Raw genomic sequence first — 55,492 nt, 5'->3', positions numbered from 1 at the left:
TCGGGCACGAGCGCGTGGAACTCGCCGGTGCCGCAGCACGCGAAGACCGCCGCCGCGCCGGCCTCGACGCCACGCCGCACATGCTCCCGGTAGACGCCGGGATCGACGGTGCCGTCGGGGCCGTACGCGGTGACGGGGAAGAAGAGCGGCCCGCTGGGGATGCTCAGCCGAGCGGCAAGAGGGGCTGACGTCACGGACTCTCCCTAAAAGGTGCCCACTGAGTGCATGTTTCTGATCCATGTCCATATCTCTGAACTCGCCCACGCTAAGCCGCCACCTCGGGGCCGGTCAAGCACGCAAACCCGCAACACGGAGGCGGATTCCGCTCCTCCGCGCGACACTTGACGCGGCACGTCAGCACTCTTAGCGTGTCCATGGATATGAATGCCATACACGTATAAGTCTGATGGGTAGAACCCGCCGACCGCCCGACACCCGGCCCCAGCCCCAGCCCCAGCCCCAGCCCCAGCCCCAGCCCCAGCACACCGTCCCGCACGGAGGAGACCCCGCATGCCCGCTCCCCGCACCGTTCTGCTCACCGGCGCCGCCGGCGGACTCGGCACCCTGATGCGCGGGCTGCTGCCGGAGTACGGCTACGAACTGCGCCTGCTCGACATGCTCCCGGTCGAGGGCGAACCGGAGGCGATCACCGCGGACCTGGCCGACCGGGCGGCGCTGCGCGAGGCGGTGCGGGGCGTCGACGCGGTCATCCACCTCGCGGGCATCTCCCTGGAAGCCTCCTTCGACAAGATCCTCAAGGCGAACATCGAGGGGACCTACAACCTGTACGAGGCGGCGCGCGAAGAAGGCGTACGCCGTGTCGTCTTCGCCTCCTCCAACCACGCGGTGGGCTTCACCCCCCGCCCGCGGGGCGACGACCCCCTGATCCCGGTCGGCACCCCGCGCCGCCCCGACACCTTCTACGGGCTCTCCAAGTCGTTCGGCGAGGACCTGGCCCAGCTCTACTGGGACAAGCACGGCCTGGAGACCGTCTCGGTGCGCATCGGGTCCTGCTTCGCGGAGCCGTCCAGCGTGCGCATGCTCTCGGTGTGGATGAGCCCCGAGGACGGCGCCCGCCTCCTCCACGCGGCCCTGACCGCGAAGGACGTGGGACACACGGTCGTCTACGGCTCGTCCGCCAACACCCGCCTGTGGTGGGACCTTTCGACGGCGCGGGCCCTCGGCTACGAACCGCGCGACGACTCCGAGCCGTACGCCGAGAAGCTCATCGCCGAACAGGGGGAGCTCGACCCCGACAACCCGGACCACGCCCACCTGGGCGGACACTTCACGACACACCCGCCGATCTGGCCGTACTGACGCGGCCGGGACGGTGTACCCCGGGCGGACAGCGGAGCCGCCCGGCGCAGAGGCGGGCGGGCACCGAACGGGCCCGCCCGCTCCCGTGTTCGGGCACGGCCCCTGCCCGGTTCTCCTTCCTCACCCGCTCCGCCCCAGGTCCGCCGCGGGCGGCCACGGCGCCGAACGGGCACAGCCGGGCAGCATCGGGCCCGTAACAGGCCTGGTCAGTGGCAGACACCCGCTGTAGAACTTCCCTCAAGGGCCCACCGGGTCCGAACGGGCAGTGCGCGACGGAGCGCGAGGAAGCGAGTGACGGCGATGACGGCCATGACGGCGGAAGAACGGCAGCGCGAGATCGTCCGGGCTGCGCGCCGCACCGGCTCGGTCGACGTCACCGAACTCGCCGGCGAACTGGGCGTCGCCAAGGAGACCGTACGGCGGGATCTGCGCACCCTGGAGGACCACGGTCTGGTGCGGCGCACCCACGGTGGCGCCTACCCCGTGGAGAGCGCGGGTTTCGAGACGACGCTCGCCTTCCGTACGACGAGCCATGTGCCCGAGAAGCGCCGGATCGCCGCGGCGGCGGCCGAGTTGGCCCGGGACGCCGAGACCGTCTTCGTCGACGAGGGATTCACCCCGCAGCTCATCGCCGAAGCGCTGCCCAGGGACCGGCCGTTGACGGTCGTGACCGCCTCCCTCGCCACGGCCGGGGCGCTCGCCGAGGCCGACAACACGAGCGTCCTGCTGCTCGGCGGCCGGGTCCGCCCCGGCACACTCGCGACCGTCGACCACTGGACGACGAAGATGCTCGCCGGCTTCGTCATCGACCTGGCGTTCATCGGCGCCAACGGCATCTCCCGCGAACACGGCCTCACCACCCCCGACCCGGCGGTCAGCGAGGTCAAGGCACAGGCGATCAGGGCTTCCCGGCGCACGGTCTTCGCCGGTGTGCACACCAAGTTCGGCGCGGTCAGCTTCTGCCGGTTCGCCGGCATCGGCGCCCTGGAGACGATCGTCACGAGCACACTGCTCCCGGCCTCCGAGGCGCACCGCTACTCGCTGCTGGGCCCCCAGGTCATCCGCGTCTGACTCCCGGCCCAACTCCCCTCTCCACCCCGTGTGAACGCCCGACTCACCCCCTCCGGGGCACCCCCATGCCCCGCGCCTCCCCTTGTCCCCCATTCCTCCAGGAGTGATCCATGCGAACCCCGAGCCGACGGAGGCCGCGCGCACTGCTCGCCGCGGCCGCCGCAGGGACGCTGCTCACCCCGCTCCTCTCCGGCTGCTGGACCGGAGCGGGCGGGACGGGCTCCGGCGGGAACTCCATCAACGTCCTGATGGTCAACAACCCGCAGATGGTCGAGCTGCAGAAGCTCACCAGGGCCCACTTCACCCGAGAGACCGGCATCGAGGTGAACTTCACCGTCCTGCCGGAGAACGACGTCCGCGACAAGATCAGCCAGGACTTCGCCAACCAGGCGGGCCAGTACGACGTCGCCACGCTGTCCAACTACGAGATACCGATCTACGCCCGCAACGGCTGGCTGCACGAGATGGACTCGTACGTCCGCCACGACAGCGGGTACGACGAGCGGGACATCCTGAAGCCCATGCGGCAGTCGCTGACCGCCGCCGACGGAAAGCTGTACGGACAGCCGTTCTACGGCGAGTCGTCCTTCCTGATGTACCGCAAGGACGTGTTCGCCGCGAAGGGCCTGAAGATGCCCGCGCACCCCACCTGGCGGCAGGTCGCCGCCCTCGCGGCGAAGGCGGACGGCGCCGAGTCCGGCATGAAGGGCATCTGCCTGCGCGGCCTGCCCGGCTGGGGCGAGGTCATGGCCCCGCTCACCACCGTGGTGAACACCTTCGGCGGCACCTGGTTCGACAAGGACTGGAAAGCGCGCCTGGACTCCCCCGAGTTCGAGAAGGCCACCAGGTTCTACGTGAACCTCGTACGCGAGCACGGCGAGTCCGGCGCGGCCCAGTCCGGCTTCGCCGAGTGCCTCAACAACATGACCCAGGGCAAGACCGCCATGTGGTACGACGCCACCTCCGCCGCGGGCCTGCTGGAGGCCAAGGACTCCCCGGTCAAGGGCAAACTCGGCTACGTGCCCGCGCCGGTCGAGAAGACCGGGTCCTCCGGCTGGCTCTACACCTGGGCCTGGGGACTCCAGAAGGCCTCGCACAACCCGGACAAGGCCTGGAAGTTCATCTCGTGGGCCTCCGGCAAGGGATACGAGCAGTTGGTCGGGGACACCGCCGGCTGGTCGAACGTCCCCGCGGGCAAGCGCGCCTCGACGTACACGAACGCCGCCTACGTCAAAGAGGCCGCGGCCTTCCAGGACATGACCCGCGCGGCCATCGAGGGGGCCCGGCCACGCGACCCCGGCGTCCAGCCGCGCCCCGCGCCCGGCATCCAGTTCGTCGGCATCCCCGAGTTCACCGACCTCGGCACCAAGGTCTCGCAGGAGATCAGCGCGGCCATCGCCGGGCGCCAGTCCGTCGACTCGGCGCTGAGCAAGTCCCAGAAGCTCGCCGAGAAGACCTCCGAGGAGTACCAGGGCCGATGACCGCCACGACAACGGCCCGCGTGGCCGCTCCTCCCGTACGCACCCACGGACAACCGTCGGCCCGGCTGCGCGCCTGGGCCCGACGCGGACCGCTGCTCCCGGCCCTGATCTTCATGATCGCGGTGACCCAACTGCCCTTCGTGGCCACGCTGGTGATCTCGTTCTTCGACTGGAACGCCCTCTACCCGAAGGCCCGCCACTTCACCGGCTTCGGCAACTACACGGACGTGCTGACCGACGCCGGCCTGCGGCACTCCGTGGGGACGACGATCCTGCTGACCGTCACCGTCGTCCTGGTCAGCCTCGTCCTGGGTCTGCTCCTGGCCCTGCTCCTCGACCGCAGGTTCCGGGGGCGCGGCATCGTCCGCACCCTGCTGATCGCACCGTTCCTGGTGGTCCCGGTCGCCGCCGCCCTGCTGTGGAAACACGTGCTCTTCAACCCCGAATACGGTCTGCTGAACGGCCTGTTGCACTACGTCGGCGGCCCGCAGCCCGACTGGATCTCGAACACCCCGCTGCTCGCGGTCGAGGCGTCCCTGGTCTGGCAGTGGACACCGTTCATGATGCTGATCCTGCTCGCCGGCCTGCAGAGCCGCGACCACCAGCAGATCGAGGCGGCGCGCGTGGACGGCGCGAACGACTGGCAGGTCTTCCGCCACCTCACCCTCCCCCACCTGCGCCGCTATCTCGAACTGGGGGCCCTGCTGGGCTCGATCTACATCGTGCAGAACTTCGACGCGGTCTTCACGCTCACCTCCGGCGGCCTGGGCACCGCCAACCTGCCCTACACCGTGTACCAGAGCTTCTACCAGGCCCACGAGAACGGCCTCGCCTCCGCCGCGGGCGTCCTCGTGGTCATCGGCTCCATCGTCATCGCGACCTTCGCCCTGCGCGTGGTGTCGTCCCTGTTCCGCGAGGAGGGATCCCGCTGATGAGCGCCACCGCGACACACGTCCGCCCCCGCCGCGCCAGGGGAACCGGCCTCGGCCTGGCGGCCTGGGCACTCGGCATCGTGTTCTTCCTGCCGATCGCCTGGATGGCCCTGACGTCCTTCCACTCCGAACCGGACGCGGCGAAGAACCCGCCCGCCTTCGGCGCGGCCCTGACCCTCGACGGCTACCGGGAGTTCTTCGGCACCGGCGGCGGCGCGAGCCCCTGGCCCGCGCTGGTCAACTCCACCGTGGCGTCCGTGGCTTCCACCCTCCTCGTCCTGCTGCTGGCCCTCCCCGCCGCGTACGCCCTCTCGATCCGCCCGGTGAAGAAGTGGACGGACGTCCTGTTCTTCTTCCTGTCGACGAAGATGCTGCCGGTCGTGGCGGGCCTCCTCCCCATCTACCTCTTCGCCAAGAACACCGGCCTGCTCGACAACATCTGGCTGCTGGTCATCCTCTACACCTCCATGAACCTGCCGATCGCGGTGTGGATGATGCAGTCGTTCCTCGCCGAGGTGCCCGTCGCGGTGATCGAGGCCGCGCGGATCGACGGCGCCCGGCTGCCGACGGTCCTGGCCCGCGTCGTCGCCCCCATAGCCCTCCCCGGCATCGCGGCGACCGCCCTGATCTGCTTCATCTTCAGCTGGAACGAACTGCTCTTCGCCCGGGTGCTCACGGGTGTGGTCGCCGAGACCGCCCCCGTCTTCCTGACCGGATTCATCACCAGCCAGGGACTGTTCCTGGCGAAGGTGTGCGCCGCGTCGCTCGTCGTCTCCCTGCCGGTGCTCGCCGCGGGGTTCGCCGCCCAGGACAAGCTGGTCCAGGGCCTGTCGTTGGGAGCCGTGAAATGAAGGCCGCAGTCATCGAGTCCGTGGGCCGCGCCGTCGTCGCCGAGGTCCCCGACCCGACGCCGGGCCCCCGCGAGGTCGTCGTCGAGGTCGCCGCCTGTGGCCTGTGCGGCACCGATCTGCACATCCTCCAGGGCGAGTTCGCGCCGAAGCTGCCGATCGTGCCGGGCCACGAGTTCGCGGGCGAGGTGGTCGGCGTCGGCACCCGGGTCACGGAGCTCGCGGTCGGCGACCGGGTGGCCGTCGACCCGTCCCTGTACTGCCACGAGTGCCGCTACTGCCGTACGGGCCACAGCAACCTCTGCGAGCGGTGGGCCGCGATCGGCGTGACCACCGCGGGCGGCGCCGCCCAGTACGCGACCGCCCCCGTCGCCAACTGCGTGAAGCTCCCCGAGCACGTCGCCACCCAGGACGCGGCCCTGATCGAACCGCTCTCCTGCGCCGTCCGCGGCTACGACGTCCTGCGGTCCCGGCTCGGCGCGCACGTCCTGGTCTACGGCTCCGGAACGATGGGCCTGATGATGCTGGAGCTCGCCAAGCGCACCGGCGCGGCGAGCGTGGACGTCGTCGACGTGAACCCCGACCGGCTGGCCACCGCCCGGCTGCTCGGTGTCTCCGCGTCCGCGGCGAACGCCGACGAGCTGGACCGCCCCCAGGGCTGGGACGTGGTCGTCGACGCGACCGGAAACGCGGCGGCGATCCAGGACGGCCTGGACCGGGTGGCGAAGGCGGGCACCTTCCTCCAGTTCGGCGTGGCCGACTACGCGACCCGGGTCACCATCGACCCGTACCGCGTCTACAACCAGGAGATCACCATCACCGGCTCGATGGCCGTCCTCCACAGCTTCGAACGCGCCGCGGAACTCTTCGCCGCGGGCGTCCTCGACCCGTCGGTCTTCATCAGCGACCGCCTCCCCCTGACGAGCTATCCCGAGGCACTGGAACAGTTCGCGTCGGGCGTGGGACGCAAGATCGTCGTCGTGCCCGAGTAGTGCCCCGGAAAGGGGTGAAGCAGCGCCCTGGGACATCACGTGGCCGGAGCCCTCGGACAGTGGCTTCGTGAACCGGAGCACGCGAACCGAGGCACGAACCGTGGCCGGTGCCCGGGCCGGTCGCCGGCCCGGGCACCTGGTTCACGCCGCTACTCCATGGGCTGGAACATCCATGCCTGGCGTGCGTTGCCGACGTCGAGCGGCCGCAGGGCGAGCCGGGGCGGGAAGATCCGCAGCAGGCTGAGGTCCAGGGCCAGCTCCTGGCCGTCGACGGGGCCTCCGGGGACGACGATGTGGAAGATGCCCGGCTGCGCACTCTGGTAGAGCGCCCATTCGCGCGCTTCCGGGAACCCGGCGATCGGCTTGTTCACCTCCGGATCGGAGTCGAAGGACAGATACGTCCCGCTCCTGAGATTGCGCAGCGTGCAGTTGCCGTTGCCGAGATTGTCCAGCTGCCACTCCTGCTCGCCGGGATTGCCGGTGGGCGGCAGCAGCACAACAGCCGTCTTGGGCTCCGACGACCCTCGCTCCATGGTGAGCATCTGCTCGCCGGGACGGGTGATCACACAGGTTCCGTTCGGTACGGGGGGCAAGGCCGACTCCATTTCTGACGTGCGGCGCCCACGCGGACACCGCTGATCGTTCGGGCCGAGGCATCCCTTCCCCGCCGACATGCGACCAAGATCGACAAAGCCCTGCGTCACTCTTCAGGGGGACATTCAATTCATCCCGGTGTTCGATCGGCTCACCGAAAGAGTGATGCGGTACCGCGGGAGCGCCGTCTGTGACCGGGGGCTCCACCCAGACGTCCGAGGGCTTCCTTCACACACCCGCCAGGAGCGAATCCGAATGTCGGGGGCGAAGGAGGACATGGCCCCGCAACTCACCCCTTGGGTAAGGGAACGGTAAAGCGCCTCCGCTCGTTACCCCAGGCATGACAGCTATGACCCCCGGCTCGAACATCCCTCTCCCCGTCTCGCGCGTGACGGTGGACGTCACCGCCCCGGTGCGGCTCGACGTGTCGAGCCTGCTGCTCACCGCCGACGGCAAGGTGCGCTCCGACGAGGACTTCATCTTCTACAACCAGCCCACCGGCCCCGGCGTGACCTACCGCTCCGGCGGCGGCACGGCGCCGGACGCGATCACGGTCGACACCACCGCGGTCCCCCCGGGCATCGAGAAGATCGTCGTCACCGCGAGCCCGGACGCCACGGGCCAGTCCTTCCAGGGCATCGAGCCCACCGCGACGATCCGCAACGCGGACGACAACACGGTCCTGGCCACCTTCACCCCTCCCCAGCTGGGCACCGAGACGGCCCTCGTGATCGTCGAGGTCTACCTCCGCAACGGCGCCTGGAAGGCCCGCGCGGTCGGCCAGGGCTATGCGAACGGCCTGGCGGGCATCGCCACCGACTTCGGCGTGAGCGTGGAGGAACCCGCCCCGGCCGCACAGCCCGCCCCCGCGGCGCAGCCGCCGGCCCCGGCCGCGGACCCCCGCCTCGCCGCTCCCCGGCCCCCGGCCGCTCCCCCGGTCCCGCCCATGCCCCCCGCGCCTCCGGCCACCGGCAAGATCAACCTCGACAAGGGCCGGGTCAGCCTCCAGAAGAACCAGACGGTGTCCCTGGTCAAGGGCGGCGCCCCGCTCCTCTCCAAGGTCCAGATGGGCCTCGGCTGGGAACCCGCCTTCCGCGGCAAGGACATCGACCTGGACGCCTCGGTCATCGCGTACGGCCCGCAGCGCAACCACATCGACAGCTGCTACTTCGGCAAGCTCTCGATCGTGAACGGCGCGATCAAGCACTCCGGCGACAACCTCACGGGCGAGGGCGGCGGGGACGACGAGGTGATCACCGTCGACCTCGGCCGTCTCCCCCAGGAGGTCACCGGCCTGGTCTTCACGGTCAACTCCTTCTCCGGCCAGAAGTTCACCGAGGTGGCCAAGGCCTACTGCCGCCTCATCGACGCCGCCAGCGGCGAGGAGCTCGTCCGCTTCGACCTCACCAACGCCGAGGCCCAGACGGGCGTCATGATGGCCAAGCTGATCAAGCAGTTCTCCGGCGAGTGGGACATGACGGCCATGGGCAACTTCGTCAAGTCCCGCACGGTCCGCGGCATGGTGAAGCCGGCAGCAGAGTCCCTCTGACCCCCGGGCCACACCCCACCCGCAGCCGGGCCGGAGGCCACCCGAACCCGCGCCCCGGCCACGACGCACCCGCAGCCGGGAACGCACGGGAGGGGCCGTGCCGGTACATCGGATGCCCGTCGCTTACGCCCGGATCGAGCAGCGGCTCGCTCCGGACCGAGGTCTGATCCAACGGCGACGGGTGGATGTACCGGCACGGCCCCGACCCACCCACCGGAGCCGCACCGCACCGCACCCGGCAGACGCCAGCGCAGCGAACCGGCACGGCGGCCCCGCCCCCCACCACCAGACCCGCACCACACCCGCGAACGCCAGCGCAGCGAACCCGCACGACCCCGACCCACCCACCGGAGCCGCACCGCACCCGGCAGACGCCAGCGCAGCGAACCGGCACGGCCCCGATCCACCCCCCACCGGACCGCCCGCCCCCGGTGCCCCCCGGAGGGCTACGCCCGCAACCCCTCCGTCAACAACAAGAGATACCGACGGATGTACGCCCCGTCCCCGCTCCCGAGCTCCGACGCGGTGGCCACCCCGTGCGCCAGCCGCAGCACGTCGATCGGCTCCACATCGGTCCGCAGGGTCCCCTCGCGCTGAGCCGCCTCGACCAGCCGCGCCGCCGCCCCCTTCACAAAGGCCCCGCACCGGTCCAGCAGCTCGGAACTCCCGTCCGCGACGGCCGACCCGAGCAGCGCCTTCAGCCCACGCACCTGGATCATCCCGAGGCTCAGTTCGTTGAGCCATTCCACGAGCGCCTCACCCGGCGGCAGCTCCGCCGCGATCTCGTCCGCGCGCACGGCGATCGCCTCGATGGTGTCCACGTAGACCGCTTCGAGCAGCGCCTGCCGGGTGGGAAAGTGCCGGTACAGCGTCCCGGATCCCACGCCGGCCCGCTTGGCGATGTCGTCCAGAGACGCGCCTTCCCCGTGCTCGGCGAACGCGACCGCCGCCTCCGCGAGGAGCCGCTCATAGTTCCGCCGCGCATCCGCCCGCATCGGCTTCACCTGGGCCATTCAGATACTCCTTGCGAACCGGGGACCCTCTCCGTATCTTGGCGAGGGTTAAACGGAGACAGTCCCCGCTTATTTCGCGGGCAGTCCGTGCTGCCCACTCGCACCGTACCGGGGACGTCGGACCAGGAGAACTCCATGCCCACCGGCACCCCCGCCGCCGACAGCCCGTCAGCCGGCTTACGCCCGAGCCGGCTCAGTCCCGCGGACGAGACCGGCACCACCGCCCTTCTCGTCATCGTGACGGCCTATCTGATGGTCGGAATCGACTCCACCGTCGTCAACGTCGCCCTGCCGGACGTCCAGCGGGACCTCGGCTTCACCCCCACCGGCCTGTCCTGGGTCCTCAACACCTACACCCTCGCCTTCGGCGGCCTTCTCCTCCTCGGCGGCCGGATCGGCGACGTCGCGGGCCGCCGTCGCATCCTCACCGCCGGCGCCCTCCTCTTCGCCGCCGCCTCACTGCTCGGCGGCCTCGCGACCGAGAGCTCCTGGCTGCTCGCGGCCCGCGCGCTCCAGGGCGTGGGCGCCGCGCTCATCGCCCCCAGCACCCTCGCCCTCATCACGACCGGTTTCCCCGAGGGCCCCCGACGCCACCACGCCCTCGGCGTCTACTCCTCGATGGCCGGGATCGGCGCGTCGGTCGGCCTGGTCCTCGGCGGTGTGCTCACGTCGTGGGCGTCCTGGCGCTGGTCCCTGCTGATCAACGTACCGATCGGCATCGCGGTCGCCACCGCCCTGCCGCGCTTCGTCACCGAGACCCCGCGCCACGCGGGCCGCTTCGACGCGGCGGGGGCGCTCACCGGCACGGCGGGCACGGCCTCGCTGGTCTACGCGTTCATCCGGGTCTCGGAGCGGGGCTGGAGCGACACCCGGGCGATGCTGGGCTTCAGCACGGCGGCGGCCCTGCTCGTCGGCTTCCTCCTGGTGGAGAGGCGCGCGGAGCAGCCGATCATGCCGCTGCGTCTCTTCGCCGACCGCAACCGGGCGGGCGGTTACGCCGGTGTCCTGCTCCTGCCCGCCGGCATGTTCGGCGCGTTCTACTTCCTCACCCTGGTCAGCCAACAGGCCCTCGGATACAGCCCGTTGCGCACGGGGTTCGCCTTCCTGCCGATGACTCTGGTGATGTTCACGACCGTGCGTCTCGTGCCACGGCTGCTCCAGCGCTTCGGCACCAGGCCCGTCCTGCTGTCAGGCATGTCCCTGATCGCCGTCGCGGGCGCCTGGCTGTGGCGACTGGAGCCCGGCGACGGCTACCTCGCCGGCCTGCTGGGGCCGTTGCTGGTGATGGGGCTGGGCGTCGGCCTGAGCTTCCTGCCGCTGAACGCCACCATCCTCGCGGGCGTCGGACCGCGTGAGGCGGGATCCGCGTCCGGACTGCTCCAGACCCTCCAGTGGCTCGGCGGCACCCTCGGACTCTCCGTCCTGGTCACCGTCTTCGGCACGGCGACCCGGCACTCCCGCGGCTCACCGTCGGAGATCCTCACCGAGGGCTCGGCCCGCGCGTTCGGCGCCGGTTCCCTGATCGCCCTGACCGCACTGCTGCTGTCGGCGTTCGTGATCACCAGCACCGCACGCGAACGCGGGGCGTGAGAGGCCGGCCCCGCCTGGCCCGGCACGCACGGGGGCGCGGCCCGTACCGAAGTACGGGCCGCGCCCTGTCCCGGACCCGAGGGCCTCACCCCTCAGCCGGCCTGGACCCACGGCCAGTCCGCGTCCCGCGCCGACTCCAGAAGCGGAACCATCCGGAAAGCCGCGTCCGAGAGTCCCCCGAACGTGTGCCTGTTGCCCTTCCCCGAGGGTCCGTGGCCCGCGCGGTAGCCGGCGAGGTTCCAGGTGTAGACCGGGACGTGCGCCGGTACCTGCTCGGTCGGGTCGCCGAACTGGCTGTACATGGCCTGCTCGTCGGTCACGATGAGGACCCGGTCGTGCTTCTTGTAGTGCGCGCGGACCGCCTCGGTCGTGTCGGTGCCACCGAGGTCACCGAACCGCCCGATGACCTTGAGCACGGACTCGCCCGCGCTGAAGTCCACCCGCTTGCTGGTGGTGCCGAACTCGACGAGATCCGCGTCCGCCGCCCGCAGCGCGAGCGCCGTGCCGAAGATCGCCGCCGCGTCGGCCCGGTTGAGCTCGGAACGCTCCGACAGACGCGAGTAGAACATCGAGCCCGAACGGTCCACGAGCACCAGCGTCCGGCCGGGCAGCGCGGGCACGTTGGCCAGCGAGTGACCGAGCGCCTGCTCCAGCGGGTACGACCAGCGCAGCGACGGCGCGTGCTGGTAGGCCGCGAGGTAGCGGAACGGGAACTGCCGCGAGCGCGCGACCTCCGCCGGGTCACTGATCTTCGCGGCGACCTGTGCCGCCACCTCGTCGCTGACGCCGGCCTCGTCGAAGTTGCGCAGGTTGCGGACGAGCGCCATGGCGCCCATGGACGGAATGACGGCCTCCCAGGCCGCCTTGTCCATCGGCCCCTGAAGCCAGCCCGCCAGCGCCTCCCAGGTCATCCCCGCGTCCGCCAGGCGCCGCGCCCCCTGCGCACCGGTCACGACCTTGCGCCGCTTGGCGGGCCGCAGCGCCATCAGGTCGCGGTGGGCGGCCAGCACGGGCAGCGACTTGGGGACGACGGCCGTGTCCGGGTTGTGGCGCCGGTCCAGCGCGTACTGGAACAGGTCGCCCTGCCAGGACTTGTCCGGATCCGGCGCCGCGTGGACGAGGTTGAGGACGTCGCCGAAGCGGTACCCCTTGGACGCGGTGTCGTACTTCAGCAGCGACTTGCCGTGGTAGAGACGCCGCACGGCGTCGGCGATGCCCCGCTTGACGGGCTTGGGCACGTTGCGGCCGTACCGGGAGGTCCAGTAGGCGAGCAGCTCGCCCGGCTCGTCCGGCCGGCGCAGTACGGAGGCGACGACCTGCCGGTTGGCCGGGCCGTCGGTGGCGCCCGCGTCCAGGCGCGCCTTCACGTACTCGGCGGCGCCCACGAGCGCGGCCGTGCGCAGGTTTCCCTCTCCGCGCAGCCAGCCCAGCAGTCCGGCGGTCCAGGACGGGTCGGAAACGGCGAGCTCGCGCACGAGCGCGGCGAACCGGTCGTCGCGGGCCTCGCCGGTCTCGTAGAAGGTCTGCTGCGAGACGAAGTTGGCGATCGCCAGGAGGAAGAGCTCGGAGTGCGCGTCGCGCTCCTGGCCCCGGCCGCCCTGGTGTGTCCGCAGCACCCGGCCGGTGGACGTCACGCGGGAAGTGGGCTGCGCCTTGGCCGCCTTGGTGTTGAATCGTGCCATGGTGAATTCCCCCGAATTCGTTCTACGACGGTGAAGTCGCGTTTCGGAGGGAGGCACAGCAAATGGAGGGTGCCCGAGATCAGGAGTCGGCGACGGACTTGTTCAGACGCTCTGCCAACTGAGCTACACCGACCCGAGGTCGATGACGGGACTTGAACCCGCGACATTCCGATCCCGATGAAGTAACCGTTGCCTGCGCACCGGGCACCCACCATGAGCTGCGCCTCCCGAGATCAAGTCGGCCACGGCACGGATTCTTTGAGAGAGAAGTAGCCGCGGCCCGCGCACCGGGAGGTGCATGAAGTTGTGGTGTCCAGAGTTCAGGTTCGGCTGAACCGACATAGGTGCTCTAACCCCTGAGCTACACCGGCGCGTTGTACCGGTGGCGGGACTCGAACCCGCGGCCGCCCCGTTATCAGTGGAAGTAGGTCCTGCCTTCGCACCTGGACAGGAATCACTTTAGGAGGGCGGCCGCGCGTCGGGCGAGCGAATTAAATCGCCGGGGAAACGGCGGGAGTTCAGCCGCGCTTCTGGCGCTTCCAGGGGCCGGTGATGGCGAGCATGATGCCCGGCACCTGGATGTTGGCGTAGAGGGTCCGGCCGTCGGGCGAGAAGGTGACGCCGGTGAACTCGCTGTATTCCGGCGCCTCGGCGGTGCCGATGTTCAGCTCGTTGCGGGCGATCGGGTACGTACGGCCGCTCTCGGTGGCGCCGAAGAGGTGCTGAACGCCCTCGCCGTCCTCGGCGATGACGAGGCCGCCGTACGGGGAGACGGTGATGTTGTCGGGGCCGTCGAAGGCGCCGTCGACGGACGGGTCGGGGTTCACGCCGATGAGGACCTTCAGCGTCAGGGTGCGGCGCTTGGGGTCGTAGAACCAGACCGCTCCGTCGTGCGCCTGGCCGGGGCTCTCGGTGCGGGCGTAGGAGGAGACGATGTAGACGCCGCCGTCGCTCCACCACATGCCCTCGAGCTTGCGGGCGCGGGTGACCTGGCCGGCCGTGAACTGCTTGCGGACGGACACGGTCCTGGCGTCACGGTCCGTGACGTCGACCCAGTCCACGCCGTACACGGTGCCGATCTTCGTGGCACGGGAGAGGTCGTCGACGAACTTGCCGCCGGAGTCGAAGCACTTGAAGGCCTGGAGCGACCCGGCGTCGTCGGCGAGGGTGCGGAGCTTTCCGTGGCCGTGCTCGAAGCCCTGCGGGGGCGTCCAGCGGTACAGCAGGCCGTTGGGGTTCGAGGCGTCCTCGGTGAGGTAGAGGCGGTCACGCTTGGGGTCGACGACGACGGCCTCGTGCGCGTAGCGGCCGAGCGCCTTGATCGGCTTGGGGTTCCGGTTGCGGCGGCGGTCCTCGGGGTCGACCTCGAAGACGTAGCCGTGGTCCTTGGTGAAGCCGTTGGTGCCGGCCTTGTCCTCGGTCTCCTCGCAGGTGAGCCAGGTGCCCCAAGGAGTGTTGCCGCCGGCGCAGTTGGTGGCCGTGCCGGCGATGCCGACCCATTCGGCGACCTTGTCCCGGCGCACCTCGACGACCGTGCAGCCGCCCGCGGCGGCGGGGTCGTAGACGAGGCCTTCGGTGAGCGGCACCGGGTAGGGCCAGTTGGCACGGGGGCCGGCCAGCTCGTGGTTGTTGACCAGGAGGGTGGCGCCGCGCGGGCCCTCGAAGGTGGACGTTCCGTCGTGGTTGGAGGGCGTGAACTCACCCGACTCCAGCTTGGTCCTGCCGCTGTGGGTGATGACGCGGTAGGAGAACCCGGCGGGCAGCGAGAGGAGGCCCTTGGGATCGGTGACGAGCGGGCCGTAGCCGACGCCGCCGTGGCGGGACTCCGCCGAGTCCTCACCCGCGCCCCCGGTCTCCGTCTCCGTGGCGGCGAGCGCGTTGGGGGCGGTGGCAAGGGCGCCCACGCTGCCGATCAGGGCCACGCCTGCACCGGTGATCGCGGACTGCCTGGCGAAGTCCCTGCGAGAGAGCGACATGTGATGTCTCCTGTGACGGTGGACTCGGACTGTCTTGGGGGGCGGCTGGCGACCTCGGATCGCGGCCACACCGTCCCGCCCTCCCCTGAACACGAGTTGAACGCGCGCCGACTTCCGAGGGCCCGCTTGCGTGAATCCACCCGACCGGCGCACGGAACGGGCCGCTCCGGGGAGCGACCCGCCCGGACCCGGCACACGGGCCCGGCAGACGGCGCCGGGCACACGGTGACCGAGTCACCTCACCGGCGGTGTCACACTCCCTGCTGCGACCGGGCCTTGAACGCCGCCTTGCGGGCCTCCTTGGCGACCTTCTTGTCGGGGTGAAGACGGCCCATGGCCTCCAGGACGTCCGGGGCGGCGGGGTGATCGACCCGCCAGGCCGTGTCGAAGAAGCCGCTGTGCTGCCGGGCCAGGCCCTCGACCAGGGACTGGAGCTCCGCGGAGTTCCCCTCCGCGGCGAGCTGTGCCGCCACCGTGTCGATGGTCAGCCAGAAGACCATCGCCTCGGACGGCGGGGGCACGTCGGGCGCGCCGCGCTCGGAGAGCCAGACCCGGGCGAGACCGCCCAGTTCGGCGTCGTCGAGCACCTCGCGCAGCGCCGGCTCGGCCTCCGTGCCGACGAGCGCGAGGGCCTGCTGGCAGTGCAGGCGGCGCAGCGGGGCGTTCGGGTCCGCGCCACGCGCCGCGGAGAGCAACTCCTGTGCGGCGGGGAGCGGTTCACGCCGGGCGAGCCATTGCTCGATCTCGGCCTGGGCGGCGGTCGGAGGGAAGCCGACCGTGCCGTCCAGCAGTGTGTCCGCGCCCTTGTCGGTCAGCTCGCCGACCGCGGGGGCGGAGAAGCCCGCCTCGATCAGCCGGGCGCGCAGTCCGTACAGACCGAGCGGTGTCAGGCGCACCACCCCGTACCGTGACACGTCCATGTCGTCTGCGGGGGCCGACTCCTCGGCGGCCTCCGCCATCAGGGCCTCGTCGACCGGCTGGAACTCGACGAGTCCGATGGGTTCCAGCAGCCTGAACTGCTCGTCGAGCCGCATCATGGCGTCCGAGACCTGTTCCAGGACGTCGTCGGTGGGCTCCCCCATGTCGTCGGGAAGGATCACCGAGGCGGCGAGCGCGGGCAGCGGCACCGACACCTCGCCGAGCGCGTCCTCGCCGACGGTCAGCAGATACAGGTTGCCGAGCACCCCGTCGAGGAGCGCGGACTCCGCATCCGGGTCCCAGTCCAGCGAGGAGAGGTCGATCTCGCCCTCCTCGTCCATGGCGTCGACGAGACCGCCGAGGTCGGGCACGCTCGCGTCGGCCAGCACGACGTCGAGGGCGCCGAGCCAGAAGCCGAGGACGTCCTGCGGGGCGCCGGAGGTGAGCAGGGCGAGGTCCTCGCCCTGGGTGACGGTGCCCTCCGCCTCGTCCTCCTCGTCCGCGATCTCGACGAGCCCGGTGTCGACGGCCACCCGCCAGGCCTCACCGGCGAGGGCGGCCGCGTCGTCACCGGTCAGGCCGAGGACTCCGGCCGCCTCGGGAAGCTGTTCCTCGACGAGTTCACCTCCGGCGCCGACACGGGTGGCGGGACCTGCCCAGCGGGCCAGCCGCGCGGCGCGGGAGAGCAGCGGCGCGGCGAGCGCGTCCCGCGCCAGCCGCGCCTCGGAGTGCAGTCGCACGGGCGGCAGGGAAGAGCTGTCTGACATCGGCTGAGTTCTCCTCCGAACACCATCGGTCACGGCGTGCGCCGGATCCCGCCGGGCGCCGACGGGCCCGAGGCCCGGGGGCGGCCCGGGAAATCCGTGCCGACTGCTCAGCCTAGACGGATTTCCACCCATGCCGCCCGGTTCATGTGTCCGACAGGTCTCGTACACCGTCGAAACCTTGACAACTCCCCCCGCCACACACGAGATTGACGCGCGTAGAAGTTCAACGGCCGTACGGCCAGACCCCTCTACGCGCGTCACTGGCCCGCAAGCAGGTCGCGCTCCCCCCACCAGTCCACCCTCGTCCCGGCGCTCACGAACGTCCCCGGAGGGATTCCCTTGCCGAGCAAGAGAACCGCGCGCATCGGCGCGCTGACCGTCGCCGCGGTCTGTTCCACCGTCTCCGCCGTTGTGCTCACCACACCGGCCCAGGCGGACACCGTCCACATCCACGACATCCAGGGCACCACCCGGACCTCCCCCCTCGCGGGCACGAAGGTCACGGACGTGCCCGGCATCGTCACCGGCGTGCGGACATACGGTTCGTCCAAGGGTTTCTGGTTCCAGGACCCCACCCCGGACGCCGACCCCGCCACCAGTGAGGGCGTCTTCGTCTTCACCAGCTCCGCCCCCAAGGTCGCCGTCGGCGACTCGGTCACGGTGACGGGCACGGTCTCGGAGTACGTCCCGGGCGGCGTCTCCACCGGCAACCAGTCGGTCACCGAGGTCACCAAGCCGACGGTCACCGTCGTCTCCAACGGCAACGCCGTCCCGGCCGCGACGGTCGTCGACGCCAGGTCCGTGCCGGACGACTACGCCCCGGCCGGCGACACCGCCGCGGGCGGTTCGGTCAACGCCCTCACCCTGCAGCCGGCGACGTACGCCCTGGACTACTACGAGTCCCTCGAGGGCACGAACGTCCAGGTCGCCGACACCCGCGTGGTCACCGCCACCGACCCGTACACCGAGCTGTGGGTCACGGTGAAGCCGCACGAGCACGCCACCCACCGCGGCGGCACGGTGTACGGCTCGTACACCTCGCAGAACACCGGACGGATACAGATCCAGTCCCTCGGCGCGACCGCCGACTTCCCGACCGCGAACGTCGGCGACAAGCTCACCGGCACCACGGCGGGTCCGCTCGACTACAACCAGTTCGGCGGCTACACCCTCGTCGCCAACCAGCTCGGCACCCTTCAGAAGGGCGGTCTGGAGCGCGAGACCACCCGGAAGCAGTCGCGCGGTGAGCTGGCGGTGGCGACGTACAACGTCGAGAACCTGGACCCGGGCGACGGCACGTTCGCCGCGCACGCGTCCGCGATCGTGAACAACCTGAACTCGCCCGACATCGTGTCCCTGGAGGAGATCCAGGACAACAACGGCGCGACGGACGACGGCACGGTCGCCGCCGACCAGACGGTGAACAAGCTGATCGACGCGATCGTCGCGGCGGGCGGCCCGAAGTACGACTGGCGCTCCATCGACCCGGTCAACGACCAGGACGGCGGCGAGCCCGGCGGCAACATCCGTCAGGTCTTCCTCTTCAACCCCGGGCGGGTCTCCTTCACCGACCGCGCGGGCGGCGACTCGACGACCGCCGTCGGGGTCACCAAGGTGCACGGCAAGGCGCAGCTCACCGCGTCGCCCGGCCGCGTCGACCCGGCGAACGAGGCCTGGAAGAGCAGCCGCAAGCCGCTCGCGGGCGAGTTCGTCTTCCGCGGACACACGGTCTTCGTGATCGCCAACCACCTCAACTCCAAGGGCGGTGACCAGGGGCTGACCGCGCAGTACCAGCCCCCGGCGCGCAGCTCGGAGGTCCAGCGGCACGCCCAGGCGACCGAGGTGAACGCCTTCGTCGACGAGATCCTGAAGACGCAGAAGAACGCCGACGTCATCGCGCTCGGCGACATCAACGACTTCGAGTTCTCCGACACGGCCAAGATCCTGGAGGGCGACGGCGAGCTCTGGTCGGCGATCAAGTCGCTGCCGAAGAGCCAGCGTTACACGTACGACTACCAGGGCAACGCCCAGGTTCTCGACCAGATCCTGGTCAGCCCGTCGATCCGCAAGGACTGCGGCCTGGAGTACGACAGCGTGCACATCAACTCGGAGTTCTCCGACCAGATCAGCGACCACGACCCGCAGGTGCTGCGGTTCCGCCCGTAGTCGCTCCGGTACGCGAGAGCCCGGCCCCGTCGTCCGGGGGGCCGGGCTCTTCGCCTGCTCGCAGCGACCGCTCCACCGATCGTGGAGCGTGATTCCGCCTGGACTGCGGAGGGTGACTCCTCCGGCCTGCGGGAGGCGGCTCCCCGGCCGGGCACCGGTCAGCCCGCGAAGACCCCGTCGAGCCAGCCCTTCCAGGCGGTCTCGTTGCCCTTGGCGTCGGCGCCGGGCGCGAAGTCGTGGACGCTCATGCCGACCGGCGCGCCCCAGCGGCCCCGCCCGAAGAAGCGGACGAGCGCGCTGTCGGTGCGCAGCCCGATGAAGTACGGGTTGCGGTAGTCGAGTACGGCGTCGAAGTCCTCGCCGCCGGGTCCCTTCGCCCGCACCCGCGCGCCCCCGGCGGTGTCGTCCGAGAGGCCGAGCGCCCTTCCGACGGCCGCGAAGGCGTCGGAGTCCGCGGACACGCCGGGCCCGTCGAAGGTCGCGAAGGCCACCGGCCGGCCCGCGAAGTGGGTCACGTACTCGCGCAAGGTGTGCAGATAGAAGTCGGTGTGCTTGTCGGCCCCGTCGTACTGGTTGTCCCAGTCGTCGGTGAAGATGCCGCTGTGCACGTACCGGACCCAGGAACTGCGGCCGTCGTCGCGGGGCTCGATGGTGTGGTCGATCTGGTTGAGGCTCTGCGTCGGGAACCCGACGTCCTCGGTGCGCACGGTCAGCCGGTGCGGCGGGTCCCAGGTGGTGATGGTGCTGCCGAAGGGTCCGGCCCCGCCCTCGTGCGGCTCGTACTCCATGGGCCACAGCCAGCCGCCGCTGCCGCTGGTGATCGCGTCCCACACCCGGCCGGGCGGAACGTCGACCTCGTACTCGCGGGCGACCTCGAATTCCTTGGGCATGATGATGACTCCTGGCTGATCAGTGGGTGGTTTCAGGGCCCGCAGGGGCCTCTACGGCTTCGGGTCCGGCCACGGCTTCGGCCCGCGCCACGGCCTCGGGTCCGGCCGCTGCCTCGGGTTTGACCGTGGGGTGGACGGCGACGACGATCCGGTGCGGGCGCCCTGCCTCCGCGTCCCCGTCGTGGTACTTGCGGATGAGCGCGCTCACCCCGGCCGTCAGCTCCTCGATGAACGCGGCACGGTCGGCCGCCGAGGCGAAGGTCACCTCGCCGTCGAGCGCGTACGTCGCGAGCCGCTTGCGGGCTTTCGCGGCTCCGGTGACCAGAAGGCCGACGTCCCGGACGAGCCGGGCGCCGAGCGCGAGGAGCCAGCGGGCGGACAGCTGGTCCCGGAAACGGTCGGGATCGGGCTGTACGGCGGCCAGCGCCTGGGGCGAGATGACGTACGACGCCGCGGTCGCGCGCATCATCCGCTCGGTGACGTTCCCCTTGCGGCGCTCGCCCGCCAGCTCGACCAGGGAGTGCCGCTCCAGGATCTTGAGGTGGTAGTTCACCTTCTGCCGGGGCAGGCCGACCTTGCCGGCCAGCATGGCGGCCGACGCGGGCCCGGCGGCCAGTTCGGCGAGCAGCCGGGCCCGTACGGGGTCCAGCGACACGGCGGCGGCCTCGGCGTCCTCGATCACGGTCACGTCCAACATGACTCCAGCCTCCCACCGAAAACTTTTCTTGTCCAGACAGTTCGAATCGTCGGTGAGTCTCAGGACCTGAGTCCTCGGGTGGCCTGAGTTCCCAGGGTGCCGGAGTACGCGAAGGCCCGCGTTCCGGAGCGGCCCGGGCGCTCCCGACGGGCTTCAGGAGCCGGATCCGGGCAAGACGGCGGTCATGGACGAGAAGCGACCGGAATCGAAGCGGCGAGCTCTTCCGGACACGGTCACGGACGCGGACACCGGCACGAGCACCGGCACCAGGACGAGTACGGGCACAGGCACGGGCACGCGGACGGCGGCGCCCGCCGGGAAGGACGGTCCCGTCAGGCTGCCCGCGCGAGCGTGGTGGTCCGCGGTCTGGCGCACGGTGAAGGAGTTCCGCGACGACGAACTCGCCGACCGCGCGGCGGCATTGACCTACTACGGCGTGCTGTCGCTGTTCCCCGCGCTGCTGGTGGTGGTCTCCCTCCTGGGTGTCATGGGGCAGCGCGTCACGGACAGACTCCTCGACAACGTGGGGGACTTGGCGCCGGGCCCGGCGCGCGACATCCTGCGGGACGCGGTGACGCAGCTGGCGCACAGCGGCGGTACGGGCGGGGTGCTGGCGATCGTCGGGCTGCTCACGGCGCTGTGGTCCGCGTCCGGGTACGTCGGCGCCTTCATCCGTGCGTCCAACGCCGTGTACGACCTGCCGGAGGGCCGTCCGGTCTGGAAGGTCACGCCGCTCAGGCTGGCGCTCACCGTCACGCTGATGCTGCTCCTCACCGGGAGCGCGATCATCGTGGTGTTCACCGGGCCTCTGGCCGAACGCGCCGGTACCGCGTTCGGGCTCGGCGGCGCGGTGATCACCACGTGGTCGATCGTCAAGTGGCCCGTCCTGCTGGTGTTCGTGGAACTGATGATCGGGCTGCTGTACTGGGCGGCGCCCAACGTCTCCGGCCGCGGCTTCCGCTGGTTCAGCGCCGGCAGCGTCCTCGCCACCCTGGCCTGGCTGACCGCGTCCGCGGGATTCGCCGTCTACGCCGCCGGCTACGGCTCGTACAACAAGACGTACGGAACGCTCGCGGGCGCCATCGTCTTCCTCGTCTGGCTCTGGCTCACCAACCTCGCCATCCTCCTGGGCCTGGAGTTCGACGCGGAACTGGCCCGCCAGCGCGCCATCACCCACGGCCGGCCCCCGACCGAGGAGCCCTACGTCGAACCGCGTGACACCCGCAAGTGGCCGCCGCGTCTGCGGGCGTTGCGCGCGGCCCGGGAGAAGGTGGAGACAGGGATCGCGCCGACGCGTGCCGAAGCCGGCCGGGACACCCCCGAGCGGGTGTGAGGGGAGGGGTCGGCGGCGAGCGTACGACGCGGCGGCGGACCGGCGTCCGGTCCGCCGCCGCGTCATTCCCCTCCGGCTCCTTCGATTACCCGGCCCGGCGCGCGCTACCCCTGGGTTCCTCGGTCGTGCAACTGGCCCAACTGACTCTGGAACCAGTCGAGTCGGGCCTGGAGCAGCGCGGCCTCCGCAACCAGCTCGGCCACCCCGAGACCGGCCGTGGCACCCTCAGGACCTTCGACGCCGGCCACGGGACCGTCGACGGCCCGGATCCGCAGGCCCTCACCGGCCAGCCGCGCGAAGGAGGCGAGCGAGAGCGACGTACGGCCGCGCACGCAGCCCGCGCACGCAGCCGTCAGGGCGCGCCAGCCCGGACGCCCCCAGCCGGCATCGGCCAGCGCCGCGGCCACCGCGCCGCAGCCGCAGGGGCCGACGTCGGCGCTGCGCACCCGCTGACGGGCGTAGCGGAATCCCCGCTCGAAGCGGATGTAGGCGCCGAGGACGGAGACTTCGAGGAGAACGGCGGCCCGGTGTTCGGCGGTGCACAGCATCGCCTCGGCGACGGCGGACTCGTGCACGCAGTGGAAGCCGCAGTCACAGCGGCGGTGCGGGGCGCGGTGCCGCCGTCCGTAGACACAGCGCGCCTCGTCCACCACTCCGTACGGCAGGGCGCCACCCAGCGATACGCCGGTGAACCCGGCCCGGGTGCCGTCCTGGGACAGCACCGGGTAGGCGATCTTGTATCCGGTCGGAGGCTCCGTCGGGCGTTCCTCGGGGAGCCGCAGCCTCATCGGCCTGCCGGAACCTCTTCGGGCACGGAGGCGGCCTCCGGCTCCTCGACGAGGTCGGGGAGTTCGGCCGTTTCCTCGTGTGCGTGGACCTGTTCCTCCGCCACTCCGGTGGCGAGTGCCTTGCCGAGCCTCATGACGCCTCCCGCTGTGCCGACGACTGCCGTTCAGGCCATGGTGACCCATGACGCCCCGGTTTGGCACCAGTGCCTCGCTCATCCCCACACCCCTACGTCGTAGCAATCGTTGACGATATCTCGTAGAAGATTTAAGTGGAGCTTCACAATGGAGTGGCCGACACTACGTTCATGACCGTTCCGAGGACCGCTCCCGCGACCCCCGTCCCCCCTGCCCCGGCCGTCGCCGCCACCCCGCACCCGACGCGACCCGCTCCCCCCTTCGGCCGTGCCCTCTGCGCGATGGTCACGCCGTTCACGCGGGAGGGCGCGCTGGATGTCGAGGGCGCGCAGCGGCTCGCCGGGTGGCTGGTGGCCGAGGGGTGCGACGGGCTGGTGCTCTCCGGGACGACGGGCGAGTCGCCGACCACGTCGGACGCCGAGAAGGCCACGCTGGTGCGGGCGGTGCGGGAGGCCGTGGGCGACCGGGCGTCGATCGTGGCGGGGGTGGGGACCGCCGACACCCGGCACACCGTGGAACTGGCCCTGGCGGCCGAGAAGGCGGGCGCGGACGGGCTGTTGGTGGTCGCGCCGTACTACAGCAGGCCTCCGCAGGACGCGGTCGAGGCGCACTTCCGGGAGATCGCGGACGCCTCGGGGCTGCCGCTCATGCTGTACGACATCCCGGGACGCACCGGGACGCGGATCGAGCCGGAGACGATGATCCGGCTCGCGGGGCATCCGCGGATCGTGGCGGTGAAGGACTGCGCGTACGACCTGCTCGGTACGCAAAAGGTGCTGGCCCGGACGGAGTTGGCGTACTACGCGGGCTGCGACGAGTACGTCCTCGCGCTGTACGCGATCGGTGCGGCCGGCTGTGTCAGCACGGTGGCGAACGTCGTGCCGGGCCTGATGCGGGCCGTGCTCGACGCGTTCGACGGCGGCGACACGGCGGGGGCGGCCGGGCTGACGCGGCGGGCCCTGCCGCTGATCGAGGCGATGATGGCGGCGGGCCTGCCCGGCACCGTCACCGCGAAGGCGCTGCTGGCCACGCTCGGACTGCCGGCGGGCCCGGTCCGGGCACCGCTGCGGCCCGCCGGCCGGGAGACGGCCGACGGGCTGCGGGCGGTGCTCGCCCAGGTCACGGACGATTTCGCCGTGGTCTAGGGTCTGTCGTTCGGATCACGCAGCGGGTGCTCAGCGCTCGGCGAAGAGGGGCTCCCAGCGCCCCGCCGAGCCGTCGGTGCCCTTGAGGAAGCCGCTGAGCGGCACCTCTTTGTCACTGCCGATGGTGACCAGCACCAGCCGATTGTGGAACTCGTTCTTCTCGCCCTTGGCGATGTCCCAGGCGATCAGGGACTTGTCGTCGGCCCAGGCGAGGAGCTGCTGGCCGTGGACCTCGGCCAGGTGCTTGCCGGTGCGCGGGTCGAGGATCCAGGAGGAGGTGTACCACTTCTCGCCCGCGAAGTCCCCGGCCATCTTGGTGCCGTCGGGCGACAGGCCGGCCTTGACGAACCAGGTGCGGTACCGCTCTTCGTGGGGCGCGCTCACCTCCCGGCCGGACACGTCGTAGAAGCGATCGCCGGGGGTGATCGACTGCTGGCCCCTGATGGTCCTCCCGTCGCGGCAGAACCCGAAGTCCTGGCGAAGGTTGATCTCGTTGCCCTGGTCGTCCCGTTGCACCCCCACCTCGGCCCAGGAGCCCTTCCCCGACAACACGTCGAAGACATAGAAGCCGGTGCGGGAGGACTTCAGCGACACGGGAATCCTGTTGATGTCATCCATCTTGATCCGCTTGTCGGGATTCTCGCCGTACGTCGTCGCCACGAGTCTCGTGCCGTCGTGCGAGAACTCCAGCCCGCCCACCGGGTGGTCGACCGGAATCCACCGCTCGACCTTGCCGCTCGTGAGGTCGAGCAGCCCGATCCGGTGCGCGGGCAGGTGCCGCTCCAGTACGGCGGCGGTCCGCAGGCCGGGGGCCACGGCGACCCACGACCACCGGGTGTTCTTCTCGTAGTGGCCGGACTTCGGGTCGAGCAGCCAGTAGGTGCGCACCCCGATGCCCTTGTAGATGCCGTCGTGGGCGCTCTGCCAGTCGGTCTTCTGGGTGTAGTAGGCGGCCATCGCCGTTCTCCCGGCCGCGACCAGCTCGTGCACCGGTGACTGTGCCGGGTGCGCCGAGGGCGCCGGGCGCGTGGTGGCCGGCTTGGGGTCCACCCCGCGCAAGGGACGTACGTCGTGCCCTCCGGAGTCCAGGCTCGGCACCGCGATCGCGGCGGTGAGCACCACGACCGCGGCGGCCGCGACGGACGCGATGCGCCGGGTCCGTCGGCGCCGGCGGACGGCGAGCACGCGGTCGGCGAATCCGGGCGGTGTGCGCGGGCCGTCCTCGGCCTGCTCCCGGAGTGTGTCGCGGAGGAGTTCTTCGACGTTCACCGGCGTACCTCCACGGGCGAGAAGTCACGGGACGGCGGCTGCGGCTCGTGCCCCGGGCCGAGCGCGGCCAGTTCGGGGGCGAGCGTCCGCAGCCGGGCGAGCGAGCGATGTGCCGTGGAGCGCACGGTTCCGACGGAGCAGCCGAGGAGCCGGGCCACCTCGGCCTCGGGCAGATCCTCGAAGTAGCGCAGCACGAGCACGGTGCGCTGCCGCGCGGTGAGCCGGGCCAGCGCGCCCCGCATGACGATCCGCAGTTCGGCGGCCGCCGAGGCGTCCGTGCCGGGGACCGCGGGGCCGGACGTCTCGGGCGGTTCGGCGACGCTCAGTTCGCGTCTCGGCCACTTCAGCCGCCAGCGGCTCACCTGCTGCCGGTACAGGATCCGCCGTACGTACGCCTCGGGTTCGTCGATCCGGTTCCAGCGGCCGGCCACCTTGATCAGCGCGTTCTGCAGCAGATCCTCGGCGGCGTGCCGGTCTCCCCCGCTGAGCAGCACCGCCGTCTTCAGCAGCGCGGACGACCTGTTCGCCACGAAGTCCCGGAAGGTCTCATCCGCTTCGGCATCCATCGTCACCTTCTCGTCCCCGGTGGCCCCTTGTGACCCACCCCTGTGCCCCTGGTGACGCGTGCCGCCGTCCCCCGCTATGCCTCCGAGCCGAGAAAATTACGCCCGCCCCCGCCGTCGGCGTCCTCTACGGTGACCCGATGAGCCGCCCCCTGCTGTTCCTCGACGTCGACGGCCCGCTCAATCCGTACGCGGCCCAGAAGGAGCGCCGGCCCGCGGGGTACACCACGATCCGCGTGGCGCTGGAGCCCGGCCGGCCGCTGCGGGTCTGGCTCCACCCCGGTCACGGCCGCGCCCTCCTGGCCCTCGGCTACGACCTGTGCTGGGCCACCACCTGGATGGACTCCGCGAACCGCTGGATCGGCCCCGTGATCGGCCTGCCCGAACTCCCCTACGTCGATTTCACCGGCGCCCTCTTCACCGAGCGCCCCGACGGCGTCCACTGGAAGACGGAGCGCATCGTGGCCTACGCCGAGGGCCGCCCGTTCGCCTGGGTGGACGACGAACAGAGCCCGGCCGACGAGACGTTCGTCTCCGCCCACCACCCGGCCCCCGCCCTGCTGCACCATGTCAACCCCCGGCTGGGCCTGCGCGAACCCGACTTCGCCGCGCTGACGGAGTTCGCGTCCCGGCTGTGAGAACGCCGGACGTCGAGAGATGACGCACGAGCGCCCTCCCGGGCCGTCCTGGGGCCGTGGAAGGGCGCTCGGTGGTGACCGGCGCCGACAACCGCCGGCGGTGCGGCGGCAGTTCGGAGCGACGATCGAGCGGGCGGCCGCGCGGCGCGGCCGCCGTCGGTCAGTTGTGGCTGTGCAGGACCTCGTTCAGGCCGCCCCAGACCGCGTTGTTCGGGCGGGCCTCCACGGTTCCGGTGACCGAGTTGCGGCGGAAGAGGATGTTCGAAGCCCCGGACAGCTCGCGGGCCTTGACGATGTCCCCGTCGGGCATCGTCACGCGCGTGCCGGCGGTGACGTACAGCCCGGCCTCGACCACGCACTCGTCGCCGAGAGCGATCCCGACGCCCGCCTCCGCGCCGACGAGGCAGCGCTCGCCGATGGTGATCCGGACGTTGCCGCCGCCCGAGAGGGTGCCCATGGTGGACGCGCCGCCGCCGATGTCCGAACCATCGCCGACGACGACACCGGCCGAGATGCGGCCCTCGACCATGGAGGTGCCGAGCGTGCCCGCGTTGAAGTTCACGAAGCCCTCGTGCATGACGGTCGTGCCCGCGGCGAGGTGCGCGCCGAGGCGCACCCGGTCGGCGTCGGCGATGCGGACGCCCTTGGGCGCGACGTAGTCCGTCATGCGGGGGAACTTGTCGATGGAGGTCACCTGGAGGTGCAGGCCCGCGGCGCGCGCGTTCAGCCGGACCTTCTCGACGTCGTCGACGGCGACCGGACCGAGCGAGGTCCAGGCGACGTTGGCGAGCAGCCCGAACAGGCCGTCCAGGTTCTGGCCGTGCGGCTTGACCAGGCGGTGCGAGAGGAGGTGCAGACGCAGGTACGCGTCGTGCGCGTCGAGCGGCTTGTCGTCCAGCGAGGCGATGACCGTACGGACCGCGACGACCTCGACGCCCCGGCGGGCGTCCGGGCCGATGGCCTGCGCGGCTCCCTCGCCGAGCAGTTCCACGGCCCGCTCGGCGGACAGCCGCTCGGTGCCGGACGGGCCGGGGCCCTCGGACAGTTCGGGTGCGGGGAACCAGGTGTCGAGAACGGTGCCGTCGGCGGTGAGGGTGGCGAGCCCGGCGGCGACGGCGCCGGTGGTACGAGAAGCAGTCGTGTCGGTCATGAGTGCAACCTAACTTGGCGGGGGCCGCGCGGGCGAACCGGTGCGCGGGGCGTCTCGGTGAGCGGGCGTCCGGTCACCGGCCGGGACCGTCCGCGGCCCCCTCGCGGCCCCGCAGGATCCGCGCCAGCGCCTCCCGGGCGTACCCCTCGTCGTACGGCGTCCCGGTCAGCAGTACCTGGAGGCAGATCCCGTCCAGCAGGGCGACGAGCGCCCGTGCGGTGACCGCGTCGGTGCGGTGGGTCAGTGGTCCGACGAGGCTGTCGATCCACTCGGCGGCCACCGGGCGCAGCGCGGGTCTGCGGAGGGCGGCGAGGTAGAGCTCGTACTCCAGCTCCACGCCCGTGCGGTCGCCGGCCAGCCATTCGCCGGTCAGTCCGGCGAGTTCGGCGGCCAGGTCCGCGCGGGTGTCCTCCAGGGTGCCGCGGGCGGCGACCACCTCGGCGAAGCCCTCGTTCGCCTGGCGCAGGGCGGCGACCATGAGTTCGTCGAGGGTCGTGAAGTGGTACGTGGTGGAGCCGAGCGGTACGTCGGCCTCGGCCGCGACGGAGCGGTGGCTGAGCCCGGCGATGCCTTTGGCGCCGACGACCCGGATCGCCGCGTCGATGATCCGCTGCCGCCGCTCGGGGTCATGGCGCCGCGCCATCACGGTGCGCCGTCCGCCGTGCCGGGCCCGGCCATCAGTGCGCACCGCCCAGGTTCAGCAGGACGACCCCGCCGATGATCAGTACGATCCCGGCGGCCTTCGCGGCCGTGAGCCCCTCACCGAGGAACAGCATGCCGATCGCGGCGATGGCGGCGGTGCCGACGCCTGCCCAGATCGCGTACGCCGTGCCGACCGACACGGTCTTCAGGGTCTGCGCCAGCAGCGCGAAGGCGACGACGTATCCGAGGACGGTCAGCAGGGACGGCCACAGCCTGCTGAAGCCCTCCGTGTACTTCATCGCGGTGGTCGCGCCGACCTCCGCCGCGATGGCACCGGCGAGCAGTACGTATCCCATGCGTACGACTGTACACATGGGATACGCGAATGTGTACGGGTGTACGCATCCGACACCCGTGGCCGTCCGCGTACGGATCCCGTATATGCCATGGGCACCATGCGTCCCAGCGGATATCGTTCGCGATCACAAGGGGGCCGGAGTCGAACAGACTCCCGACAGCATATGGAGCGCGAGGGGCATGTCGGACAGTTCTGGATGGGGGCCGTCAGGGCCGTCGGGACCTTACTGGGGGACTCCGGGCGGCTGGGGCTGGATGCCACCACCGCCGCCGCCACCGCCCAAGCCGGGTGTGATCCCCCTGGCTCCGCTCGGCGTGGACCACATCCTCGGTGGCGCCTTCGTCACGATGCGCCGCTACGCGAAGCCGCTGTTCGGACTCGCCCTCGCGGGCGTCGTGGTCCTGGCGGCCCTGACACTGGGCCTGCAAGTCCTCGTCTTCCACTCGACGAAGGATCGGATGGACCGCATGTCCGCGGCGCCCCGATCCATCGACCCGACCGATCTGCGCACCGTCCTGATCGCGTTCGGCTTCGTGTGGGCCGTGAGCATGCTGGTCTCGCTGGTGGCGAGCTCCTTCATCCAGGCCTCGTCCACGGCCACCCTGCACGACGCCGTCCTCGGGCGCCGGGTCCCCATCGGTGCCGTGTGGAAGCGCGCCTGGTCGCGTACCCCGTCCGTTCTCGGGGTGACCCTGCTGATGGGCGTGTTCATAGCGATTCCGATGGCGCTGTTCGCCTTGATGTTCTTCGGGCTGATGATGGCCGCGGCCTCGAACGGCGAGCCGTTCGTCCCGGCCGGTCTCGCCTTCCTGCTCCTGCTGCTCTCGGTGCCGCTGGTGCTCTGGCTGCTCGTCCGGTTCAGCTTCGCCCCGGCCGCCGCCGTGCTGGAGGGGGCGTCCCCCTTGACCGCGCTGCGTCGATCGGCGCGGCTGGTGCGCGGGGCGTGGTGGCGCACGTTCGGCATCACACTGCTGGGCGGTCTGATCGCGTGCATCGTCGCCATCGTGGTCAACGTGCCGTTCAGGTTCGCGATGCCGACCCCGCAGCCGTACACCGCCTCGACGCGGACATCCGTGAGCATGAGCGAGGTCTACGTCCAGTCGCTGCCCGACCTGGGACCGGCCCTGGTGCTCTCGGCGATCGCCGGTGTCTTCGCCCAGGTGTTCTTCATGGTGTTCATGCCGCTGGTGACCAGCCTGCTGTACATCGACCAGCGCATCCGCAGGGAGGGGCTGGCGGACGTACTGATGCGCGCGGCCGGCACGGGGACGCCCGGTGGACCCGGTGGGCCCGAAGCCCCCGGGGGATCTGCCGCACCCGGTGGGCCGCAGGCACCCGGATCAATCGAGTAGCGACTTCTTCGGGCGCAGCACGCAGAACTCGTTGCCCTCGGGATCGGCGAGGACGGTCCACGTCACGTCCTCGCCCTGCCCCACGTCGGCCCGGCTCGCCCCGAGGGCGAGGATCCGCTCGACCTCGGCGGCCCGGTCGTCCGGCGTGAGATCGATGTGGAGCCGGTTCTTGACGGTCTTGCGCTCGCCGACGGGCACGAAGCAGATTCCGGGGAGCGCGTTCGCGTCGGCGCCGATGACGATCTCGTCCTCGTCCTCGTCCTCGAACAACACCTGCCAGTCGAGGACCTGACACCAGAAGCGGGCGAGCGCCGGCAGGTCGTGGGCGTTGATGACCAGTTGGTAGAAAGAGACTGCCATGAACGGCAGTCTCCCCCGGCGGCAGAGGCTCCGCCACCGCCACCGGGACACACCCACGGGCACACACCGGCGGCCGCACCGGGACAGGCCCTGGCGCAACCGCCGGCGGCCCCTCACCCGGAAGGGGCCTCTCCCCCGCCCAACTCCCGTGGCTCTGTGGGTGATTGCCCGAGAAAAGCCGTGGCGGTTCCCGGTATCGGTGCGGTAAACGACTGCTCAGTAGTCACCGGTTCCACTACTGTTTCACCAGCCGCACACCGGGTCTCCATGACCGCCCGCTCCGTGTGCCGCGTCCTCCGCCCCCTCGCTTCGCCCCTCACGCGCTCGCCCTCCCCCCCCCCCCCCCCCCCCCCCCGCTTAGGAACGCGCATGCCAGAAGTGACGCCCGGATCCGGTCCCGACGGGTCCACCCCCTCCAGGGAGATCGCGCCCTGGTACCCCACCCCGCGCGGCGCGCCCTACCCCGTGTCGACCGACCTCGTACCCGTGTCCCCCACGCCCTGGGAGGCCCTCGGGGCGGACGACGAGGGCAGGCTGCCGGGAACACGCCGGCTCTGGCTGGCCTGTGGGCTCGCGGCGGCCGTCACGATCGCCGTCGTCGCCGTGATCTCCGTACAGGCGAACTCTTCTGACGCCTCGTCACGCCAGGCGGGCAACAGGACCGCGGCCGACACGGCGAACCCCTTCCTCTTCGGCGCGCCCGCGGGAGCGACCACGGCCCCGGCGGGCAAGGACGCGCTGTCCTCGCCGGAGACCTCACGCCCGGCCTCGGCGGATTCCGCGTCGCCTGGTTCCGTGTCGCCGGATCCGTCGGACCAGGGTTCCGACAGCGGGACCGCCCCCGGGAAGTCGACGCCCGCCGCCTCCGGCAGCGCTTCCGCACCCCGGCAGGCCTCGCGGCTGAAGTCCGTCCAGGCGGTCAACTACCCCGACCGGTACTGGCATCTGAGCGACGGTCAGGTACGGCTCGACCCGGTCGGCTCCGACAGCCCGGCCGCGACCCGGCGGGCCGCCAGCTTCAAGGTGGTTCCAGGACTGGCGAAGTCCTCCTGCTACTCCTTCGCCACCACCGACGGCTCCTACCTGCGCCACCGCGACTTCATCCTGCGCGCCGACCGCGACGACGGCTCCGCGCTCTTCCGGGAGGACGCCACCTTCTGCCCCCGGGCCTCCTCCCGCTCGGGCGCCGTCATGCTGGAGGCGGTCAACTACCCGGGCCGTTTCCTGCGCCACCGCAACTTCCGGCTCGTCCTCGGGCGTTACGAGCGCGACAGGCTCTACGGGGAGGACTCCGCGTTCCGCCTGGTGCAGGGCCTGGCCTGAGCCCAGGGCGCCCACCGGGGAAACGCGACGGGGCGGCACCCGAAGGTGCCGCCCCGTGCGAGGTACTCGAAGGCCGAAGCCCTGGACCGAGGACTCAGACGTTGAACCCGAGCGCGCGAAGCTGCTCGCGGCCGTCGTCCGTGATCTTGTCCGGGCCCCACGGCGGCATCCAGACCCAGTTGATGCGCAGCTCGTTGACGAGACCGTCCGTGGCGGACTTGGCCTGGTCCTCGATGACGTCGGTGAGCGGGCAGGCCGCGGACGTCAGGGTCATATCGATCGTCGCGATGTTCGCGTCGTCGATGTGGATGCCGTAGATGAGGCCGAGGTTGACGACGTCGATACCCAGCTCGGGGTCGACGACGTCGTAGAGCGCCTCGCGGACCTCTTCCTCCGAGGCGGGCTTCGTCGTCAGGCTCCCGCCCGGCGCCGCGGCGGTCGCGCCGGACGCGGCCACGGACTCGTCCGACGTCACGACGGTCTCGTCCGACGTCACGACGGTCTCGTCCGATGTCACAGTGTTCTCGCTCATGCCGTCTTCCTCTCGGCGCTCTCGCCCAGAGCCTGGGCCGTCGCGTCCTTCCACGCCATCCAGCTGAGGAGGGCGCACTTGACCCGGGCCGGGTACTTGGAGACACCGGCGAACGCGACCGCGTCCTCCAGCACCTCCTCCATCGCGTCGTCGGGCTCGATACGGCCCTTGGACTGCATCAGCTCCAGGAAGGTCTCCTGGATCTTCTGCGCGTCGGACACGTCCTTGCCGACCAGGAGGTCGTTCAGAACGGAGGCCGAGGCCTGGCTGATCGAGCAGCCCTGGCCCTCGTACGAGATGTCCTCGATCCGCTCTCCGTCGTACTTCACGCGCAGGGTGATCTCGTCACCGCACGTGGGATTGACGTGGTGCACCTCGGCGTCGCCGTCCCGGAGACCGCGCCCGTGCGGGTGCTTGTAGTGGTCCAGGATGACTTCCTGGTACATCGAATCCAGCTTCACGTTCCCAGCCAGCCCCTCAGCCGAAGAAGTTCCGTACGTGCTCCAGGCCGTCGATCAGAGCGTCGATCTCGGACGGCGTGGAGTACAGGTAGAACGACGCCCGCGTGGTCGCAGGAATTCCGTACCGCAGGCAGACCGGACGGGCGCAGTGGTGACCGACCCGGACCGCGATGCCCTGCTCGTCGAGAACCTGGCCCACGTCGTGCGGGTGGATGTCGCCCAGCGTGAACGAGATCGCCGCGCCGCGGTCCTCGGCCGTGGTGGGGCCGATGATCCTCAGGTCGGGGACCTCCGCGAGCCGCTTCACCGCGTACTCGGTGAGCGCGTGCTCGTGGGCGAGGATCTTGTCCATGCCGATCGCCGAGAGATAGTCGATCGCCGCGCCCAGACCGACCGCCTGCGCGATCGGCGGGGTGCCCGCCTCGAACTTGTGCGGCGCCGGCGCGTACGTCGACGAGTGCATCGACACGGTCTCGATCATCTCGCCGCCGCCGAGGAACGGCGGGAGGTCCTCCAGGAGTTCCTGGCGGCCCCAGAGGATGCCGATACCCGTCGGACCGCACATCTTGTGACCGGTGAAGGCCACGAAGTCGGCCTGGAGGGCCTGGACGTCGAGCGGCATGTGCGGCGCGGCCTGCGACGCGTCGATCAGGACCAGGGCGCCGACCTCCTGGGCTCGGCGCACTATCGCCTCGACCGGGTTCACGGTGCCCAGGATGTTCGACACCAGCACGAAGGAGACGATCTTCGTCTTCTCCGTGATGATCTCGTCGATGTTCGACAGGTCGAGACGGCCGTCGTCGGTGAGGCCGAACCACTTCAGCTTCGCGCCGGTGCGCTGCGAGAGCAGCTGCCACGGAACGATGTTGGAGTGGTGCTCCATCTCGGTGATGACGATCTCGGTCTCGTGGTCCACGCGGTAGGGCTCGTCGGCCCAGCCCAGCATGTTGGCCACGAGGTTGAGCGACTCGGAGGCGTTCTTGGTGAAGATCACCTCGTCGCGGCTCGGCGCGTTGATGAACGCGGCGACCTTGTCGCGCGCGCCCTCGTACAGCGCCGTGGCCTCCTCGGCGAGCACATGCACACCGCGGTGGACGTTGGCGTTGTAGCGCTCGTAGTACTCGTTCAGGGCGTCCAGCACCTGGCGCGGCTTCTGCGAGGTCGCCGCGTTGTCCAGGTACACGATCTTCTTACCGTCGTGGACCTGACGGTCCAGGATGGGGAAGTCCTTGCGGATCGCCTCGGTGTCGAGGAGGCCCGGCAGCTGTGTCACGCGGATACGCCGCCCTTCGCGTCGAGTGCGTACGACTCGTAGCCCTCGTTCTCCAGCTTGTCCGCGAGCTCGGCGCCGCCGGACTCGACGATGCGGCCGCCGGAGAACACGTGCACGAAGTCGGGCTTGATGTAGCGCAGGATGCGCGTGTAGTGGGTGATGAGCAGGGTGCCCACCTCACCGGTCTCGCGGACGCGGTTGACGCCCTCGGAGACGACGCGCAGGGCGTCGACGTCCAGGCCGGAGTCGGTCTCGTCGAGGATCGCGATCTTCGGCTTGAGCAGCTCCAGCTGAAGGATCTCGTGGCGCTTCTTCTCACCGCCGGAGAAGCCCTCGTTGACGTTGCGCTCGGCGAAGGCCGGGTCCATGGAGAGGCGCGCCATGGTCTCCTTGACCTCCTTCACCCACGTGCGCAGCTTGGGGGCCTCGCCGCGGACGGCGGTGGCGGAGGTGCGCAGGAAGTTGGAGACCGAGACGCCGGGAATCTCGACCGGGTACTGCATCGCGAGGAACAGGCCCGCGCGGGCACGCTCGTCGACGGACATCTCCAGGACGTTCTCGCCGTCGAGGGTGACGGTGCCGCCGGTGATCGTGTACTTGGGGTGGCCCGCGAGCGAGTAGGCGAGGGTCGACTTGCCGGAGCCGTTCGGGCCCATGATGGCGTGCGTCTCGCCCTGCTTCACGGTCAGGTCGACGCCCTTGAGGATCTCCTTCGTGGCGTTGTCGGCCTCGACGGTGACGTGCAGGTCGTGGATTTCAAGCGTTGCCATGGGTTCCTCAGGACTCCTGGTTGAGGGAGACGAGCACGTCGTCCCCTTCGATCTGAACGGGGTATACGGGGACGGGGCGCGTCGCGGGAAGGCCGGACGGCTTGCCGGTGCGGAGGTCGAACGCGGAACCGTGCAGCCAGCACTCGATCTGACAGTCCTCCACCTCGCCCTCGGAGAGCGAGACGTTCGCGTGCGAGCAGATGTCGTTGATCGCGAACACCTCCCCCTCGGTCTTCACGACCGAGACCGGCGTGCCGTCGAGTTCCACCCTTTTCGGGGTGTTCTCCTCCAGCTCGCTCAGCCCACAGACGCGCACGAAGGTGCCGGGCATCAGAGCGACGCCTCCAGCTCCTCGTCGATCTTCACGAGAAGGCGCTCTTCGATGTCGTCGACACCGATCTGCTGGACCAGCCCGGCGAAGAAGCCTCGGACCACCAGACGGCGGGCCTCGTCGGCGGGGATGCCGCGGGCCATCAGGTAGAAGAGCTGCTCGTCGTCGAAGCGGCCGGTCGCGGAGGCGTGGCCGGCGCCGACGATCTCACCGGTCTCGATCTCCAGGTTCGGCACGGAGTCGACGCGGGCGCCGTCGGTCAGAACCAGGTTGCGGTTCATCTCGTAGGTGTCCGTGCCCTCGGCCTTGGCCTCGATGAGGACGTCACCGATCCAGACCGCGTGCGCGCCCTCGCCCTGCAGCGCGCCCTTGTACATGACGTTGGACTTGCAGTGCGGGGTGTTGTGGTCGACCAGGAGGCGGTGCTCCTGGTGCTGGCCGGCGTCCGTGAAGTACAGGCCGAACAGCTCGGCCTCGCCGCCGGTGCCCGCGTAGGCGATGCGCGGGTGGAGGCGTACGAGGTCGCCGCCGAAGGTGACCACGAAGGACTTGAAGGTGGCGTCGCGGCCGATCAGCGCGTTGTGCTGGCCGACGTGGACGGCCGTGTCGTCCCAGTCCTGGACGGAGACGACGGTCAGCTTGGCGCCGTCGCCGAGGACGTAGTCGACGTTGGCGGCGAGCACCGCGTCACCGGTGTGGTCGATGACGACGACGGCCTCGGCAAAGGCTCCCAGCTCGATGACCTGGTGGCCGTAGGCGACCCCGCCCTCGCCGTGCACGGCGATCCGGATGGGCTCGGTGAGCACCGTCTCCTTGGGGACGGTGACGACACCGGCCTTCTCGAAGGCCGAGTACGCCTGGGCGGCGACGCGGTCGACGGGGGTGCCGGCCTTGCCGATCCGCGCGTCGTCGCGGGTGACGGTCTCGACGGTGACGCCCTCGGGGGCCTCGACGTCGATCCGTACACCTTCGCCGGTCGCGACGGCGGTGCCGTCGTGCAGCCCGCGCAGGCGCTCCAGCGGCGTGAACCGCCACTCCTCCTCGCGGCCGTGGGGGACCGGGAAGTCCGCCACGTCGAAGGAGGGGGGCGCGCTCATGCGCGTGGCGACGGTCGACTCGGCGGCCACCGCGATCTGGCCGGCGGTCGTGCTGCCCACCGGAATGTTCTGAGCCTCAGCCATGGCTGTCGGTCTGCTCGCTTTCTTACGTGAGTGGCTTGATGGATACGGCGGGCCGGCGCTTAGCCGACCGAGCCTTCCATCTGGAGCTCGATCAGCCGGTTGAGCTCGAGGGCGTACTCCATGGGCAGTTCCTTGGCGATCGGCTCGACGAAGCCGCGCACGATCATCGCCATCGCCTCGAACTCCGTCAGACCGCGGCTCATCAGGTAGAAGAGCTGGTCCTCGGAGACCTTGGAGACGGTCGCCTCGTGGCCCATGGACACGTCGTCCTCGCGGACGTCCACGTACGGGTACGTGTCCGAGCGGGAGATGGTGTCGACGAGCAGCGCGTCGCACAGCACGTTCGACTTCGAGCCGTGGGCGCCCTCGCCGATCTCGACGAGACCACGGTAGGACGTACGGCCGCCACCGCGCGCCACGGACTTCGAGACGATGTTCGAGGAGGTGTTCGGCGCCATGTGGACCATCTTGGAGCCGGCGTCCTGGTGCTGTCCCTCGCCCGCGAAGGCGATGGACAGGGTCTCGCCCTTGGCGTGCTCGCCCATCAGGTAGACGGCCGGGTACTTCATGGTGACCTTGGAACCGATGTTGCCGTCGATCCACTCCATGGTCGCGCCCTCGTACGCCACGGCGCGCTTGGTGACCAGGTTGTAGACGTTGTTCGACCAGTTCTGGATCGTCGTGTAGCGGCAGCGGCCGCCCTTCTTCACGATGATCTCGACCACCGCGGAGTGCAGGGAGTCCGAGGAGTAGATCGGCGCCGTACAACCCTCGACGTAGTGGACGTAGGCGTCCTCGTCGACGATGATCAGCGTCCGCTCGAACTGGCCCATGTTCTCCGTGTTGATACGGAAGTAGGCCTGGAGCGGAATCTCGACGTGCACACCCTTCGGCACGTAGATGAACGAGCCTCCGGACCACACCGCGGTGTTCAGCGACGCGAACTTGTTGTCACCGACCGGGATGACCGTGCCGAAGTACTCCTTGAAGAGCTCCGGGTGCTCCTTGAGCGCCGTGTCGGTGTCCATGAAGATGACACCCTGCGCCTCGAGCTCTTCGTTGATCTGGTGGTAGACGACCTCGGACTCGTACTGGGCCGCGACACCGGCGACGAGGCGCTGCTTCTCCGCCTCGGGGATGCCGAGCTTGTCGTACGTGTTCTTGATGTCCTCGGGCAGGTCCTCCCAGGACTCCGCCTGCTTCTCCGTGGAGCGCACGAAGTACTTGATGTTGTCGAAGTCGATGCCCGACAGGTCGGAACCCCAGTTGGGCATGGGCTTCTTGCCGAAGAGGCGCAGACCCTTGAGACGGAGCTTGGTCATCCACTCCGGCTCGTTCTTCTTCGCAGAGATGTCGCGGACGACGTCCTCGTTGATACCTCGCTTGGCGGAGGCACCGGCCACGTCGGAGTCGGCCCAGCCGTATTCGTACGTGCCCAGACCCTCGAGCTCGGGGTGGGCAGTCTCCTCGATGGGGAGCGTCATGCGGGGTTCCTCCCGGCGGTGCTTGCAGATGCGTTGTGAGTGTCGTGCGAAATCTTGGGGATGAACGTCGTGCACACCCCGTCGCCGTGGGCGATGGTGGCCAGTCGCTGGACGTGCGTGCCGAGCAGCTGGGAGAAGAACTCCGTCTCCGCCTCGCACAGCTGCGGGAACCGCTCGGCGACGTGCGCCACCGGGCAGTGGTGCTGGCAGAGCTGCTCGCCGACCGGTGCGCTGCGCGCCGTGGCAGCGTACCCGTCCGCACTGAGGGCCTTGGCCAGGGCTTCCGTGCGTTCCTCGGGCGTCGCGGCCTCGATGGCCTCGCGGTACGCCCCGGCCTGCGCGGCGATCCGGGCGCGGGCGAAGGAGAGGATCGCGTCGTCCCCGCCCTCGCGCTCGGCGATCCAGCGCAGGGCGTCCTCGGCGAGCTTGTCGTAGGACTGGTCGAAGGCGTCCCGGCCACAGTCGGTCAGGGCGAACACCTTGGCGGGACGGCCACGTGTCCGCGCTCCGTAGACCCGCTGCTCGCGCGCCTCCACGACGTCGTCGGCGACCAGCGCGTCCAGATGACGGCGTACGGCGGCATGGGTCAGGCCCAGTCGGCCCGCCAGGTCGGCGACGGTCGACGGGCCGTGGTCCAGGATGGACCGCGCGATCCGGTTGCGCGTCGAGCGCTCACCGGTCGCGAGTTCCTCCTGCGGGGGCCCCGTGGGGGTCTCCCGAGCCTCGCCAACGTTTTTCACAACACCATTGTTGCGTAATTCCTCAGGGCCTGACAAGCCGCACCCTCCGGGGCGGGCGGTGCGCTGCATCACTTAGGTATACCTAACGTGACCTGGGCAAACGATCTTTGATCGATCAATCCGCTGGCGTCCGGACGGCCTCTCGGGAAGACTCCGGGACCATGCCGACACCCCCTCCGACCGGCCCACTCGTCACCCGGGACACCCTCGCCGCCGACCTGCGCGCCCTGGGTGTAGGAGCGGGAGAAACGCTCCTCGCGCACTCCTCGCTCAGCGCCCTCGGCTGGGTCAACGGCGGTCCCGTGGCCGTCGTACAAGGACTGCTCGACGTACTCGGTCCGGACGGCACGCTGGTGGTCCCGACCCAGTCCGGCGACCTCTCCGACCCGGCGCTGTGGAGCCGCCCTCCGGTTCCCGAGGAGTGGTGGCCGACCATCCGGGCGACCATGCCCGTCTACGACCCGCGCGTGACGCCCTCCCGCGGGGTCGGCGTGATACCCGAGACCGTCCGCACCTGGCCCGGCGCCCTGCGCAGCGCGCACCCGGAGACCTCGTTCGCGGCGCTCGGCCCGCGCGCGGCGGCCATCGTGGACGGACACGCGCCCGACTGCCGGCTCGGCGAGCGGAGCCCGCTGGCCCGCCTGGAGGCCGGCGGTGCCCGCGTCCTGCTGCTCGGCGCCGGCTACGACACCTGCACCAGCTTCCACCTGGCCGAGTACCGCATCCCCTCACCCGTCGTAGAGGTCGGCCGACCCTCCCCCACGGGCTGGCGGACGGTGCGGGAGGTGTCGATCACCTCCGAGCTGTTCGAGGAGCTAGGCGCCGACTTCGAGCGGGACCGTCCCGTCGTACGGGGGACCGTGGGCGCGGCCCGGGCGCGGCTCTTCCCGGTGGCCGACGCGGTGGCGTACGCGGAGCGGTGGCTGTCGCTGCACCGGCCGCGGGACCTGTACGTGGATGCGGCCCCCGGCGGTTCCGGGACGCGCCGACGTCCCTAGACTTGCTCCTCATGCGAAGCGAGCCCGTCGTCCAGGTCCAGGCCCTGGTGAAGCGGTACGGAACCAAGACCGCGGTGGACGGCCTCGACCTGGTGGCCACGGCGGGCGTCACCGCCGTACTCGGACCCAACGGAGCGGGCAAGACCACCACGGTCGAGACCTGCGAGGGATACCGCACGCCGGACTCCGGCACGGTGCGCGTCCTGGGCCTCGACCCGGCGAGACAGTCCGGCGAGCTGCACACCCGGATCGGCGTGATGCTCCAGTCCGGCGGCGTCTACTCGGGCGCCCGCGCCGACGAGATGCTCCGCCACGTGGCGAAACTGCACGCCCACCCGCTGGACGTGGACGCGCTCATCGAGCGACTCGGCCTGGAGGGCTGCGGCCGCACGACGTACCGCCGGCTTTCGGGCGGCCAGCAGCAGCGCCTCGCGCTCGCCATGGCGGTCGTCGGCCGTCCCGAGCTGGTCTTCCTGGACGAGCCGACCGCGGGCCTCGACCCGCAGGCCCGCCGCGCCACCTGGGACCTGGTCCGCGACCTGCGTTCCGACGGTGTCTCGGTGATCCTCACCACGCACCACATGGACGAGGCCGAGCAGCTCGCCGACGACGTCGCGATCATCGACGCGGGCCGGGTCGTCGCCCAGGGCTCCCCCGAGGAGCTGTGCCGCGGCGGCGCGGAGAACACCCTGCGCTTCGGCGGCCGTCCCGGACTCGACGTGAACTCCCTGCTCAAGGCCCTCCCGGCGGACTGCACGGCGGCCGAGCTGACACCGGGGGCCTACCGCGTCGGCGGCAAGGTCGACCCGCAGTTGCTGGCGACCGTCACGTCCTGGTGCGCCCAGCACGGTGTGATGCCGGAGAAGATCTCGGTCGAACGCCACACCCTGGAAGACGTCTTTCTTGAACTGACCGGCAAGGAGCTGCGCTCATGAACCAAGCTCGACCGGAGCCCGGCCGGGGGTCCGGGGGTTGTCCCCCGGGAAAGCACGGCCTTGAACTGACCGGCAAGGAGCTGCGTTCATGAGCCAGGCACAGCTTGGAGCCGACCGGCAGGGAGCCGAGTCCGTGACGACCACCGGTACGTACACCCCGAAGCCGGGCGCGGCCCCGCTGACCCGCATGATCGGCGCGCAGGCCGTGCTGGAGACGAAGATGCTGCTCCGCAACGGCGAGCAGCTCCTCCTGACGGTCGTCATCCCGACCCTGCTCCTGGTGCTGTTCAGCTCGGTGGACATCATCGACACCGGCGCGGGCGAGGCCGTCGACTTCCTGGCGCCGGGCATCCTGGCGCTGGCCGTGATGTCGACGGCGTTCACCGGCCAGGCCATCGCGACGGGCTTCGAGCGCCGGTACGGCGTCCTGAAGCGGCTGGCGGCCTCTCCGCTCCCCCGCTGGGGGCTGATGACCGCGAAGACGCTGTCGGTCCTCGTCACCGAAATCCTTCAGGTGATCCTGCTCACCGCGATCGCGTTCGCGCTGGGCTGGTCGCCGCACGGCAATCCGTTCGCCGTCCTGCTCCTGCTGGTCCTCGGCACCGCCGCCTTCTCCGGGCTCGGCCTGCTCATGGCGGGCACCCTCAAGGCCGAGGCGACACTGGCCGCTGCGAACCTCGTCTTCCTGCTGTTCCTGGTCGGCGGCGGGGTGATCGTGCCGATGGACAAGTTCCCCGCGGGCGCCCAGGACGTGCTCGGTCTGCTGCCCGTCTCGGCGCTCTCCGACGGCCTGCGGGACGTACTCCAGCACGGCGCCGGGATGCCCTGGGCCGACCTGGGGATCCTGGCCGTCTGGGCGGTCGTGGGGCTCGGCGCGGCAGGCCGGTTCTTCCGCTGGGAATGACCGGCTCACCCCGCCGGAAGTGGTGGACCTTTCACGGGGAGTGAGTGGCCCTGCCCTGGAGGGCGGCCGACCCGCCGCTCCCGGGCGGACCCTCGTGAAAGCGTGCACAAGCGGCCCCCTACGATGGTGCGCGTGCAGAACCTGACCCGAGCCGACGCCCTCAGCGCGGTGCGCAACCCGCTCGCCTTCATCGCCGAACGCTGGACCCCGACCTCCCGGACGGTGCAGCGCGCGGCCCTCGCCGCGCTCGTCATGGCGGTCGTCATCGTGGTCACCGGCGGTGCCGTGCGGCTCACCGGCTCCGGCCTCGGCTGCCCGACCTGGCCCAAGTGCACCGACGACTCGCTCACGGCGACGAGCGCGATGGGCTTCCACGGCGCCATCGAGTTCGGCAACCGCATGCTGACGTACGTGCTGTGCGCCGCCGTCGGGTGGGCGATCATCGCGGCGCGCTCGCGGAAGCCGTGGCGGCGCGGTCTCACCCGGCTCGGCTGGGCCCAGTTCTGGATCGTCATGAGCAACGCGGTCCTCGGCGGGATCGTCGTCCTGGTCGGCCTCAACCCGTACACGGTCGCCGCCCACTTCCTGCTCTCCACCGCGCTCATCACGGTCGCCGCGCTCATGTGGCAGCGCACCCGCGAGGGCGACGCGGCGCCGCGTCCGCTGGTCGGCAAGTCCGTGCAGCAGCTCGTGTGGTTCCTGGTCGTCGCCTCGGTCCTGCTGATCGCCGTCGGCACGGTCGTCACCGGTGCCGGACCGCACGCGGGTGACTCGAGCGAGGTCGCCCGCATCCCCGTCGGCTGGGAGAACGTCGCCAAGCTGCACGCCGTGCTGGCCTGGATCGTCGTCACGCTGACCTTCGCCCTCTGGTTCGTCCTGAAGGCGGTGGACGCCCCCCAGGGTCCCCTGCGGCGCACCCGCGACCTGTTCCTGATCCTCCTGGCCCAGGGCGTCATCGGCTACGTCCAGTACTTCACCGACCTGCCCGAGGCCCTGGTCGCCCTCCACATGCTCGGCTCCTGCCTGGTGTGGATCGGGGTGCTGCGGGTGCTGCTGGCCCTGCGCGAGCGCCCGGAGACCGTGGCGGATCTGCCGGGTCCCGCGACCACGTCGGCCCTCACCCGCGCGTAGCTTGTCCGGGCCGTCCAGGCCCCGTCCGGGGACACCGTTCACCCGCGCGTGGTCGTCCAGGGAGCGCCTTCGCACGCGTAGCCCGTCCGGGGGAAACACGCACGCGGCCCGCCGGGGAGCGCCTTCACGCGCGTGAGCCCTCGGCGGGCGCCGGTGCGCTCACCCCACCCCGTACACCCGCCGCGCATTGCCCGCCGCGACCATCGTGGCCACGCGCTGGGCGTCCTCCAGGGACCACGCGCCTTCCGCGACCCAGCCGCCGAACACCCGGCCGAGCGCCTCCCGGAACAGGCGGGCGCCCACCACGTGCAGCTCGGGCAGGCCGTGCGCCCCGCTGGAGAAGAGGATCTTGCCGAACGGCGCCAGTTCCAGGATCTCGGCGAGGACGGTCGCGGCCCGGGCCCCGGTGCGCACCAGGGCGGCGCCCGAGTCGGCGTAGACGTGCGCGAAGACACCGGCGAGGTGGGCGGCGTGCCGGTGGTACGGGTAGCCGTGCAGCAGGACCAGGTCGGTGCCGAGGCCCGCCGTGGCCCGGACGAAGTCCGTCAGCAGCACCGGGTCCGTGCGGTCGATGCGCTGGCCGGGTTCGCCGAGGCCCGCGTGGAGCTGGAGGGGCAGACCCGAGGCGACGGCGATCCACAGCAGATGGCGGAGCAGGACGGGGTCGGTGAGCGGGCCGCCGACCCGGCGGCCCGCGAGCCAGCGGCCGGCCGCGCCCCGTACCTCCCCCGGTCCCGGCGGTTCGGGCGCGAGGGCCAGACCGTGCCGCACGCCCGCGACGGAGGTGAAGGCCACGGCGTTCACGGCGGCTCCGTGGACGGATTCGGCGAGATTGGCGAGAAAGGTCTCGACGGTTCCCGAGGTGTCGGCGACCTGTTCGGCGAGCAGCTCCAGACGGACGATCTCGTGCGCTCGCGCGTCTCCCGTGGAGGCCATCTCGCCCGGCCCGGTCAGGTCGCCGGGCAGACCGGTGTCGACGAGATACGTGGTGATGCCGCTGCCGCGCAGCAGTCTGCGGCCCGACTCCAGGACGCCGAGTTCGCGGCGCCGGGCCAGATAGTGGGCGGGCGTGCAGTGCGGTTCGAGTCCGAGCAGGGGCGGGCACCAGCGTCGTACGGCGAAGCCGGTCTGGGTGTCGAAGAAGGTGGTGCCCGCGGCCGGCGGCCCCTCGGTCCTGGTGAGGTGGGCCTCGAACGTGCCGAGGCCCAGCTCCGTCCGCAGTACGCCGTGGCAGTACTGGTCCACCAGGGACGGCGTTTCGATCATCCGGACTCCCGCGAATGGACCGTTGCTTTTCAGGTCCTAACGGCTGAGCCGGGTGTCAGGTGTTGGTCGCGCACACCCCGTGCGAACAGCCGACGATTGTCGGCCGTCCGTGCGAGGGGTGACGTGTCAGTCGTTGGAGGGACCGCCGACCTGGATGCCGGCCATACGCTTCCACTCGTACGGGCCGGTCTTCACCTTGGCCGCGAACTCGCCGTCGAACGCCTCGTGGACGGTGATCCCGGCCTTCTTGACGGCGTTCTCGGCGATCTCGTAGCTCGTCGCCACGAGGTCGCCCCAGCCGCCGTCCTCGCCGACGAGGACGATGCGGGCGCCGCGCTGTCCGATGTAGGCGACCTGCGCCTCGGCTCCGCCGTGCGCCTTGGAGAAGGCGGTGATCCGCTGCGCGAGCTTGGCGGCGGCGCGTTCGGCCTTGGGGTCCTGGACGGCGCCGGGGGTCTCGTCGATCTGCTGGGTGTCTGCCATGGCCAGGATGCTACCGACGGGTAGATCCAACGGCGACGGGAGGGGTGCGTGGCCTTGACCACGCACCCCTCCCGTCCACGTTCACCGGGTCCGGCGGAGCGTCTAGCGGAGGAAGGGGTCCACCGCGACGGCCACGAAGAGGATCGACACGTAGGTGATCGACCAGTGGAACAGCCGCATCTCCTTGAGCTTGGTGCCCGTGGCCTCGGCCTTGGCGCGGTTCTGCAGGCCGTGCGCCTCCCACAGCCAGAACCCGCCCGCGCCGAGCGCGACCGCGGTGTAGAACCAGCCCGTGTACCCGAGCGGGGTGAGCAGCAGCGAGACCGCGACCATCACCCAGCTGTAGAGGACGATCTGGCGGGCGACCACCTTGTTGCTCGCGACGACCGGCAGCATCGGCACGCCCACGCGCGCGTAGTCCTCGCGCACCTTCATGGACAGCGGCCAGTAGTGCGGCGGCGTCCAGAAGAACATGACGAGGAAGAGGATGACCGGCGCCCACGACATGGAGTTCGTGACGGACGACCAGCCGATGAGCACAGGCAGACAGCCGGCGATGCCGCCCCACACGATGTTCTGCGAGGTACGCCGTTTGAGAATCATCGTGTAGACGACGACGTAGAAGAGGAGCGCCCCGAGCGACAGCCAGGCGGACAGCCAGTTGACGGCGAGACCGAACAGCAGGGTCGACACGACCGCCAGCGTGATGCCGAAGGCGAGACACTCGCGGGGGCTGACCATGCCGGTGACGAGCGGACGCTGCGAGGTGCGCTCCATGAGGGCGTCGATGTCGCGGTCGATGTACATGTTCAGCGCGTTGGCGCCGCCCGCGGACAGATAACCGCCGAGGCAGGTGAGGAGCACCAGCTTCAGATCGGGCACACCCTGCTGGGCCAGGAACATCACCGGAACCGTGGTGATCAGCAACAGCTCGATGATCCGCGGCTTGGTCAGCGCCACGAACGCCTTCAGACGGGCCCCGAACGGCCGCTGGCCCCGGCTGCTGCTCGTCCCGAGCACACCCGCTGGACGGGATTCGACGGCCGTCACGCACACCCCTGACAGAGACATCCCAGCGGACCTCGGGATGAATTCCCCGCAAAGGTCCGCGCGTACCACGCCACTGTAGACGTTGCCCAGACCCCGGCATTCGCGGGGGTGGGCCCGTGTTGAGGAGTGCGGCCGGAAGAGCTGATCGAGACTCGATTGAGCACTCGGACGAGCGGCTCCGTATTCACTTGCCGAACACGGAACGACCTAGTCGGGAGGCGGATCCCGATGAGTCCCGGCAGTCTGGAATGACTCGAAAAAACGCGCGTACTCACGGGGGTAGGCTCGACAACGGCCGGGGCGCCCAGTGCACCGGCATTTCGACATGTGTGACATGTGGAGAGGAGCCCTGACCCAGGGTGAGCACCAAGCCGACCACCACAGACCTCGAGTGGACCGAGCTGGACCAGCGGGCCGTGGACACCGCCCGCGTCCTGGCCGCCGATGCCGTACAGAAGGTCGGCAACGGCCATCCCGGTACGGCCATGAGCCTGGCGCCCGCCGCCTACACCCTCTTCCAGAAGGTGATGCGGCACGACCCGGCGGACACCGACTGGGTTGGACGCGACCGCTTCGTGCTGTCCGCCGGCCATTCGTCCCTGACCCTCTACACCCAGCTCTACCTGGCCGGTTTCGGCCTGGAGCTGGACGACCTGGAGTCCTTCCGGACCTGGGGCAGCAGGACCCCCGGACACCCCGAGTACGGTCACACGCCGGGCGTGGAGACCACGACCGGTCCGCTCGGCCAGGGTGTCGCCAACGCGGTGGGCATGGCGATGGCCGCCCGCTACGAGCGTGGTCTGTTCGACCCCCAGGCGCCGCAGGGCGAGTCCCCGTTCGACCACTTCATCTACGCGATCGCCGGTGACGGCTGCCTCCAGGAGGGCATCTCCGCGGAGGCCTCCTCCATGGCCGGGCACCAGAAGCTCGGCAACCTGGTCCTGCTGTGGGACGACAACCACATCTCGATCGAGGGCGACACCGAGACCGCGGTCTCCGAGGACACCGTCAAGCGCTACGAGGCGTACGGCTGGCACGTGCAGCGCGTCGCCCCGAAGCCGGACGGCGACCTGGACCCGCACGCCATCTACAACGCGATCGAGGCCGCGAAGAAGGTGACGGACAAGCCGTCCTTCATCGCGATGCGCTCGATCATCGCCTGGCCCGCCCCCAACGCGCAGAACACCGAGGCCGCGCACGGCTCGGCGCTCGGCGACGACGAGGTCGCGGCCACCAAGCGCGTCCTCGGCTTCGACCCGGAGAAGTCCTTCGACGTCGCCGCCGAGGTGCTGGCCCACACCCGTCAGGCCCTGGACCGGGGTGCCCAGGCCAAGGCCGAGTGGGAGAAGGGCTACGCCGCCTGGCGTACCGCCAACCCGGAGCGCGCGGCGGAGTACGACCGTATCGCCGCGACCGAGCTGCCGAGCGGTTGGGAGGAGAAGCTCCCCGTCTTCGAGGCGGGCACGGGTGTCGCCACCCGCGCCGCGTCCGGCAAGGTGCTCCAGGCCCTCGGCGCGGTCATCCCCGAGCTGTGGGGCGGCTCCGCCGACCTCGCCGGCTCGAACAACACCACGATCGACAAGAGCAGCTCGTTCCTCCCGGCGGACAACCCGCTGCCGGAGGCCGACCCGTACGGCCGCACGATCCACTTCGGCATCCGCGAGCACTCCATGGCCGCGGAGATGAACGGCATCGCGCTGCACGGCAACACGCGCATCTACGGCGGCACCTTCCTGGTGTTCTCCGACTACATGCGCAACTCGGTCCGCCTGTCGGCCCTGATGCACCTGCCGGTGACGTACGTGTGGACGCACGACTCGATCGGCCTCGGCGAGGACGGTCCCACCCACCAGCCGGTCGAGCACCTCGCCTCGCTGCGCGCCATCCCCGGCCTCAACGTCGTCCGTCCCGCGGACGCCAACGAGACGGCCATCGCCTGGCGCGAGATCCTCAAGCGCTACACCAAGGTGTTCGGCAAGGGCGCCCCGCACGGTCTCGCCCTGACCCGTCAGGGTGTGCCGACGTACGAGGCGAACGAGGACGCCGCCAAGGGCGGTTACGTGCTGTTCGAGGCCGAGGGCGGCTCGCCCGAGGTCATCCTGATCGGCACCGGCTCCGAGGTGCACGTGGCCGTCGAGGCGCGTGAGCAGCTCCAGGCCGCGGGCATCCCCACGCGGGTGGTCTCCATGCCGTGTGTGGAGTGGTTCGACGAGCAGGACCAGGGGTACCGGGACAGCGTGCTGCCGCCTTCGGTGAAGGCCCGTGTCTCCGTCGAGGCCGGAATCGGTCTCACCTGGCACCGATTCGTCGGGGACGCCGGACGCATTGTTTCGCTGGAGCACTTCGGTGCTTCGGCCGACGGCAAGGTGCTCTTCCGCGAATTCGGTTTCACTGCCGAGAACGTCGCGGAAGCCGCCCGGGAATCGATCGCCGCAGCCCAGCGCTGACGCCGACATACGACACGTAGGAGATGCAATTTCCATGACAGACGCACTCAAGCGCCTCTCCGAGGAAGGCGTCGCGATCTGGCTGGACGACCTGTCGCGCAAGCGGATCACGTCCGGCAACCTTGCCGAGCTGATCGACCAGCAGCACGTCGTGGGCGTCACCACCAACCCGTCGATCTTCCAGAAGGCGATCAGCAGCGGAGACGGCTACGAGCAGCAGGTTTCCGAGCTCGCTGCCCGCAAGGTCACCGTCGAAGAGGCCCTGCGCATGATCACCACGGCGGACGTGCGCGACGCCGCCGACATCCTGCGCCCCGTCTTCGACGCCACCGAGGGCCAGGACGGCCGTGTGTCGATCGAGGTCGACCCGCGTCTGGCGCACAACACCGCGGCGACCATCGCCGAGGCCAAGCAGCTTGCCTGGCTGGTGGACCGCCCCAACACCCTCATCAAGATCCCGGCCACCAAGGCGGGTCTGCCGGCGATCACCGAGGTCATCGGCCTCGGCATCAGCGTCAACGTCACGCTGATCTTCTCGCTGGAGCGCTACCGCGAGGTCATGGAGGCGTTCCTCGCCGGCCTGGAGAAGGCCAAGGAGCGCGGCCTGGACCTCTCGAAGATCCACTCCGTGGCGTCGTTCTTCGTGTCCCGCGTGGACACCGAGATCGACAAGCGGCTCGACGCCCTGGGCACCCCCGAGGCCAAGGCCGCCCGCGGCAAGGCGGGCCTCGCCAACGCCCGGCTCGCCTACGAGGCGTACGAGGAGGTCTTCTCCACCGACCGCTGGGCCGCCCTCGACCGTGCGCAGGCCAACAAGCAGCGCCCGCTGTGGGCCTCGACCGGCGTCAAGGACCCGGCGTACAAGGACACCCTGTACGTCGACGAGCTGGTCGCGCCCAACACCGTGAACACCATGCCGGAGGCCACCCTGGGTGCCGCCGAGGACCACGGCCAGATCACCGGCAACACGATCGCCGGTACGTACGAGCAGTCCCGTGCCGAACTCGACGCCGTCGAGAAGCTCGGGATCGCCTACGACGACGTGGTCCAGCTCCTTGAGGACGAGGGCGTCGAGAAGTTCGAGTCCGCCTGGAACGACCTGCTCAAGTCGACCGAGGCGGAGCTCCAGCGCCTCGCCCCTTCGGAGGGCTGAAATCTTGTCGAGCAGCAACCCGCTGCGTGACCCCGCAGACCGACGGCTCCCGCGTATCGCGGGGCCGTCGGGCCTGGTCATCTTCGGCGTCACGGGCGATTTGTCACGTAAAAAGCTGATGCCCGCGGTGTACGACCTCGCCAACCGGGGCCTTCTTCCGCCGGGATTCTCGCTCGTCGGGTTCGCCCGCCGCGAGTGGGCCCACGAGGACTTCGCCCAGGAGGTCCACGACGCGGTCAAGGAGCACGCCCGCACGCCCTTCCGCGAGGAGGTCTGGCAGCAGCTCGTCCAGGGCATGCGCTTCGTCCAGGGCACCTTCGACGACGACGACGCGTTCGACCGGCTGCGCTCGACCATCGAAGAGCTGGACAAGGCGCAGGGCACGGGCGGCAACTTCGCCTTCTACCTGTCCGTGCCGCCGTCCGCGTTCCCGGTGGTGATCCAGCAGCTGAAGAAGCACAAGCTGGCCGACCAGTCGAACGGCCAGTGGCGCCGCGCGGTCATCGAGAAGCCCTTCGGCCACGACCTCAGGTCGGCCGAGGAGCTCAACGCGATCGTGCACGAGGTCTTCGCCCCGGACCAGGTCTTCCGCATCGACCACTACCTGGGCAAGGAGACCGTCCAGAACATCCTGGCGCTCCGCTTCGCCAACACGATGTTCGAGCCGATCTGGAACCGGTCGTTCGTCGACCACGTGCAGATCACCATGGCCGAGGACATCGGCATCGGCGGCCGGGCCGGCTACTACGACGGCATCGGCGCCGCCCGCGACGTCATCCAGAACCACCTGCTCCAGCTCATGGCGCTGACCGCGATGGAGGAGCCCTCCTCCTTCGACGCGGACGCGCTCGCCGCGGAGAAGACCAAGGTGCTCGGCGCGACCAGGCTGCCGAAGGACCTGGGCAGGAGCACGGTCCGCGGCCAGTACGCGGCGGGGTGGCAGGGCGGCGAGAAGGTCGTCGGCTACCTCCAGGAGGACGGTATCGACCCCAAGTCGAAGACCGACACCTTCGCCGCGATCAAGGTCGAGGTGGACAACCGCCGCTGGGCGGGAGTCCCGTTCTACCTGCGCACCGGCAAGCGTCTGGGCCGCCGCGTCACCGAGATCGCGGTCGTCTTCCAGCGCGCCCCGCACTCCCCCTTCGACCACACGGCGACGGAGGAGCTGGGCCAGAACGCGATCGTCTTCCGCGTCCAGCCCGACGAGGGCGTCACGGTCCGCTTCGGTTCCAAGGTGCCCGGCACCTCCATGGAGATCCGGGACGTCTCGATGGACTTCGCGTACGGCGAGTCCTTCACGGAGTCGAGCCCGGAGGCGTACGAGCGTCTGATCCTCGACGTGCTGCTCGGTGACTCGAACCTCTTCCCGCGCACCGAGGAGGTCGAGCTGTCCTGGAAGATCCTCGACCCGATCGAGCAGTACTGGGACAAGCACGGCAAGCCCGCACAGTACCCCTCGGGCACCTGGGGCCCCGTCGAGGCCGACGAAATGCTCGAACGAGACGGACGGAGCTGGCGTCGCCCATGAAGACCGATCTCACGGACACCACGGCCAGCAAGGTCAACAAGGCGCTCGTCCAGGGCCGCCGCGCCATCGGCACGCCCGCCGTCGGCATGGTGCTCACCCTCGTCATCGTCACCGACGAGGAGAACGCGTACGACGCCCTGAAGGCCGCCAACGAGGCCTCGCGCGAGCACCCCTCACGCACCCTCGTGGTCATCAAGCGCGTCTCCCGCTCTCCTCGCGACCGCACGACGTCGCGGCTCGACGCCGAGGTGCGGCTCGGGGCGGAGGCGGGCACCGGCGAGACGGTGGTGCTGCGCCTGTACGGCGAAGTGATCAACCACGCCCAGTCGGTCGTCCTGCCGCTGCTGCTGCCGGACGCGCCCGTCGTCGTCTGGTGGCCGGTGAACGCGCCGCTCGACCCGGCGAAGGACCCGCTCGGTTCGCTCGCCCAGCGCCGGGTGACCGACACCTACGCCGCCGAGGCCCCGGTACGGGAGCTCAACGCCCGCGCCGAGGCGTACACCCCGGGCGACACGGACCTGTCGTGGACCCGCATCACGCCCTGGCGTTCGATGCTGGCCGCGGCCCTGGACCAGGTCACCTGCGACGTGGACGCGGTCGAGGTGGAGGGCGAGGAGTTCAACCCGAGCTGCGAGCTGCTCGCGATGTGGCTCGCGGAGCGGCTGGAGGTCCCCGTCAAGCGGTCGCTGTCCTCGGGCCCCGGCCTGACGGCGGTCCGGCTGGAGACGAGCTGCGGCCCGATCGTCCTGGACCGCGCCGACGGCACCCTCGCGACGCTGTCCATCCAGGGGCAGCCCGACCGTGCGGTGGCGCTCAAGCGCCGCGACACGGCCGAGCTGATGGCGGAGGAGCTGCGCCGCCTCGACCCGGACGACACCTACGCCTCGGCGCTGCGTTACGGGGTGAACCGGCTGAACTCGGCGGACACCGCCGGTTCCCCGGGCGGGACCACGACCGCCACGAAGGCGGCCCCGGTCGCCAAGGACTCCCCCGCCGGGGTGGCGGAGACGCTCGCCAAGAAGGCGGCGGACAAGGCGGCCGCCGAGTGAACACCCCGCAGCTCGTCGTCCACCGCGACAAGGAACTGATGGCCCAGGCCGCGGCGGCGCGGCTGATCACGAAGATCGTGGACGCGCAGGCCTCGCGCGGCTCCGCCTCGATCGTGCTGACCGGCGGGCGCAACGGCAACGGGCTCCTCGCGGCGCTCGCCGCGGCGCCCGCGCGGGACGCGGTCGACTGGGCGCGCCTGGACCTGTGGTGGGGCGACGAGCGGTACCTCCCCGAGGGCGATCCCGACCGCAATGACACACAGGCCCGCGCGGCCCTGCTCGACGCGGTGCCGCTGGACCCGGAGCGGGTGCACGCGATGCCCGCGTCCGACGGTCCGTTCGGCGCCGACGTGGAGGCGGCGGCCGAGTCGTACGCGGCGGAGCTCGCGAAGGCCGCCGGCCCGGAGAACCACGGTCCGGTCCCGGCCTTCGACGTCCTGATGCTGGGCGTCGGCCCGGACACCCACGTGGCCTCGCTCTTCCCGGAGCTGCCCGCGGTGCGGGAGACGGAGCGGACGGTGGTCGGCGTGCACGGCGCGCCCAAGCCGCCGCCGACCCGGATCTCGCTGACCCTGCCCGCGATCCGCTCCGCCCGCGAGGTGTGGCTGCTCGCGGCCGGCGAGGACAAGGCGCAGGCGGCCGCCATCGCCCTGTCCGGCGCGGGCGAGATCCAGGCCCCGGCCGCCGGCGCGTACGGCCGCTCCCGCACCCTGTGGCTCCTGGACGCGCCTGCCGCGTCCCAGCTGCCACGCTCGCTGTATCCGCCGGCGTCCGCCTGAACGACCGCAGTACGGAACGGCTGAACCACCGAAGGGGGCGGCAAGGTCACCGACCTTGCCGCCCCCTTCGGTGGTTCACCGGGCCTACGGGCTCCCCACGATCGTCAGGGAGATCCCGGGAAGCGGGCGGACCCTTGCCGCCCGCTTCCCCTCGTTCATGCTCAACGACCCCGCAGCGTCCGGTACTTGGCGACCAGGGCCTTGGTCGACTCGTCCAGTCCCGGTACGTCGGCGCCTTCGGTGAGGGCGGGCTCGACGCGCTTGGCGAGCACCTTGCCGAGTTCGACGCCCCATTGGTCGAAGGAGTCGATGTTCCAGATCGCGCCCTGGACGAACACCTTGTGCTCGTAGAGGGCGATGAGCTGGCCCAGGACCGAGGGGGTCAGTTCGGCGGCGAGGATCGTGGTGGTGGGGTGGTTGCCCTCGAACGTCTTGTGCGGCACCAGTTCCTCGGGCACGCCCTCGGCGCGGACCTCGTCCGGGGTCTTGCCGAAGGCCAGCGCCTGCGTCTGCGCGAAGAAGTTCGCCATCAGCAGGTCGTGCTGGGCCGCGAGTTCGTCGCTCAGTTCACCGACCGGGTTGGCGAAGCCGATGAAGTCGGCGGGGATCAGCTTCGTGCCCTGGTGGATCAACTGGTAGTAGGCGTGCTGGCCGTTGGTGCCGGGCGTGCCCCACACCACCGGTCCCGTCTGCCACTCCACCGGATTGCCGTCACGGTCCACCGACTTGCCGTTGGACTCCATGTCGAGCTGCTGGAGATAGGCCGTGAACTTCGACAGGTAGTGCGAGTACGGCAGCACGGCGTGCGACTGCGCGTCGTGGAAGTTGCCGTACCAGACCCCCAACAGACCCAGCAACAACGGCACGTTGGCCTCCGCCGGGGCCGTGCGGAAGTGCTCGTCGACCAGGTGGAACCCGTCGAGCATCTCGCGGAACCGCTCCGGACCGATCGCGATCATCAGCGACAGACCGATCGCCGAGTCGTACGAGTACCGCCCGCCGACCCAGTCCCAGAACTCGAACATGTTCGCCGTGTCGATGCCGAAGTCCGACACCTTCTCCGCGTTCGTCGACAGCGCCACGAAGTGCTTCGCCACCGCCTCCTGACCGGCCTTCAGACCGGTCAGGAGCCAGTCACGCGCCGAGGTGGCGTTGGTGATCGTCTCGATCGTGGTGAACGTCTTCGAGGCGATGACGAACAGCGTCTCGGCCGGGTCCAGGTCCCGCACGGCCTCGTGCAGGTCCGCGCCGTCCACGTTGGACACGAACCGCACGCTCAGCGAGCGGTCGGTGAACGAGCGCAGCACCTCGTAGGCCATCGCCGGACCCAGGTCGGAGCCGCCGATGCCGATGTTGACGACGTTCTTGATGCGCCTGCCGGTGTGCCCGGTCCACTCACCCGAACGGACCCGCCCGGCGAAGTCCGCCATCTTGTCCAGGACCGCGTGCACGGCCGGCACGACGTTCTCCCCGTCGACCTCGACCACCGCGTCCCGCGGCGCCCGCAGCGCCGTGTGCAGCACCGCCCGGTCCTCGGTCACGTTGATCTTCTCGCCCCGGAACATCGCGTCCCGCAGCCCGAACACGTCCGTGGCCACGGCCAGCTCGCGCAGCAGTCGGAGGGTCTCGTCGGTGACCAGCTGCTTGGAGTAGTCGACGTGCAGATCGCCGACCTGGAGCGAGTAGCCGGAGCCGCGTCCGGGGTCGGCCGCGAACAGGTCGCGCAGATGGGTGCCGGCGAGCTCCTCGCGGTGCTTGGCCAGAGCGGTCCACTCGGGTGTCTGGTTGAGCCTGGTACGGCTTCCTGCGTTCATCTCGGACTTCCGCCTTCTTTCCTGCCTGTGCTGCTGCGTACCTTGCCCCGCTGCCGGTCCCAACCTAATTGATCAGGGCTGGACACGAGCTGTCGTAGTGCGTCCACCGGCTCAACAACAGATACGTCCCGTCGGCCCGCGGGTGTCAGCGGGATGACGGCGAGAGGGATGCGGGGGGCCGGGGCCGCAGGGAATACCGGGCCGACACACCCGGCTTGATTTCCGGCCCGCACTGCTGCATCGGCGTGACCCGACCACCGCGCCACCCGCCCCGTCACGGCACGGCACGGCACGGCACGCAGAGCGCTGCACCGGAACACGGCGGCTCGCCACGGTACGAGGATGCGGGCGCGGTACGAGGATGTGGCGCGCGGCGGATGAGTCGGCCCCTCGCTGCGGGCGTCCTGATGATGCGACAGGGCCGTGGTGCGGGCATCCGGGCACGGCGGATCCGGCGGCGGGCCGGAACGCGGCCGCGAAGTCGCCGTGAAACGGTTCCGGCCAGACATCCATGGGACGCCCGGCCGGCTCTCAACTCCTAGATCTCGCCCCGCAGTTTGGCGAGCGCCTCGGCGAGGATCGCCTCGCCGTCCGCATCGCTGCGCCGCTCCCGCACGTACGCGAGATGCGTCTTGTAGGGCTCGGTGCGCGGCGGGTCCGGCGGGTTGTCCCGGTCCTGTCCGGCGGGGAATCCGCAGCGCGGACAGTCCCAGGTGTCGGGAACCTGCGCGTCGCTGGCGAAGCTGGGCTGCGTCTCGTGCCCGTTGGAGCACCAGAAGGAGATGCGCAGCCGCGGCGCGGACTCGCCGCGCTCGGCCTCGCCCATCGGCCCCGCCCCGACCCGGCTTCCTCGGATCGCGTTGCCACTTGCCACGGTGTAACTCCCTGCGTGATGGTGCCGCGAAGCGAGTCGGCGTTTCGCTTCGTTGCGAGCGCCTCAGTCTACGTAAGGCCCAACGCACGTCCAGTGATTGGAGTTACATCCCCACCCCTAGACGCAAGCCCCATGATAGGCGGCGCCTGGAGGCGCGTACCGGACATGGGGCCTTACGTACGGAATGTGCTTGCGTGATGTGCAGTTGTGCTGTCCTACCGATGCCGGTCGTCGATCAGTTGTTGATCTTCATCAGGACACCGAGCACGACGATGCACGCGAACCAGAGCAGACCGATCATCAGGGTGATGCGGTCGAGGTTGCGCTCGGCGACCGAGGAGCCGCCGACGGACGACTGCATGCCGCCACCGAACATGTCGGACAGGCCGCCGCCCTTTCCCTTGTGCATCAGCACCAGCAGCATCAGCAGCAGGCTGAAGACGATCAGGGCGATCGAGAACCCCAAAACCACGGCTGGACCAACTTCCTCGGAACTGGATGGACGACGGGGGCCCGGTGCAACGGCACCAGACCCCCGCAAGGGTACGACGAATCGCCGCTACCGCATACTTACTGGTCGCGGAACCGGACGATCTTGACGAACTCGTCGGCGTCGAGCGACGCGCCACCGACCAGAGCGCCGTCGATGTCGGGCTTCGCCATGATCTCGGCGACGTTTCCGGACTTCACCGAGCCTCCGTACTGGATACGGACCGCGTCGGCCAGTTCCTGGGAGTACAGCTCGGCGAGCTTGGCGCGGATCGCGG

54 protein-coding genes (2 of these 54 running past the window's edge) are annotated in these 55,492 nt (G+C 70.4%); 23 read left to right on the top strand and 31 right to left on the bottom strand.

Annotated elements, in window-relative coordinates; all coding sequences use genetic code 11:
• A protein-coding gene (locus OG780_RS31280) for a 5-dehydro-4-deoxyglucarate dehydratase (RefSeq protein ID WP_328453805.1) crosses the window boundary here: on the bottom strand, positions 1 to 194 show its start. 748 nt of this gene lie to the left of the window's left edge; 194 of the gene's 942 nt are visible here — the first part of the coding sequence; its start codon is at positions 192 to 194; its stop codon lies off the left edge, out of view.
• A 316-nt stretch (positions 195 to 510) separates the two neighbouring features.
• Here OG780_RS31280 and OG780_RS31275 point away from each other — a divergent pair, with 316 nt between their 5' ends.
• The 6 genes from OG780_RS31275 (at position 511) to OG780_RS31250 (ending at position 6,644) form a co-directional block, all read left to right on the top strand.
• Positions 511 to 1,320, top strand: coding sequence for an NAD-dependent epimerase/dehydratase family protein (locus OG780_RS31275; RefSeq protein ID WP_328453803.1), 810 nt, complete (start codon positions 511 to 513; stop codon positions 1,318 to 1,320).
• A 300-nt stretch (positions 1,321 to 1,620) separates the two neighbouring features.
• Complete coding sequence (locus tag OG780_RS31270) at positions 1,621 to 2,391, top strand: DeoR/GlpR family DNA-binding transcription regulator (protein ID WP_326788501.1); 771 nt, start codon at positions 1,621 to 1,623, stop codon at positions 2,389 to 2,391.
• A gap of 110 nt (positions 2,392 to 2,501) precedes the next feature.
• Positions 2,502 to 3,872: an ABC transporter substrate-binding protein gene (locus OG780_RS31265; RefSeq protein WP_328453800.1), complete on the top strand. Its 1,371-nt coding sequence runs from the start codon at positions 2,502 to 2,504 to the stop codon at positions 3,870 to 3,872.
• Complete coding sequence (locus OG780_RS31260) at positions 3,869 to 4,804, top strand: carbohydrate ABC transporter permease (RefSeq protein WP_328453797.1); 936 nt, start codon at positions 3,869 to 3,871, stop codon at positions 4,802 to 4,804. The genes OG780_RS31265 and OG780_RS31260 overlap by 4 nt, the downstream gene beginning before the upstream one ends.
• Complete coding sequence (locus OG780_RS31255; RefSeq protein ID WP_328453795.1) at positions 4,804 to 5,655, top strand: carbohydrate ABC transporter permease; 852 nt, start codon at positions 4,804 to 4,806, stop codon at positions 5,653 to 5,655. Before OG780_RS31260 ends, OG780_RS31255 begins: the two co-directional genes overlap by 1 nt.
• Positions 5,652 to 6,644: a zinc-dependent alcohol dehydrogenase family protein gene (locus OG780_RS31250; RefSeq protein WP_328453793.1), complete on the top strand. Its 993-nt coding sequence runs from the start codon at positions 5,652 to 5,654 to the stop codon at positions 6,642 to 6,644. The genes OG780_RS31255 and OG780_RS31250 overlap by 4 nt, the downstream gene beginning before the upstream one ends.
• A 149-nt stretch (positions 6,645 to 6,793) precedes the next feature.
• Here OG780_RS31250 and OG780_RS31245 read toward each other — a convergent pair whose 3' ends face one another.
• Entirely contained in the window at positions 6,794 to 7,237 is a 444-nt protein-coding gene (locus OG780_RS31245; RefSeq protein WP_328453791.1) for an RICIN domain-containing protein, read from the bottom strand.
• 350 nt (positions 7,238 to 7,587) lie between these two features.
• Between OG780_RS31245 and OG780_RS31240 the strand changes: the two genes are divergently transcribed.
• Entirely contained in the window at positions 7,588 to 8,787 is a 1,200-nt protein-coding gene (locus tag OG780_RS31240; RefSeq protein WP_328458527.1) for a TerD family protein, read from the top strand.
• A gap of 446 nt (positions 8,788 to 9,233) precedes the next feature.
• Here OG780_RS31240 and OG780_RS31235 read toward each other — a convergent pair whose 3' ends face one another.
• Entirely contained in the window at positions 9,234 to 9,800 is a 567-nt protein-coding gene (locus OG780_RS31235) for a TetR/AcrR family transcriptional regulator (RefSeq protein WP_326788495.1), read from the bottom strand.
• Positions 9,801 to 9,935: 135 nt separating this feature from the next.
• Here OG780_RS31235 and OG780_RS31230 point away from each other — a divergent pair, with 135 nt between their 5' ends.
• Positions 9,936 to 11,390, top strand: coding sequence for an MFS transporter (locus OG780_RS31230; protein ID WP_328453789.1), 1,455 nt, complete (start codon positions 9,936 to 9,938; stop codon positions 11,388 to 11,390).
• Between the two features lie 92 nt (positions 11,391 to 11,482).
• On the opposite strand, the gene OG780_RS31225 is transcribed toward OG780_RS31230, so the two are convergent.
• The 3 genes from OG780_RS31225 to OG780_RS31215 all read right to left on the bottom strand — a co-directional run bounded on the left by OG780_RS31225 (position 11,483) and on the right by OG780_RS31215 (position 16,733).
• The gene (locus OG780_RS31225) at positions 11,483 to 13,072 is read right to left on the bottom strand and encodes a TROVE domain-containing protein (protein WP_328453787.1); all 1,590 of its coding nucleotides are present in this window, start codon (positions 13,070 to 13,072) and stop codon (positions 11,483 to 11,485) included.
• 518 nt (positions 13,073 to 13,590) lie between these two features.
• The gene (locus tag OG780_RS31220; RefSeq protein ID WP_328453785.1) at positions 13,591 to 15,048 is read right to left on the bottom strand and encodes an alkaline phosphatase PhoX; all 1,458 of its coding nucleotides are present in this window, start codon (positions 15,046 to 15,048) and stop codon (positions 13,591 to 13,593) included.
• A 251-nt stretch (positions 15,049 to 15,299) separates the two neighbouring features.
• Positions 15,300 to 16,733, bottom strand: a complete 1,434-nt coding sequence (locus tag OG780_RS31215) for a hypothetical protein (RefSeq protein WP_328453783.1) — start codon at positions 16,731 to 16,733, stop codon at positions 15,300 to 15,302.
• A gap of 339 nt (positions 16,734 to 17,072) precedes the next feature.
• On the opposite strand from OG780_RS31215, the gene OG780_RS31210 reads away from it, so the two are divergent.
• Positions 17,073 to 18,899: an endonuclease/exonuclease/phosphatase family protein gene (locus OG780_RS31210; protein ID WP_328453781.1), complete on the top strand. Its 1,827-nt coding sequence runs from the start codon at positions 17,073 to 17,075 to the stop codon at positions 18,897 to 18,899.
• A 158-nt stretch (positions 18,900 to 19,057) separates the two neighbouring features.
• Here OG780_RS31210 and OG780_RS31205 read toward each other — a convergent pair whose 3' ends face one another.
• Both OG780_RS31205 and OG780_RS31200 read right to left on the bottom strand, forming a co-directional pair.
• Positions 19,058 to 19,789: an SRPBCC family protein gene (locus OG780_RS31205; protein ID WP_328453779.1), complete on the bottom strand. Its 732-nt coding sequence runs from the start codon at positions 19,787 to 19,789 to the stop codon at positions 19,058 to 19,060.
• A 19-nt stretch (positions 19,790 to 19,808) separates the two neighbouring features.
• Positions 19,809 to 20,486, bottom strand: coding sequence for an ArsR/SmtB family transcription factor (locus OG780_RS31200; RefSeq protein ID WP_328453777.1), 678 nt, complete (start codon positions 20,484 to 20,486; stop codon positions 19,809 to 19,811).
• 184 nt (positions 20,487 to 20,670) lie between these two features.
• On the opposite strand from OG780_RS31200, the gene OG780_RS31195 reads away from it, so the two are divergent.
• A complete protein-coding gene (locus tag OG780_RS31195; RefSeq protein WP_328453775.1) occupies positions 20,671 to 21,819 on the top strand; it encodes a YihY/virulence factor BrkB family protein in 1,149 nt (382 codons plus the stop codon).
• A 104-nt stretch (positions 21,820 to 21,923) separates the two neighbouring features.
• Here OG780_RS31195 and OG780_RS31190 read toward each other — a convergent pair whose 3' ends face one another.
• Together OG780_RS31190 and OG780_RS31185 are read right to left on the bottom strand one after the other, a co-directional pair.
• Entirely contained in the window at positions 21,924 to 22,607 is a 684-nt protein-coding gene (locus tag OG780_RS31190) for a hypothetical protein (RefSeq protein ID WP_328453773.1), read from the bottom strand.
• Positions 22,604 to 22,741, bottom strand: coding sequence for a hypothetical protein (locus tag OG780_RS31185; RefSeq protein ID WP_326788485.1), 138 nt, complete (start codon positions 22,739 to 22,741; stop codon positions 22,604 to 22,606). Before OG780_RS31185 ends, OG780_RS31190 begins: the two co-directional genes overlap by 4 nt.
• A gap of 171 nt (positions 22,742 to 22,912) precedes the next feature.
• Between OG780_RS31185 and dapA the strand changes: the two genes are divergently transcribed.
• Positions 22,913 to 23,887 (top strand): 4-hydroxy-tetrahydrodipicolinate synthase, encoded by a 975-nt coding sequence (gene dapA, locus OG780_RS31180; RefSeq protein ID WP_443062238.1) that lies wholly within the window; start codon positions 22,913 to 22,915, stop codon positions 23,885 to 23,887.
• 30 nt (positions 23,888 to 23,917) lie between these two features.
• Here the strand turns inward: dapA and OG780_RS31175 are convergent, their stop codons facing one another.
• Both OG780_RS31175 and OG780_RS31170 read right to left on the bottom strand, forming a co-directional pair.
• On the bottom strand, positions 23,918 to 25,156 hold the full coding sequence (locus tag OG780_RS31175) for a WD40 repeat domain-containing protein (protein WP_328453769.1): 1,239 nt from the start codon (positions 25,154 to 25,156) through the stop codon (positions 23,918 to 23,920).
• Positions 25,153 to 25,722: a SigE family RNA polymerase sigma factor gene (locus OG780_RS31170; RefSeq protein ID WP_328453767.1), complete on the bottom strand. Its 570-nt coding sequence runs from the start codon at positions 25,720 to 25,722 to the stop codon at positions 25,153 to 25,155. Before OG780_RS31170 ends, OG780_RS31175 begins: the two co-directional genes overlap by 4 nt.
• 137 nt (positions 25,723 to 25,859) lie before the next feature.
• Here OG780_RS31170 and OG780_RS31165 point away from each other — a divergent pair, with 137 nt between their 5' ends.
• Positions 25,860 to 26,357 carry a hypothetical protein gene (locus tag OG780_RS31165; RefSeq protein WP_328453765.1) on the top strand — a complete coding sequence of 166 codons (498 nt, stop codon included), beginning with the start codon at positions 25,860 to 25,862 and terminating at the stop codon, positions 26,355 to 26,357.
• Positions 26,358 to 26,517: 160 nt separating this feature from the next.
• Here the strand turns inward: OG780_RS31165 and dapD are convergent, their stop codons facing one another.
• The 3 genes from dapD to OG780_RS31150 form a co-directional block, all read right to left on the bottom strand.
• Positions 26,518 to 27,507, bottom strand: a complete 990-nt coding sequence (gene dapD, locus OG780_RS31160) for a 2,3,4,5-tetrahydropyridine-2,6-dicarboxylate N-succinyltransferase (RefSeq protein WP_326788480.1) — start codon at positions 27,505 to 27,507, stop codon at positions 26,518 to 26,520.
• A 73-nt stretch (positions 27,508 to 27,580) separates the two neighbouring features.
• The gene (locus OG780_RS31155) at positions 27,581 to 28,150 is read right to left on the bottom strand and encodes a TetR/AcrR family transcriptional regulator (RefSeq protein WP_326788479.1); all 570 of its coding nucleotides are present in this window, start codon (positions 28,148 to 28,150) and stop codon (positions 27,581 to 27,583) included.
• A 34-nt stretch (positions 28,151 to 28,184) separates the two neighbouring features.
• Complete coding sequence (locus tag OG780_RS31150; protein WP_326788478.1) at positions 28,185 to 28,505, bottom strand: DMT family transporter; 321 nt, start codon at positions 28,503 to 28,505, stop codon at positions 28,185 to 28,187.
• A gap of 292 nt (positions 28,506 to 28,797) precedes the next feature.
• Here OG780_RS31150 and OG780_RS31145 point away from each other — a divergent pair, with 292 nt between their 5' ends.
• The gene (locus OG780_RS31145) at positions 28,798 to 29,859 is read left to right on the top strand and encodes a DUF7847 domain-containing protein (RefSeq protein WP_328453762.1); all 1,062 of its coding nucleotides are present in this window, start codon (positions 28,798 to 28,800) and stop codon (positions 29,857 to 29,859) included.
• On the opposite strand, the gene OG780_RS31140 is transcribed toward OG780_RS31145, so the two are convergent.
• Entirely contained in the window at positions 29,848 to 30,219 is a 372-nt protein-coding gene (locus tag OG780_RS31140) for a VOC family protein (protein WP_328453760.1), read from the bottom strand. The two genes, OG780_RS31145 and OG780_RS31140, sit on opposite strands and share 12 nt — an antisense overlap.
• Positions 30,220 to 30,588: 369 nt before the next feature.
• Between OG780_RS31140 and OG780_RS31135 the strand changes: the two genes are divergently transcribed.
• Positions 30,589 to 31,542, top strand: a complete 954-nt coding sequence (locus tag OG780_RS31135) for an AbfB domain-containing protein (protein ID WP_328453758.1) — start codon at positions 30,589 to 30,591, stop codon at positions 31,540 to 31,542.
• Between the two features lie 94 nt (positions 31,543 to 31,636).
• On the opposite strand, the gene OG780_RS31130 is transcribed toward OG780_RS31135, so the two are convergent.
• From OG780_RS31130 to OG780_RS31095, 8 genes are read right to left on the bottom strand one after another with little or no spacing between them, the layout of a single operon-like run.
• Entirely contained in the window at positions 31,637 to 32,074 is a 438-nt protein-coding gene (locus tag OG780_RS31130; protein WP_443062237.1) for a metal-sulfur cluster assembly factor, read from the bottom strand.
• Positions 32,071 to 32,535: a Fe-S cluster assembly sulfur transfer protein SufU gene (gene sufU, locus OG780_RS31125; RefSeq protein ID WP_151470345.1), complete on the bottom strand. Its 465-nt coding sequence runs from the start codon at positions 32,533 to 32,535 to the stop codon at positions 32,071 to 32,073. The genes OG780_RS31130 and sufU overlap by 4 nt, the downstream gene beginning before the upstream one ends.
• Positions 32,536 to 32,551: 16 nt before the next feature.
• Positions 32,552 to 33,808, bottom strand: a complete 1,257-nt coding sequence (locus tag OG780_RS31120) for a cysteine desulfurase (RefSeq protein WP_328453753.1) — start codon at positions 33,806 to 33,808, stop codon at positions 32,552 to 32,554.
• On the bottom strand, positions 33,805 to 34,578 hold the full coding sequence (gene sufC, locus OG780_RS31115; protein WP_326788473.1) for a Fe-S cluster assembly ATPase SufC: 774 nt from the start codon (positions 34,576 to 34,578) through the stop codon (positions 33,805 to 33,807). The genes OG780_RS31120 and sufC overlap by 4 nt, the downstream gene beginning before the upstream one ends.
• 7 nt (positions 34,579 to 34,585) lie before the next feature.
• Positions 34,586 to 34,909 carry a bifunctional 3-phenylpropionate/cinnamic acid dioxygenase ferredoxin subunit gene (locus tag OG780_RS31110; RefSeq protein WP_261703358.1) on the bottom strand — a complete coding sequence of 108 codons (324 nt, stop codon included), beginning with the start codon at positions 34,907 to 34,909 and terminating at the stop codon, positions 34,586 to 34,588.
• Entirely contained in the window at positions 34,909 to 36,090 is a 1,182-nt protein-coding gene (gene sufD, locus OG780_RS31105; protein ID WP_328453752.1) for a Fe-S cluster assembly protein SufD, read from the bottom strand. Before sufD ends, OG780_RS31110 begins: the two co-directional genes overlap by 1 nt.
• A 59-nt stretch (positions 36,091 to 36,149) precedes the next feature.
• Entirely contained in the window at positions 36,150 to 37,574 is a 1,425-nt protein-coding gene (gene sufB, locus OG780_RS31100) for a Fe-S cluster assembly protein SufB (protein WP_326788470.1), read from the bottom strand.
• Positions 37,571 to 38,314, bottom strand: a complete 744-nt coding sequence (locus OG780_RS31095) for a helix-turn-helix transcriptional regulator (protein WP_328453749.1) — start codon at positions 38,312 to 38,314, stop codon at positions 37,571 to 37,573. The genes sufB and OG780_RS31095 overlap by 4 nt, the downstream gene beginning before the upstream one ends.
• A gap of 161 nt (positions 38,315 to 38,475) precedes the next feature.
• Here OG780_RS31095 and OG780_RS31090 point away from each other — a divergent pair, with 161 nt between their 5' ends.
• From OG780_RS31090 to OG780_RS31075, 4 genes are all read left to right on the top strand, one after another.
• Positions 38,476 to 39,312 (top strand): aminoglycoside N(3)-acetyltransferase, encoded by an 837-nt coding sequence (locus OG780_RS31090; protein ID WP_328453747.1) that lies wholly within the window; start codon positions 38,476 to 38,478, stop codon positions 39,310 to 39,312.
• 11 nt (positions 39,313 to 39,323) lie between these two features.
• On the top strand, positions 39,324 to 40,247 hold the full coding sequence (locus tag OG780_RS31085) for an ABC transporter ATP-binding protein (protein WP_328453745.1): 924 nt from the start codon (positions 39,324 to 39,326) through the stop codon (positions 40,245 to 40,247).
• Positions 40,248 to 40,335: 88 nt separating this feature from the next.
• Positions 40,336 to 41,151, top strand: coding sequence for an ABC transporter permease (locus OG780_RS31080; protein ID WP_328453743.1), 816 nt, complete (start codon positions 40,336 to 40,338; stop codon positions 41,149 to 41,151).
• Positions 41,152 to 41,274: 123 nt separating this feature from the next.
• Positions 41,275 to 42,282: a COX15/CtaA family protein gene (locus tag OG780_RS31075; protein ID WP_328453741.1), complete on the top strand. Its 1,008-nt coding sequence runs from the start codon at positions 41,275 to 41,277 to the stop codon at positions 42,280 to 42,282.
• A gap of 159 nt (positions 42,283 to 42,441) precedes the next feature.
• On the opposite strand, the gene OG780_RS31070 is transcribed toward OG780_RS31075, so the two are convergent.
• From OG780_RS31070 to OG780_RS31060, 3 genes are all read right to left on the bottom strand, one after another.
• Positions 42,442 to 43,548: an amidohydrolase family protein gene (locus OG780_RS31070; RefSeq protein ID WP_328453739.1), complete on the bottom strand. Its 1,107-nt coding sequence runs from the start codon at positions 43,546 to 43,548 to the stop codon at positions 42,442 to 42,444.
• A 126-nt stretch (positions 43,549 to 43,674) separates the two neighbouring features.
• Positions 43,675 to 44,031, bottom strand: coding sequence for a hypothetical protein (locus OG780_RS31065; RefSeq protein WP_328453737.1), 357 nt, complete (start codon positions 44,029 to 44,031; stop codon positions 43,675 to 43,677).
• A gap of 102 nt (positions 44,032 to 44,133) precedes the next feature.
• Positions 44,134 to 45,087 carry a heme o synthase gene (locus OG780_RS31060; RefSeq protein ID WP_328458523.1) on the bottom strand — a complete coding sequence of 318 codons (954 nt, stop codon included), beginning with the start codon at positions 45,085 to 45,087 and terminating at the stop codon, positions 44,134 to 44,136.
• Positions 45,088 to 45,440: 353 nt separating this feature from the next.
• Here OG780_RS31060 and tkt point away from each other — a divergent pair, with 353 nt between their 5' ends.
• The 5 genes from tkt to pgl are packed head-to-tail and all read left to right on the top strand — an operon-like array spanning position 45,441 to position 52,037.
• The gene (gene tkt, locus OG780_RS31055) at positions 45,441 to 47,528 is read left to right on the top strand and encodes a transketolase (protein WP_328453735.1); all 2,088 of its coding nucleotides are present in this window, start codon (positions 45,441 to 45,443) and stop codon (positions 47,526 to 47,528) included.
• 34 nt (positions 47,529 to 47,562) lie between these two features.
• The gene (tal, locus tag OG780_RS31050) at positions 47,563 to 48,681 is read left to right on the top strand and encodes a transaldolase (RefSeq protein WP_326788461.1); all 1,119 of its coding nucleotides are present in this window, start codon (positions 47,563 to 47,565) and stop codon (positions 48,679 to 48,681) included.
• Between the two features lies 1 nt (position 48,682).
• Complete coding sequence (gene zwf, locus OG780_RS31045) at positions 48,683 to 50,209, top strand: glucose-6-phosphate dehydrogenase (protein ID WP_328458521.1); 1,527 nt, start codon at positions 48,683 to 48,685, stop codon at positions 50,207 to 50,209.
• Positions 50,206 to 51,258 carry a glucose-6-phosphate dehydrogenase assembly protein OpcA gene (gene opcA / locus OG780_RS31040; RefSeq protein ID WP_328453732.1) on the top strand — a complete coding sequence of 351 codons (1,053 nt, stop codon included), beginning with the start codon at positions 50,206 to 50,208 and terminating at the stop codon, positions 51,256 to 51,258. Before zwf ends, opcA begins: the two co-directional genes overlap by 4 nt.
• Positions 51,255 to 52,037 (top strand): 6-phosphogluconolactonase, encoded by a 783-nt coding sequence (gene pgl, locus OG780_RS31035; RefSeq protein ID WP_328453730.1) that lies wholly within the window; start codon positions 51,255 to 51,257, stop codon positions 52,035 to 52,037. The genes opcA and pgl overlap by 4 nt, the downstream gene beginning before the upstream one ends.
• Before the next feature lie 161 nt (positions 52,038 to 52,198).
• Here the strand turns inward: pgl and pgi are convergent, their stop codons facing one another.
• From pgi to tpiA, 4 genes are all read right to left on the bottom strand, one after another.
• Complete coding sequence (gene pgi / locus OG780_RS31030; RefSeq protein WP_328453728.1) at positions 52,199 to 53,851, bottom strand: glucose-6-phosphate isomerase; 1,653 nt, start codon at positions 53,849 to 53,851, stop codon at positions 52,199 to 52,201.
• Positions 53,852 to 54,389: 538 nt separating this feature from the next.
• The gene (locus OG780_RS31025) at positions 54,390 to 54,677 is read right to left on the bottom strand and encodes an RNA polymerase-binding protein RbpA (RefSeq protein WP_004002138.1); all 288 of its coding nucleotides are present in this window, start codon (positions 54,675 to 54,677) and stop codon (positions 54,390 to 54,392) included.
• A 283-nt stretch (positions 54,678 to 54,960) separates the two neighbouring features.
• Positions 54,961 to 55,197, bottom strand: a complete 237-nt coding sequence (gene secG, locus OG780_RS31020; RefSeq protein ID WP_261703385.1) for a preprotein translocase subunit SecG — start codon at positions 55,195 to 55,197, stop codon at positions 54,961 to 54,963.
• 98 nt (positions 55,198 to 55,295) lie between these two features.
• Positions 55,296 to 55,492, bottom strand: partial view of a triose-phosphate isomerase gene (tpiA, locus tag OG780_RS31015; RefSeq protein ID WP_328453726.1) — the 3' end only. It continues 580 nt past the right edge of the window; the window shows 197 of its 777 coding nt (coding positions 581-777); its start codon lies off the right edge, out of view; it ends in the stop codon at positions 55,296 to 55,298.

It is taken from the genome of Streptomyces sp. NBC_00386 (genome assembly GCF_036063235.1).
Taxonomy (GTDB): Bacteria; Actinomycetota; Actinomycetes; order Streptomycetales; family Streptomycetaceae; genus Streptomyces.
The sequence above is the reverse complement of the archived record's forward strand: the minus strand, read 5'-3'. Positions and strand labels throughout refer to the sequence as shown.

What these genes read in the sequence shown, in the direction of transcription:
- OG780_RS31275 (WP_328453803.1), top strand. Translation starts at nt 511, where the DNA reads ATGCCCGCTCCCCGCACCGTTCTGCTCACCGGCGCCGCCGGCGGACTC.
- OG780_RS31270 (WP_326788501.1), top strand. Translation starts at nt 1,621, where the DNA reads ATGACGGCCATGACGGCGGAAGAACGGCAGCGCGAGATCGTCCGGGCT.
- OG780_RS31265 (WP_328453800.1), top strand. Translation starts at nt 2,502, where the DNA reads ATGCGAACCCCGAGCCGACGGAGGCCGCGCGCACTGCTCGCCGCGGCC.
- OG780_RS31260 (WP_328453797.1), top strand. Translation starts at nt 3,869, where the DNA reads ATGACCGCCACGACAACGGCCCGCGTGGCCGCTCCTCCCGTACGCACC.
- OG780_RS31255 (WP_328453795.1), top strand. Translation starts at nt 4,804, where the DNA reads ATGAGCGCCACCGCGACACACGTCCGCCCCCGCCGCGCCAGGGGAACC.
- OG780_RS31250 (WP_328453793.1), top strand. Translation starts at nt 5,652, where the DNA reads ATGAAGGCCGCAGTCATCGAGTCCGTGGGCCGCGCCGTCGTCGCCGAG.
- OG780_RS31240 (WP_328458527.1), top strand. Translation starts at nt 7,588, where the DNA reads ATGACCCCCGGCTCGAACATCCCTCTCCCCGTCTCGCGCGTGACGGTG.
- OG780_RS31235 (WP_326788495.1), bottom strand. Translation starts at nt 9,800, where the DNA reads ATGGCCCAGGTGAAGCCGATGCGGGCGGATGCGCGGCGGAACTATGAG.
- OG780_RS31230 (WP_328453789.1), top strand. Translation starts at nt 9,936, where the DNA reads ATGCCCACCGGCACCCCCGCCGCCGACAGCCCGTCAGCCGGCTTACGC.
- OG780_RS31225 (WP_328453787.1), bottom strand. Translation starts at nt 13,072, where the DNA reads ATGGCACGATTCAACACCAAGGCGGCCAAGGCGCAGCCCACTTCCCGC.
- OG780_RS31220 (WP_328453785.1), bottom strand. Translation starts at nt 15,048, where the DNA reads ATGTCGCTCTCTCGCAGGGACTTCGCCAGGCAGTCCGCGATCACCGGT.
- OG780_RS31215 (WP_328453783.1), bottom strand. Translation starts at nt 16,733, where the DNA reads ATGTCAGACAGCTCTTCCCTGCCGCCCGTGCGACTGCACTCCGAGGCG.
- OG780_RS31205 (WP_328453779.1), bottom strand. Translation starts at nt 19,789, where the DNA reads ATGCCCAAGGAATTCGAGGTCGCCCGCGAGTACGAGGTCGACGTTCCG.
- OG780_RS31200 (WP_328453777.1), bottom strand. Translation starts at nt 20,486, where the DNA reads ATGTTGGACGTGACCGTGATCGAGGACGCCGAGGCCGCCGCCGTGTCG.
- OG780_RS31195 (WP_328453775.1), top strand. Translation starts at nt 20,671, where the DNA reads ATGGACGAGAAGCGACCGGAATCGAAGCGGCGAGCTCTTCCGGACACG.
- OG780_RS31190 (WP_328453773.1), bottom strand. Translation starts at nt 22,607, where the DNA reads ATGAGGCTGCGGCTCCCCGAGGAACGCCCGACGGAGCCTCCGACCGGA.
- OG780_RS31185 (WP_326788485.1), bottom strand. Translation starts at nt 22,741, where the DNA reads ATGAGGCTCGGCAAGGCACTCGCCACCGGAGTGGCGGAGGAACAGGTC.
- dapA (WP_443062238.1), top strand. Translation starts at nt 22,913, where the DNA reads ATGACCGTTCCGAGGACCGCTCCCGCGACCCCCGTCCCCCCTGCCCCG.
- OG780_RS31170 (WP_328453767.1), bottom strand. Translation starts at nt 25,722, where the DNA reads ATGGATGCCGAAGCGGATGAGACCTTCCGGGACTTCGTGGCGAACAGG.
- OG780_RS31165 (WP_328453765.1), top strand. Translation starts at nt 25,860, where the DNA reads ATGAGCCGCCCCCTGCTGTTCCTCGACGTCGACGGCCCGCTCAATCCG.
- dapD (WP_326788480.1), bottom strand. Translation starts at nt 27,507, where the DNA reads ATGACCGACACGACTGCTTCTCGTACCACCGGCGCCGTCGCCGCCGGG.
- OG780_RS31155 (WP_326788479.1), bottom strand. Translation starts at nt 28,150, where the DNA reads ATGGCGCGGCGCCATGACCCCGAGCGGCGGCAGCGGATCATCGACGCG.
- OG780_RS31150 (WP_326788478.1), bottom strand. Translation starts at nt 28,505, where the DNA reads ATGGGATACGTACTGCTCGCCGGTGCCATCGCGGCGGAGGTCGGCGCG.
- OG780_RS31140 (WP_328453760.1), bottom strand. Translation starts at nt 30,219, where the DNA reads ATGGCAGTCTCTTTCTACCAACTGGTCATCAACGCCCACGACCTGCCG.
- OG780_RS31135 (WP_328453758.1), top strand. Translation starts at nt 30,589, where the DNA reads ATGCCAGAAGTGACGCCCGGATCCGGTCCCGACGGGTCCACCCCCTCC.
- OG780_RS31130 (WP_443062237.1), bottom strand. Translation starts at nt 32,074, where the DNA reads ATGAGCGAGAACACTGTGACATCGGACGAGACCGTCGTGACGTCGGAC.
- sufC (WP_326788473.1), bottom strand. Translation starts at nt 34,578, where the DNA reads ATGGCAACGCTTGAAATCCACGACCTGCACGTCACCGTCGAGGCCGAC.
- OG780_RS31110 (WP_261703358.1), bottom strand. Translation starts at nt 34,909, where the DNA reads ATGCCCGGCACCTTCGTGCGCGTCTGTGGGCTGAGCGAGCTGGAGGAG.
- sufD (WP_328453752.1), bottom strand. Translation starts at nt 36,090, where the DNA reads ATGGCTGAGGCTCAGAACATTCCGGTGGGCAGCACGACCGCCGGCCAG.
- sufB (WP_326788470.1), bottom strand. Translation starts at nt 37,574, where the DNA reads ATGACGCTCCCCATCGAGGAGACTGCCCACCCCGAGCTCGAGGGTCTG.
- OG780_RS31090 (WP_328453747.1), top strand. Translation starts at nt 38,476, where the DNA reads ATGCCGACACCCCCTCCGACCGGCCCACTCGTCACCCGGGACACCCTC.
- OG780_RS31085 (WP_328453745.1), top strand. Translation starts at nt 39,324, where the DNA reads ATGCGAAGCGAGCCCGTCGTCCAGGTCCAGGCCCTGGTGAAGCGGTAC.
- OG780_RS31080 (WP_328453743.1), top strand. Translation starts at nt 40,336, where the DNA reads ATGAGCCAGGCACAGCTTGGAGCCGACCGGCAGGGAGCCGAGTCCGTG.
- OG780_RS31075 (WP_328453741.1), top strand. Translation starts at nt 41,275, where the DNA reads ATGGTGCGCGTGCAGAACCTGACCCGAGCCGACGCCCTCAGCGCGGTG.
- OG780_RS31070 (WP_328453739.1), bottom strand. Translation starts at nt 43,548, where the DNA reads ATGATCGAAACGCCGTCCCTGGTGGACCAGTACTGCCACGGCGTACTG.
- OG780_RS31065 (WP_328453737.1), bottom strand. Translation starts at nt 44,031, where the DNA reads ATGGCAGACACCCAGCAGATCGACGAGACCCCCGGCGCCGTCCAGGAC.
- tal (WP_326788461.1), top strand. Translation starts at nt 47,563, where the DNA reads ATGACAGACGCACTCAAGCGCCTCTCCGAGGAAGGCGTCGCGATCTGG.
- opcA (WP_328453732.1), top strand. Translation starts at nt 50,206, where the DNA reads ATGAAGACCGATCTCACGGACACCACGGCCAGCAAGGTCAACAAGGCG.
- pgi (WP_328453728.1), bottom strand. Translation starts at nt 53,851, where the DNA reads ATGAACGCAGGAAGCCGTACCAGGCTCAACCAGACACCCGAGTGGACC.
- OG780_RS31025 (WP_004002138.1), bottom strand. Translation starts at nt 54,677, where the DNA reads ATGGGCGAGGCCGAGCGCGGCGAGTCCGCGCCGCGGCTGCGCATCTCC.